Origin of the sequence: Pseudomonas sp. TH49 (assembly GCF_016650625.1) — a bacterium.
Taxonomy (GTDB): domain Bacteria; phylum Pseudomonadota; class Gammaproteobacteria; order Pseudomonadales; family Pseudomonadaceae; genus Aquipseudomonas; species Aquipseudomonas fluorescens_H.
The window spans coordinates 2,173,709-2,231,379 of the sequence record NZ_JAEKFL010000002.1 but is presented as its reverse complement, the minus strand read 5'-3'; the positions used below and the strand labels follow the sequence as shown (position 1 = coordinate 2,231,379).

Below are 57,671 nucleotides of genomic sequence, written 5' to 3'. Positions count from 1 at the left end.
CTGGGCCAGTTCCAGTGCGGTGGCGCTGCCGGCGTCGAAGCGGGTTTGCACCAGGTGCAATACGTTTTGCGCGTTGGCCAGATTGAGTTCGGCGATGCGCGCCTGCTCACGCAAAGCCAGGGCCTGGGTGTAGCTGGTAGCAACGCCGCTTTGCAGGGTCAGTTCGACGGTGGCGCGATCGAATTCGCTGGCTTGCACGCCGAACACCGCGCTGTCGCGGGCGGCGCGTTTGCCACCCCAGAAATCGATTTCGTAACTGGCGCTCAGCTCCGCGTCGTAGTAATCCAGCGAACGCTTGTCGGGGTTCACGTCCAGTTGGCTGTAGCCCTTGCCGTGCAACAGTTTCTGCCGATTGGCATTCAGTCCGGCCTTGATTTCCGGCAGCAGCGGGGCGCCGGCAATCGTCGCGCTGGCCTGCGCCTGCCTGACCCGGGCCACCGCGGCGCCGAGGTCATGGCTGCCGAGGCGTGCCTGTTCGACCAGTCGATCGAGTTCGGGGCTGCCGAACTGCGTCCACCATTGGCGGTTGCTTTGCACCGCACCGGGATGATCCGGTGACTGCCAGGCGGGCGGTGGCTGCACGCCGCTGTCGGGGCGTGGCGCAGGGCTGCTGCAGGCCGCCAGCAACAGGCTGGCGGCGAGGAGGGTCAGTGGCGCTTTCATAGATCGATCATTCACTGGTAAGGGCCGTGACCGGATCGAGCCGGGCGGCCTTGCGGGCAGGCATGAAGCCGAAGATGACACCGGTGACCAGTGCGCAGGCAAAGGCGCCGAGCACAGCCAGCCATTGAAACGCGATCGCTACGCCACTGAACATCAGGACGCAGCCGACCAGCATTGCCAGGCTGATGCCGGCAATGCCGCCGACCACCGAAAGCATCACCGCTTCGGTGAGAAACTGGCGCAGGATGTCGCGCTGACGGGCGCCGGTGGCCATACGAATGCCGATTTCCCGGGTGCGTTCGCGCACGGTCATCAGCATGATGTTCATCACGCCGATACCGCCCACCAGCAGCGAAATGGCAGCAATGGCGCCGAGCATCAGCGACAGCGTGCCCTGGGTGCGCGCCTCGGCCTGGATCATCGCGGCGTTGTTGGTGAGTTCGAAGTCCTTCTTGCCGTTGTGCCGGCGCAGCATCGCTTGTTCGATGGCCTGTTCGGCGTCCTTGACCTTGCGCGCATCCCTGGCGGCGATCACCACGTATTCCGGATTGCGGCTGCCGAACAGACGCATGCTGGCCGCGGAGTAGGGCACGGCGATGCGATTGTCGCTGTCCGAGTCGCCCGAGCTTGAGCCTTTTTCGGCGAGAACGCCGAGGATCTGGAACGGCACGTTTTCGATCAGGATGTACTGGCCGATCGGATCGGCGACATCCTTGAGCAACTTGTCGCGCACTTTGGTACCGATTACCGCCACAGCGGCGGCACTGTCTTCGTCGGCCTGGGTGAAGTAACTGCCCTGGACCACCGGCCAGTTGAAGATGATCGGGAAGTTGGTGTCGTTGCCACCGACATAACTGCTGTGATCGGCGTTGCCGAAACGCACGCCGGCGGTCGAGCCGTTGACCGGCATGATGCGTTCGATCTGGGGCAGGGCGGCCAGCTCGGCGACGTCATCGAGCGTAATGATCCCCGGTGGCGTGCGCGGGTTGGGCGCGGCGCCGCTCAGATAAATGATGTTGGAGCCGAAGGCGCCCATCTGCGCCATCACCTGGCGTTTGCTGCCTTCGCCAACCGCCAGCATCACCACCACCGAAGCCACGCCGATGACGATACCGAGCAGCGTCAGCGCGGTGCGAAACCGATTGATCCACATGACTCGCCAGGCGGCTTGCACCGCATCCACCAGTTCGCCTTTCCAGGCGCCGGTCTGGGTACTGCCGGCGCTCAGGCGCTGGCGCAGATCGACCGCTTGCAGGGCGCCGGGGTTGGCGGTACGGGGCGCGGCTGACGGATGTTCGGCGGTGTCGCTGATGATCAGGCCGTCGCGGATTTCGATGATGCGTTTGGCCCGTTGCGCCACTTCGCGGTCGTGGGTGATGAGAATCACCACATGGCCCTGACTGGCGAGTTCGTCGAGCAAGGTCATGACCTCGGCGCCGCTGTGGCTGTCGAGGGCGCCGGTGGGTTCGTCGGCGAGAATGATGTGGCCGCCGTTCATCAGCGCCCGGGCAATCGACACGCGCTGCTGCTGACCGCCGGAAAGCTGATGCGGGCGGTTACCGGTGCGACTGGCCAGGCCAAGGCGCTCCAGCAATGCACTGGCCCGCGCGTGGCGTTCCGCTGCCGGAGTGCCGGCGTAGATGGCCGGCATCTCGACGTTTTCCTGGGCGGAGCCGGACGGAATCAGGTGATAGCCCTGGAACACGAAACCGAACGCCTCGCGGCGCAGCCACGCCAGTTCGTCGGTGTCCAGTTGCGCGACATCTTCACCGGCAAAACGATATTCGCCGCTGGTAGGGCGATCGAGGCAGCCAAGGATGTTCATCAGCGTCGATTTGCCGGAACCGGACGCGCCGACGATGGCCACGAACTCGCCGGCATGAATCGACAGATCGATGCCGCGCAACACCTCCACCAGCGGACTGTCATTGCCGCCGTAGGATTTGCGGATCTGCCGCAGGTCAATCAGGGGCGTTTGCATTCAGCCTCCGCTGCCGGTGGCCGGAGCGCTGAGGACGTGATCGCCCTCGACCAGACCTTCAAGCACTTGCGTGCGCAGGCGATCGCTGATGCCGGTTCGCACGTCGCGGGGCTGAATTTCGCCGTTGGCGGCAACGACCTGCGCCCGTTGCCACTGCGCCCGCGTGCCTGGTTGCAGGGCGGCGCTTGGTACGGTCAGGGTGTCCCTGGCCTGTTGCGCGACAAAGAACACCTGCGCCGTCATGTCGGTCATCAGGCTGTTGTCAGCGTTGTCGACATCGAGCAGTACGGTGTACAGCACCACCCGTTCGCTGCCGCTGCGACCACTGGTGGGGCTGCCGCCCTGATTCTGTTCGAGGGGGCGCGGCGGTACCGGCAGAATCTGCCGCACAGTGCTGTTCCAGCGCCGGCTGCCACCACTGAGGGTGGTGAAGTAGGCGGTCATGCCAGGTTTGACGTGGCCAATGTCCGCTTCGGAAACCTCGGCCCAGACCGTCATTGGCGATAGCCGCGCGATGCGCAGGATCAACGGTGTCTGTTGCTGCGCATTGAGTGTCTGGCCTTCCCGCGCGCCGATGGCCACCACCGTGCCGCTCATCGGTGCATAAATGCGTGTGTAGCCGAGCTCGGCCTCGTCGCTGCGCAGGCTTGCCTGGGCCTGGCGGATCTGCGCCTGGAACATGTCGATGCGCGCCTGGGTCGCGCGAACTTCGGCGCGTGCGGTCTGCACATCTTCTTCACGGGTCGCGCCACCGGCGGCGAGCTTCTGCTGGCGCTGGTATTTCTGCTGTGCGAGATCGTGCTGGGCGCGCTGCTCCTGCAGTTGCGCCTTGAGGTTTTCGATCGAGAAACGCCCGGCATCGAGTTTGGCTTTTTGCGTGGAGGGGTCGATCTCCACCAGCAACTGGCCTTCCTTGACCGTATCGCCAGCCTCGACATGGATCTTCTGGATCTGCCCGGAAGCCTGCGCGCCGACATCCACATAACGACGCGGCTGCAAAGTGCCCAATGCGGTCACGCTGTTTTCGATATTGCTGCGGGTCACCTGAACGGTGGCGAGGGCGTCCCGCCCGGGCGGCAAAACCTGCCACGCGGCAACGGCGATCACGGGAATCAGACAAAGGGCGGCAAACAGGGCGCGTCGGGCGGAGCGGGGACGTTTCATGCAGGGTTCCGGCCAGTAGGTTCGGCCCGTCGTTCAACCGCGGCGGCGCAGTGCGCGGGGGTTGAACGCTGTCGCAAGGCGCGACAGATACGGGGAGCTGTCCTGTAAACGATGAGTGCGCAAGGGAATTTAAGTGCGCACACATCAAGTAACAGGTAGCCGCAGAGGACTATTTGGCCCGGATGTGGAAACAGCTCTTTAAATCTATATGAGAATTACTATAAATTACGCAACTCAAGTTGCCACCATCTTGCTACTGCGGATCGCGGGCGGCGGAATCCGTGTGCTCAAGGACAGGAACTGCATCGATGCGGTCGGGAGTCATGTTGGAAAACTACTATCGGGAGCTGGTGTGTTTCCTGAACGCCAGGCTGGGCAACCGTCAGGTTGCCGAAGATGTGGTGCATGACGCTTATTTGCGGGTGCTGGAGCGTTCCAGCGACACGCCCATCGAGCAACCCCGGGCGTTTCTCTATCGCACCGCCCTGAACCTGGTCATCGATGATCATCGGCGCAATGCCCTGCGTCAGGTCGAGTCGCTTGATGTGCTCGACAGCGAAGAGCGCTATTTCACCCCGTCACCCCATGGCACCCTCGATCACGGCCAGCGTCTGGAAATGCTCCAGCGTGCGCTGGCGGAGTTGCCGCCGTTGTGCCGCGACAGCTTTTTGCTGCGCAAGATCGAAGGCCTGTCCCACCCCGAAATTGCCGCGACCCTCGGGATCTCCAAGGCGTTGGTGGAAAAACACATCGTCAATGCCATGAAACATTGCCGGTTGCGAATCAAACAATGGGATGCCCATTGATCCTGGCTGGTTAAATTTCCTTTCATCGTCCTCGTTCCTACTCAACAGACGACCTGCTGACCTGTTTCAGGCCGGTCAGGCCACCCAGGCTTTATCCCCGTGTTGAGGGGTTCATCCAGAGGACACTGGAAATGACACAGGCAATTGCATCGCCCATCGTTCACGACCTGATCGGCGTCGGTTTCGGCCCTTCCAACCTGGCCCTGGCCATCGCTCTGCAAGAGCGCGGCCCGACCCACGGCGAGCTGGATGTGCTGTTCCTCGACAAGCAGGCCGACTACAGCTGGCACGGCAACACCCTGTCGACCCAGAGCGAGTTGCAGATTTCCTTCCTCAAGGATCTGGTGACCCTGCGCAACCCGACCAGTCCGTACTCGTTCGTCAACTACCTCAAGCACCACGGGCGTCTGGTGGACTTCATCAATCTCGGCACCTTCTACCCGTGCCGCATGGAGTACAACGACTACCTGCGCTGGGTCGCCGGGCAGTTCACCGAGCAGAGCCGCTACGGCGAAGAAGTGCTGACCATCGAACCGGTGCTGCACAACCATCAGGTTGAAGCGCTGCGCGTGATCTCCCGCGATACCGAAGGCCAGCAGTTCGTGCGCACCGCGCGTTCGGTGGTGGTCAGCGCCGGCGGCACGCCGCGTATTCCCGAAGCGTTCAAGGCGCTCAAGGGCGACAGCCGCGTGTTCCACCACTCGCAGTACCTGTCGCAGATGGCCAGACAGCCGTGTGTGAACAATCAACCGATGAGCATCGCGATCATCGGTGGCGGGCAGAGCGCGGCGGAAGCCTTCATCGATCTGAACGATTCGTTCCCGTCGGTGCAGGTCGACATGATCCTGCGCGGCTCGGCCCTCAAGCCTGCGGACGACAGCCCGTTCGTCAACGAAGTGTTTTCGCCGGAGTTCACCGATCTGGTGTTCCAGCAAAACAGTGCCGAGCGCGAGCGCCTGGTCAACGAGTACCACAACACCAACTACTCAGTGGTGGACATCGACCTGATCGAACGCATCTACGGCATCTTCTATCGGCAGAAGGTCTCGGGCATCGCCCGTCATGCATTCCGCACCCTGACCACCGTTGAAAGCGCTACTGCCACCGAGCGCGGCATTGAACTGGCGGTGCGCAACAACGCCACCGGCGAAGTCACCGTGCGTGTCTATGACGCCGTGGTCCTGGCCACCGGTTACGAGCGACAGATGCACCGCAAACTGCTGGCTCCGCTGGAGGAGTACCTCGGTGATTTCGAGGTCGATCGCAACTACAGACTGATCACCGACGAGCGCTGCAAGGCCGGCCTGTACATGCAGGGCTTCTGTCAGGCCAGCCATGGTCTGAGCGATACGTTGCTGTCGGTGCTGCCGGTGCGCGCCGACGAGATTGCCGGCTCGCTGTATGAGCATGGCAAGCACCGTGCGCATCGTTCGGTGGCGGATCTGTTGTTGGCGACGGCCAGCTGATTCTGTATTGCCCGATACACCGCTTTCGCGAGCAAGCCCGCTCCCACAGGGGATCTTCATTGAACACAGATTTTGTGGTCAGCAGAGATCCAATGTGGGAGCGGGCTTGCTCGCGAAGGGGCCTCCAAGACCACCGCAAAAACCCATTCCTGAACCCTTCCTGAATATCCCCCGATATTCCTCGACACACCTTCTTACACGGGTTTACTCATCCATCATCGAGGCGTAAGCTTCGCGCGTTTTCATCAATAGCGGAGACCCACAGTGGGTACTTGTTCGAGTGACAGTTGTCGGCCGGTCTCGGTAACCGGCAGATTCTCGGCAAGATAACGCGCAGCCTTTCTCTGCCGTTGTCTCGCCGTAAAAGCGAGCAGCGGCATCCCGATCATGGTCAGCTGAGACCATGTCCCGACGTCCTTCTCATCGACACTGAACGTGTGTGGTTCCGACCGTGTGGTCGTGATCGCAAACCTATCGACACGCCTGTCTTTTCTGACCGGCGCGCCAAGCCTTGCCGTGCCGGATTTTCCGGCGCACGAGGCATGGTCGTACCTGCTCGACGGTTTCCCGGCTGACCATAGGGGCAACAGCCATGAAACTTACGCTCAAGGAATTTTTCGCAGGCTTCCTGCGCACACGCCACATCGCCCGGCACTTCCGCCGTCTGGCGTTGCTGGAATCGATCAACGACACCTCGGTCAGCCGTGAAGTGCCGCCCACTCTGGCCAACACCCTGGTCGATGCGGCCCATCGCGACAGCAGCGAACTGCTGTCTTCGCTCGGCACCCACACCGACGGTTTGACCGATTTTGAAGTCGACGCACTGCGCGCGCAGTACGGCCTCAACGAAGTCGAACACGAGCAGCCGCTGCCATGGTGGACCCACCTGTGGCACTGCTACAAAAACCCGTTCAACCTGCTGCTGACCCTGTTGGCGGTGATCTCGTGGCTGACCGAAGACCTCAAAGCCGCCACGGTGATTTTCTCCATGGTGGTGCTGTCGACGCTGCTGCGCTTCTGGCAGGAAAGCAAATCCAACCGGGCCGCCGATGCGCTCAAGGCCATGGTCAGCAACACCGCCACAGTGATGCGCCGCGATGAGCCACGGATCGAACTGCCAATCAAGCAACTGGTGCCGGGCGACCTGATCGTACTGTCTGCCGGCGACATGATTCCTGCCGACTGCCGGGTGCTCAGCGCCAAGGACCTGTTCGTCAGCCAGGCGGCGATGACCGGTGAATCGATGCCGGTGGAAAAATTTGCCCGCCAGGCCGACCGCGACACGCGCAATCCGCTGGAGCTGGAGAACATCCTGTTCATGGGTACCAACGTGGTGTCCGGCACGGCGATGGCGGTGATTCTCACCACCGGCAACAGCACCTATTTTGGTGCGCTGGCGCAACGGGTCGGCGCGACTGACCGTGCGGTGACCTCGTTCCAGCTCGGCGTGAACAAAGTCAGCTGGCTGCTGATCCGCTTCATGTTCGTCATGGCGCCGCTGGTGCTGTTCATCAACGGTTTCACCAAGGGCGACTGGACTGAAGCCTTGTTGTTCGCGCTGTCGATCGCTGTCGGCCTGACTCCGGAAATGCTGCCGATGATCGTCACCTCGACCCTGGCCAAAGGTGCGGTGTTCCTGTCGCGCAAGAAGGTCATCGTCAAGCGACTCGACGCGATCCAGAACTTCGGTGCCATGGACGTGCTGTGCACCGACAAGACCGGCACTCTGACCCAGGACAAGATCTTCCTCGCGCGCAACGTCGATGTCTGGGGTGAAGACTCCGATGACGTGCTGGAAATGGCTTATCTGAACAGCTACTACCAGACCGGGCTGAAAAACCTGCTCGATGTAGCGGTGCTGGAGCACGTGGAAATCAACCGTGAGCTGAAGGTCGGTACGGCGTTTCGCAAGGTCGATGAGATCCCGTTCGACTTCAATCGCCGGCGCATGTCGGTGGTGGTCGAAGGCCGTGGTGAACCGCATCTGCTGATCTGCAAAGGCGCGGTAGAGGAAGTGCTGGCGGTGTGCACCCGTGTGCAGCACGGCGAAGTCGAAGAAGCCTTGAGCGATGAATTGCTGACCCGGATTCGTCAGGTCACCGCAGCATTCAACGCTGAAGGCTTGCGCGTGGTGGCCGTGGCTGCCCGCTCGATGCCGGAAGGGCGCGACACTTACAGCCTGGCGGATGAGCAGGAATTGACGCTGATCGGTTATGTGGCGTTCCTCGATCCACCGAAGGAAAGCACTGCGCCGGCGCTCAAGGCTTTGGCCGAACACGGTGTCGCCGTCAAAGTGCTGACCGGTGACAACGAACTGGTGACTGCGAAGATTTGCCGCGAAGTCGGTCTGGCCCAACAGGGCCTGCTGATGGGCAATGACATCGAGCGCATGAGTGATGCCCAACTGGCAATCGCCGTGGAGAAGACCAATGTCTTCGCCAAGCTGACCCCGTCGCACAAGGAGCGCATCGTGCGCATTCTCAAGGGCAACGGGCATGTGGTCGGCTTCATGGGCGACGGCATCAACGATGCGCCGGCACTGCGCACGGCCGACATCGGTATTTCGGTGGACAGCGCGGTGGACATCGCCAAGGAAGCCGCCGACATCATCCTCCTGGAAAAGAGCCTGATGGTGCTGGAGGAGGGCGTGCTCGAAGGGCGCCGCACCTTCGCCAACATGCTCAAGTACATCAAGATGACCGCCAGCTCCAACTTCGGCAACGTGTTCTCGGTACTGGTCGCCAGTGCGTTCATTCCGTTCCTGCCGATGCTGCCGATGCACCTGCTGGTACAGAACCTGCTCTACGACATTTCGCAGATCGCCATTCCGTTCGACAACGTCGATGACGAGATGCTGAAAAAGCCGCAACGCTGGCAGCCGGCTGATGTTGGACGCTTCATGCTGTTCTTCGGTCCGATCAGTTCAATCTTTGACATCCTGACGTTCGCCTTGATGTGGTATGTGTTCGATGCCAACACCCCGGATCACCAGACCCTGTTCCAGTCCGGCTGGTTCGTGGTGGGCTTGCTGACCCAGACGCTGATCGTGCACATGATCCGCACGCCGAAGATTCCATTCCTGCAAAGCCGTGCAGCCATGCCGCTGCTGGTGATGACCGGGATCATCATGGCGGTCGGGATCTTCCTGCCGATGGGGCCGCTGGCCGACTACTTCAAACTGCAGGCGCTGCCGTCGATGTACTTCGTGTTCCTGCCGATGATCCTGTTGGCGTACATGGCGCTGACCCAGGCGGTGAAAGGCTTCTACATCCGCCGGTTCGGCTGGCAATAACAGCAGGGGCAACACTGTTCCCTGTAGGAGTGAGCCTGCTCGCGATAGCAATCTGTCAGTCAAAACTTCAGCGACTGACACACCGCTATCGCGAGCAGGCTCACTCCTACAGGGGATTCGGGTGTTTTCAAGGACAAGACTATGCAAGCCATCAACAACCTCAACCTCACCTCGCTGCTCGACACTCTCGTCAGCCTCAGCGCAGCGTTCATCCTCGGTGGCCTGATCGGTTTCGAGCGCCAGTACCGGCAGCGCACCGCCGGTCTGCGCACCAACGTATTGGTGGCGGTCGGCGCGGCGATTTTCGTCGACATGGCCAACCGCCTCGGCGGTGCTGATGGCGCGGTGCGCGTGGTTGCCTACGTGGTCTCCGGCATCGGCTTTCTCGGCGCCGGGGTGATCATGCGCGAGGAGGGCAACGTCCGTGGCCTCAACACCGCCGCGACCCTGTGGACCTCCGCCGCCGTGGGGGCCTGCGCCGGTGCCGATCTGTTGGCCGAAGCGGTGCTCGGCACGCTGTTCATCCTCGCCGCCAACACCTTGCTGCGGCCGATCGTCAACAACATCAACCGCCAGCCACTGGATGTGGTCTCGGCCGAAGTCACCAACATCGTTTACGTGATCGCCCGACGCTCGCAACAGAAAGCCGTGTTCGCCCTGCTCGAAGCCGAGCTGGAGCGCAGCAACTACCCGGCCAGCGATGTCGATGTACACGCCTTCGGCGCTGACGAAATCGAGATCGAAGCGACGCTGGCGACCACCTCGGTGGACGGTGACGAACTCGATGCCCTGGTGGCGCGGATTTCGACCTCGGCGCTGGTGGTGCAGGCGTTCTGGAGTCCGAGTACCACGGAATAAGGCAACAACCTCGAGCCGCCATTCGGCGTGGCTCTCGGCGATCGCTATCGCCGCCTCTGGCAAGAAAATCGCCGCTTTGGCCAGTGTCCAGGCGGCGTCCTGTCGGTTTTCGAGAGGTTTCCTCCTGCTTTTAGGACTTTTCCTACATAGGTTCTGACGACTTCTGGTTAGCGTGTTCGGCACATTTTCTTACGCCGTTAAACCTTATGTCCTACAAGTGCAGGCGAATCGTGATTGTCGAAGAGCATCAGGCTCTGCAATCCAGAATCGCCAGAGTCTTCAACGAGCTGGGCTACCGCCACCTCACGCCAGTGCGTTCGTTTCGTGAACTGTTGGCGTTGACGCATTATTCCCATGAGCCGTTCGAGCAATTCGACCTGATGATCATCAATGGCGAACTGATTGCCGCTGCGGGTGTTGATCCGGTGCGGTTCTTTCAGGGCAATCCACAGATTCGCCACGGTGTGATCCACGATGTCCGGCGTGGTCAGCCGCAGGCCGAGGCGATTTATGCCACCCGGCGTCGGCAGCTGTTCATGCTCCATACGCCGGACCGGCAGACCCTTGGCACCGTGCTGGAGCATCTCGATGGTTAAGCGATCGCAGACGCCCCCTCGCGAGCTCGACACTCATCCGCATTTCACCCACAGCGAGCCAACCCTCATGCCCGATCTGCCGCTCCGTATCCTGGTGCTTGAAGACCACGCTTTCCAGCGCTCCGTAGCGGTGAACATGCTGCAAGGGCTGGGGTGTCGGGAGGTGCTGGAGGCCAGCGATGGCGCGCAGGCGCTGGCGTTGCTCGATGAAGTCGGCTCGGTGGACATCGCCCTGTGCGACTTGCAGATGGAGGGCATGGACGGCCTGGAGTTTCTGCAGCGGGTCGGCGCGTCGGGGCAGGTCAGGTCGGTGATCATCAGCAGTTCGCTGTCGGCGGATCTGCGGCGGGCAGTGCATCAGATGGTTGCGCTGCTTGGGCTGGACCTGCTCGGTGATGTCGGCAAACCGCTGCACGCCCAAGTGTTGGCCGAGTTGCTGGAGAAATTCGTCAATCGGCAGATCAGCCCGTCGCAGCCGATTCGCACCACAACGCTGGCCAGTGAAGCGGCGGTACGCCATGCGCTGGCCGGGGGCCAATTGCATGCCTGGTATCAACCCAAGTTCAACCTGCAGAGCGGCGAAGTCTGTGGCGTTGAGGTGCTGTGCCGCTGGCTGCATCCGACACGCGGGCTGATTTCGCCGGCGCTGTTTGTGCCGGTACTTGAACGTTGCGGACTGCTCGACGAGATGCTGTTCGCGCAGATCGATCAGGCCTTGCGGGTACAGCACAGTGCCCGGGCTCAGGGCTTTGTCTTGAACATGGCGTTCAACCTGCAAACCGTACAATTGGCCAATGCGCAACTGACGTCCACTTTGAAAAGCCTTTTGGCTGAACATAAAACCTGCGGTTCGAGCCTGACGTTCGAGCTGACCGAAAGCGGTCTGCTCGAAGCGCCGGCCACCAGCCTCGAGAGTCTGGTGCGGTTGCGCATTATGGGTTGTCGCTTGTCGATCGATGACTTCGGCGCGGGGTTCTCCTCATTACAGCGCCTGTGCCAGTTGCCATTCAACGAGATCAAGCTCGACGCCGATTTCATTCGCAACCTTGCGCACGAACCCCGTTGCCGCGCCGCCATCAGCAGCACCCTGGCACTGGGCGAAGCCCTGGGCATGAGCGTGGTCATCGAGGGCATCGAAACCGATGCGCAACGTCGTGAACTGCTGGCACTGGGCTGCACGCAAGGGCAGGGCTACTGGTACGCACGACCGATGGCCGGAGCCGATTTGCTCCACTGGCTGCAACGGCGCAACCACGGGAAAAACGCGGATGAATGAGCGGATTTTTAGGAAAGATCCTACAGAGTTGTTCCTGCGGCTTGCGTAGCCTTGGCGCATCCACCCGTGACCTCCAGGAAATCGAGCATGATCAATAAAACCCTGCGCATCCTGATTGCCGATCCGCAGCATTTTCACCGGATGAAAATCGAGCGCCTGTTCAATGGCCTTGAATACTTCCGCATCGCTCCGGTACAGAGTCTGCTTGAGCTGCTGACCCTGGTGGAGTACGGCTGTGAACCCTTCGATGCGGTGGTCATCAACGCCGAGCTGGCGGCCGGATCGCTGGACCTGCCGGGGTTTTTCCTCAACAACCCGCATGTGCGCCACGCGCTGATCTATAACGAGCCCTCGGCGCCTGCGCTGACACCCGCCGGCTTCGCTCAGGAAAACCTGCAGATCAGCCATGTCGCCTTGCCCAATGCGGCCGCGATCAAGCATCTGATGGCGCGCGTCGATGTTGCCCCGGTGTGTGCGGCTGACACCTGGAACCCGCTATCAGCCCTGCAGCGTCGGGCTTGAGCACAGATTCCCCTTTGGCGCAACTGTCAGATCTGACAGGTAGATACGGTTTGATTCCCGTGTAACAGTCTTTGCGCGCCCCTGCGGCAGGAACAGCCGATGCCAGTGGCGCCATCGTCATGTTTTTGCACTGGGAGCGGTCATGAAGTCAGCGCTGATCGTCGATGATCATCCGGTGGTACGGGCGGCCGTGAAACTCGTCCTCGAAGCCGAACGGTTCAAGGTTATTCACGAAGCATCGAGCGCCGGTGAAGTCATGGCGCTGCTCCGCAAGCACCAACCCAAACTGGTGATACTCGATCTCAAGTTGCCGGGGCTAGGCGGGCTGGAGGTGTTGGAGCGGCTGAAGGCCGATAACCCCGAGTGCAAGGTGTTGATCTTCACCTCCCAGGACCCGCTGCATTATCAAAACCGATGCCTGCGGGGCGGGGCCATGGGCTACGTGACCAAAACCAACCAGTTGCTGCAATTGCACAAGGCAATCCAGGCACTGATGTCGGGCTACTCATACTTTGCAGCGTTGCCCGACACCACCCATGCATCGTCCCCGCTGGACCGCAGTGAAAAACAGCTGATCGATCAGCTCTCCAACCGCGAACTGAGCATTCTCGAGCAATTGGCACTGGGCAAATCGAACAAGGCGATCGCCGAAGACATGCACCTGAGCCATAAGACCGTCAGTACCTACAAGACCCGCCTGATGAAAAAACTCGCGATCAATTCCACGGTGCACTTGCGCGAATTCGCCAAGCGCAATCATTTGATCTGAGTGGCAAAGTGAGTCGGCAACGCGGGTGGTGGGTTCTGTGGTTGAGTATCACGGCCACCTGCTGCGCCAGCGAGCCGCCACAACCCCTGGAATTGTTGAGCCAGGCAGCACTGGAAAATATTCAGGTCCCGCTCGACGAGCAGGACCGCCAATGGCTGCGCCAGCACCCGGTGTTGCGCATGGGCATTTCCGGAGCCGATTACCCACCGTTCGAAATCACCCGCAATCGGCAGGAGCTGGAAGGCCTCACCGCCGATTACGCCGAGCTTCTGGCGCAACTGCTCAATGTGCGGATCGACGTTCGACGCTTCACCCATCGCGACGAGGTGATGGCCGCACTCAAACGCGGTGAACTGGACCTGCTGGGGACCTCGAACAATTTCGAGCTGGCCGACCCGGATTTCATGCTGTCGCGCCCCTACGCCGAAGATCAGCCGATGCTGGTGACCCGGCTTGACGAAACTCTGCCGGCGGATCTGGCGGGCCGACGCATCGCCATGGTCGAGGACTATCTGCCGTTGGCCAGCGTGCAGGCGTTCTATCCCGGGGCGGACTTGCAGCGTTACCCCTCGGCGATGGATGCGCTGGGTGCGGTGGCATTCGGTGTCGATGACGGCTATCTCGGCGATCTGATCAGCGCCAATTACCTGATCAACACCAATTACCGTAATGACTTGCAACTGGCCGGTCCGTCGGGCCTGGATGCCAGCCCCTTCGGTTTCGCCATGCTGCGCAGCGAAGTTCGCCTCAAACGCATCATCGACAAGGCGCTGGCGGTGATTCCCCTGGAGCGTCGTCAGCTTATCGAGCAGCGCTGGAGCGCGGGGCGTGCGCAAATGGCCGCGCAGTCGCGGGTGCGCCTCAGTGCCGGCGAGCAGGAGTGGCTGGAGCAACATCCGCTGGTGCGGGTCGGTGTGATCGAGGATTTCGCACCGCTGACTTTTTTTGATGCCAGCGGGCGATTCAACGGTCTGTCAGCGCAATTGCTTACCCTGATCAGTCAGCGCACCGGGCTGCATTTCGAGGTGGTCCGGGGGCGTTCGCTGGATCGCCAGATCGAACAGCTCAAGGCCGGTGAACTCGACGTGTTGCCGGTGGTGACCCCGAGCAGCGAGCGGGAAGCCGAGCTGCAATTCACCCGTGCGTACCTGAACAATCCGTTTGTACTGGTCAGTGCGATAACGGCGGGCAGTCCGCGCAGCCTCGCCGATCTGCCGGGCAAGCGTCTGGCGATTTATCGCGGTCATCCGTTACGCGGTTACATCCTGCAGCGGGTGCCGGGGGTACGTCTGGTCGAGGTCAGCAGCCCGGCCGAGGGCATGGAGCTGATTGCCAAGGGGCAGGCCGACGCGACCGTCAGCTCGTTACTGGTCGCGCGTTTTCTGATCGCCCGCCATTACCGTGAGCGCCTGCGCATCACCAATACCATCGGCGATCAACCGGCGCGCATCGCCCTGGCCACCGCACCGCAGGATACGGCGCTGCACACGATTCTGAACAAGGCGCTGCTGAGCATCGCGCCGCAACAGATGGACGAGCTGGTCGAGCGCTGGAGCCATGATGTGTTGGTCGAGGAGAGCTATTGGCAGCGCTATCGCCGGGAGATTCTCCTGGCTTTTGCCGCTGCCGCGAGCCTGCTGTTGTTGGCCTTGGCCTGGATCGGTTTGCAGCGCTGGCAGTTGCGCCAGCGTCAGCAATGGCTGCGGCAGTTGCAGCAGGCCAAGGAGGCCGCCGACGACGCCAACCGGGCCAAGACCACGTTTCTGGCGACCATGAGCCATGAAATCCGCACCCCGATGAATGCCTTGATCGGCATGCTCGAACTGGCCCTGAAGCGGGCCGAGGAGGGGGTCACCGACAAGCTGGCGATCGAAGTCGCATCCGGCGCTGGCCAGCAACTGCTCGCGCTGATCGGCGACATTCTCGACATCGCACGCATCGAGTCCGGGCATCTGTCCCTCGCACCGGAACGGGCCAATCTGCGCGAACTGGTGATCTCGGTGTGCCGGGTGTTCGAGGCACTGGCGCGGCAGAAGCGCCTGTTGTGGCATGTCGAACTGGATGCACAGAGTGGCGTTGACGTCATGGTCGACCCGACACGCTTCAAGCAAGTGCTGTCGAACCTGTTGAGCAACGCGATCAAATTCACCGAGCACGGCCAGGTGAGCGTGCAACTGGTGGTGACCAGGACGGCTCCCGAACAATTGGCCGTGAAAGTCGTGATTGAAGACAGTGGCATCGGCATCAGCGCCGATGACCGGCAACGCCTGTTCAGCCCGTTTGTCCAGGCCGGCAACCATGGTCAGTCGGCGCGCAGCGGCTCGGGGCTGGGACTGGTGATCAGCCGCAACCTCTGCGAAATGATGGGCGGAACGCTGCACCTCGACAGCGAGCCGGGGCTTGGAACGCGGGTCGACATCAATCTGCAGTTGCCGTTGTTGGTCGCGCTCGCCCCCGAAGCGGCAAGCCCTGAAGTGGCGGACACGCCGGCGCGTTCATTGAGTGTTCTGGTGGTGGACGATCATCCGGTCAACCGCTTGCTGTTGTGCTGGCAACTGAGCGAACTCGGCCACCGTACGGTCGACATCGAAGACGGTGAACAGGGGCTGCAACGCTGGCGAGCACAAGCATTCGATGTGCTGATCACCGACTGCAACATGCCGCAGCGCAACGGTTACGAACTCGCCCGGACGATCCGTGACGAAGAGGCAGCGAGCGGCCGGGCGCGTTGCCTGATCCTCGGTTTTACCGCCAACGCGCAAGTCGAGGAGAGGGTTCGTTGCCTTGAGGCCGGCATGGACGATTGTCTGTTCAAGCCGATTCGCTTGCACGATCTGCAGCAGGCGTTGAAGGCGGCCAGTCACGGCGAAAGCGATCACTTGCCGACCCCGGCTCTGACGTTGCCCGAGATCGACCTGAGCGCGCTGGAGCAGATGGCTGGAGACGATCACTCGGTGATGCAACGCCTGCGCGAACAAGTATTGCGCAGTCTGCAGGACGATCTGCAACGGCTGGATGCGGCGCGCCAGCCCCAGGATCTGGACGGGTTGCGGACGCTGGCGCATCACATCAAGGGCGGTGCGCAAATGGTCGGTGCCGCGCGGGTGGCGGCGGCGTGCTCGGATCTCGAACAGGCGTGTCGAGATGCCGAAACACTGGCTGTCCATCGCTCGGCGGATGCGCTGCGCACGGCCATGCTCGGCCTTGCGCAGCATCTTCAGGGCTGAGCGCTCAATCCCACTGCGGGGCAATGCCTTTCGGGCTGGTCAGGCGATGGCCGCGCTCCAGACCGGCGATCAGCGCCATGTCTGCTTCGCTCAATGTCAGCGCAGTGGCGCCGAGGTTGCTTTGCAGGTTGGCGCGCTTGGTCGACGATGGAATCACCGCGTAACCCGACTGCATCGCCCAGGCCAGAGTGACTTGCGCCGGGGTCGCTTGCAGGCGTTCAGCAATCTGCTGGATCACCGGATCCTTCAGCACTTCGCCATAGGCGAGGGTCATGTAGGAGGTGATCTGGATGCCTTGGCTGCGGGCGAACTCGACCACTTTGCGATTTTGCAGGTACGGGTGCAGCTCGATCTGGTTGGTGGCGATGTTTTCCGCGCCGACCGCTACGATGGCTTGTTGCATCAAGTCGATGGTGAAGTTGGACACCCCGATCTGCCGGGTCAGGCCCAGACGCTTGGCTTCGAGCAGCGCGCCCATGAATTCGGCGACCGGCACCTGATCTTCCGGCGACGGCCAGTGGATCAGCGTCAGGTCGAGGTAGTCGGTCTGCAACTTCTGCAGGCTTTCCTTGAGGCTGTCGATCAGACGGTCCTTGGCGAAGTTGGCGATCCAGATCTTGCTGGTGATGAACAGCTCTTCGCGAGCAATGCCGCTGGCGGCGATGGCCTGGCCGACCTCGGCTTCGTTCTCGTAGATCTGCGCGGTGTCGATGGCGCGGTAGCCAAGTTCAAGGCCGGTGCGCACCGAATCGATGACCACCTGACCTTGCAGGCGAAACGTACCCAGACCAAAAGCGGGAACAGACATTGATGACTCCAGGGTTGCAGTGGGAATGGGCAGGAGTATCCGCGTCTGCGTCCTTGAGAAAAACCGCTGGTGGGGCAAAGCACTGTTGAGCAGAAGTCATGAATCTTTCCCGATAGTTGTGTTGTCTGGACTGGCCCCTTCGCGAGCAAGCCCGCTCCCACAAGGGACGAGATTCAAAGGTGGGACTGTTCTAAATATGGAACACTAAAGCCGGTTTTTGCCGGCTAGTCCTCCAGCCGTCATGGATTTAAGCTCAATCCATTGCGTCACCCACCTTTTGGAGGCAACCATGAAAAACATCATCGGTATCTACACCAGCCCTCGCGGCCATTGGGTCGGCGATGGTTTCCCGGTTCGCACCCTGTTTTCCTATGACAACCTGGGCAAACACATCAGCCCGTTCCTGCTGCTCGATCACGCAGGACCTGCCGAATTCACTCCGACCACCGAGCGCCGTGGCGTCGGCCAGCACCCGCACCGTGGTTTTGAAACGGTGACCATCGTCTACGACGGCGAAGTGCAGCACCGCGACTCGACCGGCAGCGGCGGCACCATCGGCCCCGGCGATGTGCAGTGGATGACGGCGGCGTCCGGGATCCTGCACGAAGAGTTTCACTCGGATGATTTCGCCAGAACCGGCGGCAAACTGGAAATGGTGCAACTCTGGGTCAACCTGCCGGCCAAGGACAAAATGGCCGCGCCCGGCTACCAGACCATTCTTGATCGTGACATTCCGAATATCGCGCTGAAGGACGGCGCCGGCAGCCTGCGGCTGATTGCCGGTGAGTTCGAAGGGCATAAAGGGCCGTCGCACACTTTCACGCCGATCGATGTCTGGGACCTGCGGTTGAACGCCGGCAAGTTGCTGACACTGGATCTGCACGAAGGGCGCAACACCGCGCTGGTGCTGTTGAAAGGTTCGGTGACGATCAACGGTGCGCAAACGGCGGGTGTCGGGCAGTTAGTGCTGTTCGAGCGCGACGGTCGTCAGTTGACCCTTGAGGCCGGCGAAGACGCGGTGGTGTTGCTGCTCAGCGGCGAGCCGATCGACGAACCGATTGTCGGCCATGGCCCGTTCGTGATGAACACCGAGCAGGAAATTCATCAGGCATTCGCCGACTTCCAGTCCGGGCAATTCGGCCGAATGCACGGGTAACTACCCCCCCCTGTGGGAGCGGGCTTGCTCGCGAAAGCGGAGTGTCAGTCGATGCGTGTCTGACTGATCCACCGCCTTCGCGAGCAAGCCCGCTCCCACATTGGTTTTTGGGTGTTTTTACGCTGGCGTTCATCCTCTGAAATCAATTGCTCCTACACTTGCCCAATCTGTGCGATCTTCTCGCGATTGGCCCCTGTCGGAGTGGTTTGATGTTGTCTTTTTTGAGCGAACATCCGTTGTTCTGCGCGTTGATCCTGATCCTCCTTGATCTCGGGCTGTGGCGCCTGATCAGCTCCCGTGGCAGCGAGTGGAAGCTGCTGGTGCGAGTGCTGATTTTCAGCCTGTTCAGCGTGCTGTTGTTCAACGAAGGCCTGAATCCGATGGAGCCGGCGCCGTGGGCCGACAACGTGCCGCTGCATCTGGCGGCGACCGGCTTGCAGATCGGTTGGTGGCTGTTCGGCGCGCGCACCCTGACCGTGCTGATCGGCGCGGTGATGATGCAGCGGGTCGGCCACACCGGGCGACTGTTGCAGGATCTGCTCGGTGCGGTGATTTTCCTGATCGCGATTATCGCCGCGCTGGCCTATGTGCTGGATCTGCCGGTCAAAGGCGTGCTGGCGACGTCCGGGGCCTTGGCGATCATTGTCGGTCTGGCGTTGCAGAGCACCTTGAGCGACGTGTTCTCCGGGATTGTGCTCAACACCACCAAGCCCTATCAGATCGATGACTGGATCTCCATCGACGGTACCGAAGGCCGGGTCGTCGATATCGACTGGCGCGCCACGCGCCTGCAAACCAGTCAGGGCAGCATGGCAGTGATTCCCAACTCGCTGGCGGCCAAGGCCAAGATCATCAACTTCAGCCGACCGAGCAACATGTTCGGGGTGGCCGTCAGCGTCCAGGTCAGCCCGCACGCCCGGCCCAATACGGTGATCGACGCGCTGGAACGGGCGATGCAGGGCTGCCGTCCGCTGCTCGACAATCCTTCGCCGAGCGTCGCGTTGAAAAGCTCCAGCAGCGCCGGTGCGGAATATGAGATCAGCGGTTTCGTCTCGTCGATGGATCAGAAGCGCTCGGTGCGCAATCAGCTGTTCGATCTGGCTTACCGACACTTGCAGGCGTCCGGGATCAATCTGTTGTCGAGCGTCGAACCGATCGTCACCGGCAACCTCTCGCGGCCACGGGCGTTGCTCGACAGTTCGCCGATTTTCTCCACGCTGCGTCAGGAAGAAAAAGACACCTTCAGCCAGAACATGACCCTGCAGACTTTCCGCGCCGGGGAGACGATTCTCGATGCCGGGGAGGTCAGCGATCATTTGTTCATCATCGAGTCCGGCGTGGTCAGCGTGACCTTGACCCGCCATGGCACGCCGTTCGAATCCGGGCGCATGGGGCCGGGAGAGGTGATCGGCGAGGCCGGCATCCTCTCCGATTCCTCGGTGCCGGCGACTTTCGCGGCGAAAACCTATTGCGCGCTGTATCGCATCGAGAAGACCTACCTGAAGCCGTGCCTGGATGCCCGTCATGACATCAACGAGGCGATGAAAGCCTTGCTCGATTATCGCCTGCACAAGGCCCAGACCCTGACACAGGACGTGCCGACCGTGGTGGCGAAAACCGGGTTCCTGCACTGGTTGCGCAATCGCGTGTGACGCGGTGGTCTACTCGTCTTCCGGGAGATTGGCTATTTGTCCGGGGCAGTGGCGGGACTACCTTAGTCACACATTCACTGGCCCCGGAAACTCCATCATGAAAGCTCGTACCGATTTCTACACCGCTTCCCCAGACGCCCTGAAAGCGATGATCGCCCTGGAAACCGCGGTCTCGAAACTGCCGCTGGAAAAGACCCTGGTCGAACTGGTCAAGCTGCGCGCTTCGCAGATCAACGGCTGCGCATTCTGCATCGACATGCACACCGCCGACGCGATCAAGGGCGGCGAGACTCCGCGCCGTCTGTTCGCCGTGACCGCGTGGCGTGAAGCGCCGTTCTTCACCGACCGCGAACGTGCGGCGCTGCTGTGGACCGAATCGCTGACCCAACTGAGCCTGACCCACGCCCCGGACGAAGACTACGAGATCGTCGCGGCGCATTTCACACCCAAGGAAATGGTCGATCTGAGCGTGGCGATCAGCACCATCAACAGCTGGAACCGTCTGGCCGTGGGCTTCCGCAAAACCCCGCAGCTCTAAGCCGCAACACATGCCCCTGTAGGAGCTGTCGAGTGAAACGAGGCTGCGATCTTTTGATCTGGTTTTTAAAAAATCAAAGTCAAAAGATCGCAGCCTGCGGCAGCTCCTACAGGGGGAGGGGCGTTTCGGAAACCGTGATCAATGCGCATCCGCACTCGGCGCGGCCGGTGGTTGCACCTTGCGCATCAAGGGCACCATCGCCGTGGCGACGATGAAGCACAGCATGATCATCAAAAAGGTATCGCCGTAGGTCTGGGTCTGCGCCTCGCGGTAGGTCAGCAGCCACAGCTGATGCAGGGCGGCGGTGATCCCGACATCACCGCTCTGACCCAGCGTCGCCAGGTTGCCACCGACCTGCGACAACCACTGATTCATCGCCTCGTTGCTGCTGTTCAAATGCTCGGCCAAACGAGTGAAGTGCAGGTTGGTGCGATCATTGAGAATGGTCGCGCACGCGGCAATGCCAATGGCACCGCCCAGGTTGCGCATCAGGTTGAACAGCCCCGAAGCGTGCTTCAAGCGTGCCGGTGCCAACCCTCCCAAAGTCAGCGTCACCGCCGGCGGTACTGCCAGTTGCTGGGCGATTCCGCGTAACGCTTGCGGCAGCATCAACTGGCCCGCGCCCCAGTCGTGGGTGATCGGACTGAATTCCCACATCGACAATGCAAACAGCCCCAGCCCGATCATCATGATCCAGCGCAAATCCATGCGATTGGCGAGAAAGGCGTACAGCGGAATCGCCATGATCTGGAACACCCCGGTGGAAAAAACCGCCAGACCAATGTCCAGCGCGCTGTAGCCGCGTACCCGCCCGAGAAACAGCGGGGTCAGGTAAATCGTCGCGAACAGGCCGATCCCGGTGACAAAGGAAAAGAAGCAGCCCAGGGCAAAATTGCGATCCTTGAGTGCACGCAGATCGACGATCGGATTGGCCACGTGCAAGGTGCGCCCGATAAAGGCCAGACCCGCCAGACCGCTGATCCACGCGGTGGTCAGGATGGTGCTGTCACTGAACCAGTTCCAGCGCGGGCCTTCTTCGAGGGTGTATTCCAGGCAGCCGAGAAACAGTGCGAGAAACACCATGCTCAGGTAGTCCGCGCCCTTGAGCAGCGACAGTTCCGGCTGGTCGATCTTCACCAGCATCGGCACGGCCACGGCGACGAAAATTCCCGGCACCAGGTTGATATAGAACAGCCAGTGCCATGAGGAAATGTCGGTGATCCAGCCGCCGATCACCGGCCCCAAGGTCGGCGCCAGCGAAGCCACCGCACCGATGGTCGCGGCGGCGATCACCCGTTGTTTGCCGGTGAAGAAAAAGAACGCGGTGGTGAACACCAGCGGAATCATCGAGCCGCCGAGAAAACCTTGCAGCGCACGAAAGGCGATCATGCTCTGGATGTTCCAGGCCACGCCGCAGAGCAGGCTGGCCAGGGTGAAGCCGACCGCCGAGGCGCAAAACAGCCAGCGTGTGGAAAATACCCGCGACAGCCAGCCCGATAACGGGATCACGATGATTTCGGCGATCAGGTAACTGGTCTGCACCCACGCGGTTTCATCGGTGCCGGCCGAGAGTCCGCCGCCAATGTCACGCAGCGACGCCGAGACGATCTGGATGTCCAGCAGCGCAATGAACATGCCGATGCACATGCTGGCGAAGGCGAACACTTTGGTCGCGGTGGCCATGTCGGCGGCGTTGAACGGTTGCGCCGGGGCGGTGAGGGCGGTACTCATGGCGCGACGGCCACGGCGCTGGTTTCGGCTTGCGCACGGGTGTCGACTTCAGCGGTCACCGACAGCCCCGGCCGCAGATGACCGAGCACACCGTCGGCCGGATCGAGGAGGATCCGCACCGGCACCCGCTGGACGATTTTGGTGAAGTTGCCGGTGGCGTTCTCCGGCGGCAGCACGCTGAATTGCGAGCCGGTGGCGGGAGCGAGGCTGTCGAGGCGGCCATGGAATTCCTGGCCGGAGAGCACGTCGGCACGGATGCTCACCCGTTGCCCGGGTTTCATCCGCGCCAACTGGTCTTCCTTGAAATTGGCATCGACCCACAGACCGCTGGCCGGCACTACCGACAACTGTTGCGAACCGGCCTGGGCGTATGCGCCGACCCTCGCGCGCCGGTTGCCGATCACGCCGTCAACCGGCGCGCGTAGTTCGGTGTAGCCGAGGTTCAGTTGCGCCAGATCACGCTCGGCCCGGGCTTGTTGCAGGGCGGCGCGGGCCTGTTGTTTCTGGGTGTCGATCACTGCCAGTTGGCGTTGTGCGGCGAGCAGTTCGGCCTGGGCGCGGGCACTCAGGGCCTGGGCGGTCTTGAAGGTGGCGTCGGCGCGTTGGGCGCTTTCCACCGAGACGGCATTGGTGCTTACCAGGCGTTTGTAGCGCGCATTGTCGTCCCGCGAGCGAGCAGTTTCGGCACCGGCAGCATCGATGCCGGCACGGGTCTGGCCGATCACTGCTTGCTGCAATTGTTCGGTAGCGTCGAGGTTGGCCAGCAGCGCCTCCTCGGCGGCAACCGCGCCCTCGGCTTTGGCGAGGTTGGCGCGGTAGTCACGTGCGTCGAGGCGGATCAGCACGTCACCGGCCTTCACTGGCTGGTTGTCACTGACCAGCACTTCTTCGATGTACCCGGCGACCTTCGGCCCGATCACCGTGACGTCGCCACCGATGTAGGCATCGTCGGTCTCCTCCAGAAAGCGCCCGGTGCCCCACCAGTGAGCGGCGTACACGCCGACCACCACCAGCGCGATCAGCCCGGCACCGGTCAGCAGCAGACGTTTGCGCAGTGGCGGCCTGGCAGGGGGGACCGGAACAGACAGCTCGGGCTCAAGGGTGGGCATGCTGGTCATGGCGTAATACCTGTGGAAGAGGATCGTTATTACGGTCGTAATATGACTCAAGTAATATTTTGTGGCAATTGAGTTTTTGTGCCGGTCGTCAGTTGCCTGTTTGCGACTCAGGTTTTGGAGCGGTTCAGCTAAACAATTACCGACGGGGAAGTGGGTCGGGCGCTGGAGAACTCGATATCCGCTCTCGGGGAAACCCTTATGCCTTGCGCCTTTGCTGGCGGTGAGCGCAGCAAAATCAATTGTTTAAGAAATGTAAGCACTGTAGGAAGCGTCTTGCATTTGTGTAGGAAGGCTCTGACTATCACTCGCATTGATGGGGTGGCATTACGCCATTTTATGATTGCAAGGATGTTGCGTGCCGTATTCGCTTTGCGCTGTTTTCCGTCGTCGTTCCACGCTTTGCCCGCTGTTGTCGGCCTTTGTGTTGAGTGTGTGTGCTTCCTCGATTCAAGCGGCTGACCCTGTTGCGCCGGGCCAGGAAGTGCTGCGCCAGCAGCAACAGCAACAGCGCGATTTGCAACAACTGCAGATGGAACAACGCAAGCGCCAACTGGAGCGTGGTGCGTTCGGTCCGGCACCGGCCACGCCGGCCATCCCGCAAACCGTCACCCCCGATGAACGCTGCTGGCCGCTAAGCGGCACGCGCATCGGCGGCGTCACCCTGATCGACAGCGACAAACTCAACGCGCGAATCAAACCGCTGCTGGCGCCGTGCATGGGCGTCGGCCAGATCAACCATCTGCTGGCGACCATCACCGCCGCCTATGTCGAGCAGGGCTACATCGCCAGCCGCCCGTACTTGCTGAGCGCGCCGGAGGCGGGGCAGTCGCTGGACATCATGGTCGACGAGGGCTACATCGAGTCCATCGAACTGGCCGATCAGAGCCTGCCCGTTTCACTGGGCGGCGCGTTCCCGCACATGCTCGGCCAGCCGCTGAACCTGCGTGATCTGGAGCAAGGCCTGGATCAACTGAACCGCTTGCGTTCGATCGACCTGACCGCCGACATCGCCCCCGGCAGCCAACCGGGTGCCTCGCGCATCATCCTGCGCTCGCGCACCTCCGGGCAGTCGCGCTGGGCGTTGGGCCTGGGCATGGACAACCTTGGCAGCGCCAGCACCGGGCGTGATCGCGATACCGTCAGCCTGAGTTTCGACAGCCCGTTGCAACTCAACGATCTGTTAAGCCTCAGCGCCAGCGACACCTTGAATCAGGGCGACCGCTACAGTCGCAACGCCAGCCTGTATTACGCGATTCCCTACGGCTACTGGACCTACAGCGCGTTCGCCAGCCACGCCGAATACCGCGCGCCGTTCAAACTGCCCAGCGCGACCTTGTACAGCACCGGCATCACCGATCAACTGAGCCTGCGCGCCGACCGCGTGTTATGGCGCGACCAGAGCCGCCAGCTCAGCGCCAATCTGCAGTTGGCGCACAAGGACGTCGACAGCTATCTGGAAAATGTCCGCCTGGGCATTCAAAGCCCGACCCTGACCGTGGCCGAAGCCGGACTCAACCTGTTCTGGCTCGACCGTGCGGTGTGGAATCTCGACTTCAGCTACTCACAAGGCTTGCGCTGGCTGGGCGCCGATGACGACGCCAATCATGCGGTCAGCAACCTGCCCAAAGCGCAGTTTCGCAAGTACCGCGCCGGCCTCAGTCAATGGCGCAACGGCCAGTTCGGCGCGCAAGCGTGGCAGTGGCAAAGCCAGCTCAATCTGCAATACAGCCCCGACCCCTTACCGGCCATCGAACAGTTGCTCGGCACCGATGATTCGGCGGTGCGCGGCTATCGGGTCAGCAGCGCTTCCGGCGCCAGCGGCGCGATCTGGCGCAACACCCTGCGTCTGCCGCTGCGCAGTGATTGGCCGGTGCAGATTACCCCGCGGGTGGGCCTGGACAACGGCTGGCTCAAGGCTGACCACGGCGCCCAGGGCCAACGCCTGAGCGGTGCCAGCGTCGGGCTGAATCTGGGCTGGAAGAATCTGCAAGTGGACATCGATTACCAACGCGCTCTCAACACCCCCAACGGTTTGCAGCACGAACCAGAGACCTGGCTGATGCGCGTGGGGTTGCATATATGAGCACTACCGAGACTCATCAAGCAGTGAACAAACAGCCGTCGGATCTGAGCGCGACAGCCACGGCCAAGACTAAATCGCGCGCCGTGATGCAGTACTTACATGGAGACGTTTTTATGCCAGCACACACCTTTGCATTCCATCTTTCTCCTCGGGGCAAACTGCGCTGGGCGATCGCCAGCCTGTTCTTCGCCGTGCACCTGCCCAGCGCCATCGCCGGCGGTGTGGTGGTCGCTCCCGGCCCCGGCGGCACCGCGCAATTGCAGACCCAAGGCGGCGTGCCCATCGTCAATATCGTCGCGCCCAACGGCTCGGGCCTGTCGCACAACCAGTTCCTCGACTACAACGTCGACCGTCAGGGCCTGGTGCTGAACAACGCCTTGCAGGCCGGGCAATCGCAGCTCGCCGGGCAACTGGCGGCCAACCCGCAACTGCAGGGCCAGGCGGCGAGCGTGATCCTCAACGAGGTGATCAGCCGCAACCCTTCGGCCATCAACGGCGCCCAGGAAATCTTCGGCCGCGCGGCCGATTATGTGCTGGCCAACCCCAACGGCATCTCGGTGAACGGCGGCAGTTTCATCAACACGCCGAACGCCAGTCTGCTGGTCGGGCGTCCGGAATTGAACGACGGCAAACTGCAAGCCCTGAGCAGCCGCGACGCCAGCGGACAGTTGCAGATTCAGAGTGGCGGCCTGCGTAATGCCGAGGGTTCGGTCAACCTGATTGCTCCGCGTATCGACAGCCGGGGCCGCATCGACGCCCGCGATCAACTGAACCTCACGGTCGGACGCAATCAGGTCGATTACGCCAGCGGTCAGGTCAAAGCCGTGGACCCGGCGGGCAACACCCAGGATCAACGCATCGACGCCAGCCTGTTCGGCGCGATGCAGGCCGGGCGCATCAACATCGTCAGCACCGCCGAAGGCGCGGGCGTGCGAGTGGGGGCGGTGCAAGTGGCCGGGCGTGACGGCGTGCAGATTCGTTCCGCCGGCGACCTCAGCGTCAGCGGTGAAGCCATCCCCAACAGCCTCGAAGTGACCCGTGCCGGCATTCGCAGCAGTCAGGGTGATGTCGGCCTGCACAGCGGCAACGACCTGACGCTGGCCGCCACCGATGTCAGTGGTCGCGACGTCAACGTCAATGCCAAGCGCAATCTGACCCTGAGCACCGTGGAAAGCCGCAAGCTCCAAGAGAAGCGCGAAAACTGGAGCAACAGCACCATCGGCATCACTTGGGAAACCTACGACCGGACCCAGACCGACGGTGAAACTCGCCAGCACGGCAGCCAGATCGTCGCCAGCCGCGACGCCAGGCTGACCTCCGGCAAAGACACCGAACTCAAAGCCGCGAAGGTTGAAGCAGCGAAAAATCTCGATGTGCAAAGCGGCGGCGATCTGCGCCTGACCGCGGCCACCGAAAGCCACACCCAGACCGATCAGGGCAACCATCGCAAGCATCTGTGGAAGGCCGACTGGAACAACAGCAGCGAAGAACAGCGCAGCATCAGCAGCCAGTTGAAGGGCGGCAATATCGCTCTGCAGACCGCCGCGTTGTTGCGTTCCGAAGGCGCTGAATTGAACAGCGCCGGTGATGTGAAACTGACGGGAAAACAGGTGGAGGTCACCACGGCCACCCGCACCAACCGCAGCAATAACAACAGTTATTCTGGCGACCTGGTCGGCGGTGGTTTCTTCGGCAAGACCGGTGACGCCGACAAGGGCCAGACTCAGCATCAGGGCAGCAAAATCAACGCCGCCGGTAAACTGATCGTCAAGGCCGACGATGTACGCATCAGCGGCAGCCAGGTCCGTGGCGGAACCGAGGCCAGCGTCATCAGCGATCAGGGTTCGCTGGTGATCGACGGCGTGCAGGACACCTCGCACAGCAACAACCGCGACAAGGACAGCAAGTTCTTCGGCATCACCAAGGACGAGTCGCGGCAGAACGCCAAGGACAGCACCACGGTGCGCAGCGAGCTGGTCTCCGACAGCAACCTCAAGCTCAAGAGCGCCAAGGACATCGAAGTCGCCGGTTCCACGGTCAAGGCCGGCGGCGCGCTGACGGCGGACGCTGCGGGGGATGTGAACGTGCATTCCACGCAGAACACCCACGACAGCAGTTCGACCACCGAGACCCGTGGCTTCGATGCCTACGCCAAAGAGCAAACGCCGGAGCAATACCGCGCCGGGGTGCACTACGAAGACAAGCAGCAGACCGTCACCCGTAACGACGTCAACCAGCAAGGTTCGAGCCTCAGCGGCGGCAGCGTGCAGGTGAAGGCCGGCGGCGATCTGACGATCAAGGGCGGTGAAGTCAAATCCACTGCTGGCGATACCACGCTGAGTGGCAAGAATGTGTCGTTGCTGGCCGAACAGGACAGCCACAAAACCTCATCCGACACCTCCAGCACCGGCGGTGGTTTCTACTACACCGGTGGCCTCGATCGCGCCGGCAGTGGCGTTGATTTTGCCCACAGCACCGCGCAAGACAGCAGCAGCAAAACTACCGCGCAAACCACCCACGTGCAGAGCAGCGGCAGCCTGAACATCAACGCCGACAAGCTGCTGACCGAAGGTGCGCAGGTCAAGGCTGGCAACGGTCTGAACGTCGCGGCCAACGCGATCGACAACCGCGCGGCCAGCAACACCGAAAGCACCACGCACAACCAGAGCAACTGGTCGGCGGACATCGGCGCCAACGTCGAGTACAAGGACATCGCCCGCCCGATTGCCGGTGCGGTCAAGGATGTGCTCGACGGCAAGGTGCCGGACAAGGAGGCCCTGAGCAATCTCGGCCAGCCGAACGTCGGCCTCGACGTGGCGATCGGTCACGGCAGCGCCGACAAGACCGAGCAGAACAGCAACGCGGTGGTCAGCCGTTTCGACGGCGGCAGCGTCGACGTGAAAACCGCCGGCACCCTGCACGACCAGGGCACCCAGTACAGCGCCAGCAACGGCAAGGTCAACATCAGCGCTGACAAACTGGTTGCCGACGCCGTGAGCAACACTCACAGCAGCACCGATAACTCGGTGGACGCCAAGGTCGACGTGCGCGTCTACACCAAGACCGGCGAAGACGTGAACGTTGCCGGCAGCGGCGCGGGCGGCAACAGCTACGCCAGCAAGGACAGCAGCACGGCGGTGGTCGGCGGCTATGCCGGCAATCAAGGCGTGAACATCAACGTCGGTGCTGACGCGCAGTTCGCTGGCAGCCGTTTCGACGGCGGGCAGGGCGGTGTGAACATCAAGACCGGCGGCGATCTGGCGCTGAATCAGGCCAACGACCGCCAGAGCAGCAGCGACTCCAGCCTGCGCGGCAACGGCTCGCTGACCGTCGGCACCTTGCCGGGCACCGACGGCACCAACGTCGACCTCGGCGCTGGCTTCCAGCTCGACCACACCGGCAAGCAGACCTCTGACACGCAGGCTCACGTGGCGAGCATCAGCGGCAACGGCCCGGTGCAACTGAGCAGCGGCGGCAATCAGGTTCAGCAAGGCACGCAGATCGACAGCGCTGGCGGCATTGAGCTGCACGCTGACGGCAAGCTTGATCTGCAAGCGGCCGTTGATACCCACACCGCGACTGGCAGCAATCTCGGCGGCGGTTTAAAGGGCGGCGGTAGCAAATCCAGCAGCGAGAAGAGTCGTGATCAGGGCGGCAATCTGAGCGGCAACTTCAACATCGGCCGCATCAACGAAAACTCGCAAACCCTGACCGGTGGCCAGCTCAACAGCCAGAGCCAAATCGCCTTGAGCGGTGACGCGGTGCACCTGCAAGGCACGCAAGTCGGCGCGCCGAACGTCAGCATCGATGCGCAGAAGGGCGGTTACGTTCAAGAGTCGGCGCAGTCCACCGAGAGTCGCAATAACTGGAACGTCGCGCTGAATGCCGGCGGCAACCTCAGCAGCAAGACCCCGACCGCAGCCGACGAAAAGGCCAGCAGCGATCACGGCTTCAACGCCGGGGCCAAGGTCGGCGTCGACTACCTGCAAGGCACCACCCAGCAGAACAGCCAGATCAAGGCTGACAGCGTGGTGCTCAACAGCGCAGGTGATGCACGGCTGTCGGGCGCGCGGATCGACGCGAAAAATGTCAGTGGCAAGGTTGCCGGTGATCTGATCGTGGAAAGCCGTCAGGACTCGAAGACCCAAGCCAAGGTCGATGTCGATCTGGGCCTGACCGCGAAGAAAAACCCACCGAGCGACAAGGAAAAACTCGCCGGCACTGACTACAAACCAACGCTGAAAGCGCAGGGCGAATACACCCACAAGGACAGCGTGGCGCAGGCCTCCGGCATCAGTGGCAATCAGGGTGTGAAGTTGAACGTTGGTGGTGGCACGCAGCTGACCGGCGCGCGGATTTCATCGACTGAAGGCAAGTTGGATCTGGGCGGTTCGAAGGTCGGTAGCAGCGATCTGGTCAGTCGTGAGTACGGGGTAAAAGCCGGACTGGATCTGCCGCAGAAAACCGAGGAGAACGCACCCAAGGTGTCGTTCGATAACGGCAATCTGAAAGTCGGTCCGGTGACCCTGAGCGGCAATCTGGACAGCCAGACTCTGCAGGCCGGGATCGACGAAAAAGGCTAAGCATCACCGCTGTAAAAACTGTGGGAGCGGGCTTGCTCGCGAAGGCGGTGATTCAGTCGATAAATTAGCTGACTGAATTGACGCTTTCGCGAGCAAGCCCGCTCCCACATTGGTTTCTGTCTCGACCAGATCCGGCGATCAGTTCGAAGCCTTCGCCTTGCCCGCGCTCATCAGCACGACCACCGCCAGCAGCGCGGACAAAATCGAACCCAGCAACACACCCACCTTCACCGAATCGACCAGGTGCGCTGCGCCCGGGAACGCCAGTGCGCCGATGAACAGGCTCATGGTGAAGCCGATCCCGCAGAGCAGGGCGACGCCATACAGCTGCAGCCAGCTGGCGCCTTGCGGCAGCTGCGCCAGACCACTGCGAATCGCCAGGGCGCCGAGGCCGAGGATGCCGATCTGCTTGCCGAACAACAGCCCGAGCGCCACGCCCAGCGGCACCGGCTCAAGCAGGTTGCTCGGAGAAATGCCGGCCAATGACACGCCAGCGTTGGCGAAACCGAAAATCGGCACCACGGCGAACGCCACCCACGGATGCATTTTTTCTTCGAGGTACAGCAGCGGCGAGTTGTGCTCGTCCTCCGGATTACCCAGCGGGATGCACAGGGCCAGAATCACCCCGGCGAGGGTCGCGTGGATCCCCGATTGCAGCATGAAGAACCACAGGAAGGCGCCGGCGATCAGGTATGGCCAAAGCTTTTTGACACCGCAGCGATTGAGGATCACCAGCAGTGCAATCACCGCCAACGAGGCCAGCAGCATGCTTATCGACAGGCCGCTGGTGTAGAAAATCGCGATGATCACCACCGCGCCCAGGTCATCGAGGATGGCCAGCGCGGACAGGAAGATTTTCAGCGACACGGGTACTCGTTTGCCCAGCAGCGACAGCACGCCCAAGGCGAAAGCAATGTCGGTGGCTGCGGGGATCGCCCAACCGCTCAGGGTCTGCGGATTGCCCCAGTTGATTGCGACGTAGATCAGCGCCGGTACCAGCATCCCACCCACCGCAGCAAAGCCCGGCAGCGCACGCTGACCCCAGGTCGACAACTGACCGGCGAGCATTTCGCGCTTGATCTCCAGGCCCACCAGCATGAAGAAGATCGCCATCAGGCCATCGTTCACCCAGTGCTCGATCGACAAGCCAGCGACTTTGATATGCAGGGTAGAGAAATACGTGGCCGCCCACGGCGAGTTGGCGACCAACAGTGCGGCGAGGGCCGCGGCCATCAGGATCAGACCACCGGCAGACTCGGCGGCGAAGAATCGGGAGAGAAAGGCCAGGGCAGACGGCGAATCCTGGCGGGCAGGGGCAGCATGCAGGCGTGACGGATCGTGGCTCATAGGCACGGCAACTCCGCGCGGCGGCCCGACCTGCGCTGAATTAAACCTGCCCTGCCGCGTTGTTGCGGTGGCACCCGGGCGGCATTTTACACAATAGGCGGGACGGCTGCGAAAAACTCGACGACGTGGGTCGCTGCCCGGCAATTTCTCGATACGTGGAAATTGGCTTCCTGATGTGTGCTTAGCTGTGCGCCGTCCGTTTCAGCCTCTGACCCTCTATAAAAATGAAAACAACCCTCGTCACCTTATTCGCTTTGTTATCAGTCATTCAGACCTCCCTGTCCGTTGCGGAAAATGTCAACGGCAAAAATCTGTATGTCCAGCGATGTGCTGTGTGCCACGGCGCCGATATCAAGGCAACCGGGCCATTGGCCAATAAAAGCAATCCGCCAACGCCTGACCTGACAACAGCCACCTTCAAGAAACGCCTTAGGGATTATCCGGGCGTCATCGTGTCCTCGATCATCCTTCGTCCCAATGGAAACCTGATTCCAAAAACCTTGCAGGACAACGGCGTGAAGATCGCGCCGCACGCCTGGAGCGTTCAGGATTTTCGCGATCTGCATCAATACATGAGTGAGGTGATTGCAAAAGCACGATGACCTGGAGATGAACGGCGGATCGGGTCTCCAAGGAATGAATTGCCGGGCTTAATAGGAAGCATTACTATTCACGCCCCTTTCCACCGCACGCTGTCATGAACCCCATGCTGCCCCGCAGACCCGGCTTTTTCGAGCATTACGAAGAGTTGATCGGCACCTGGACCCGGCGTCTGCGCAATCGTGCGCAGGCCGAGGATCTGGCGCACGACACCTTTGTGCGGGTGCTTGAATCCGATTCGGCAGCGGTGCAGCAGCCACGGGCGTATCTGCACCAAACCGCACGCAACATCGCGGTCGACGGTTATCGGCGTGAGGATCGGCGGGAAGCCATGGAGTCGCAGGCGATCGATCACAGTGTGTCGTCCACCGGCGACCCGGAGCATTACATGCAGGCGATCCAGCTGGCCGACTCCATCGAACGGGCGCTGCAGGAATTGCCGCTCAACTGCCGGAAGATTTTCGTCTGGCAGAAGATCGAAGGGCTGACCCAGGCGGAAATCGCCGAACGCCTCGGGCTGTCGAGGAACATGGTCGAAAAGTATATGATCCGCACCCTGCGCCACTTGCGCGATCGTCTCGACGGCATGCAGTCATGAGCGGCCAGCGCTTTTCATCCCCAGCCCGACAGGACATTCCATGATGGATACCCGTGATTGCGCGTGCGGGCAAACAACGGTGCGTGATGAGGCAGCACGCTGGTTTGTGCGTTTGCAGGAACCGCTGATCAGTGCCGACGAACAGCAGCGCTTCGACGCCTGGCTGAACCAGCATCCGCAACACCGTGACGAATTCCAGTTGCTGCAAGGCTTGTGGACGGCGGCGGATCTGCTGCCGGCGCCGCGCCTCAAGGCCCTCGTCGAAGCCCCGCTAACTCGTCGCGAACGTCGTCCGCTGGTGCGCTATGCCGTGGCGGCCAGTGTACTGGCGGTGGCGCTCGGCCTCGGTTTGTTCAGTGGCTTGAATCACCCGGACGGCTATAGCGCCGAGTTCACCACGGCGCTGGGTGAACGCAAGCATGTGGCGCTGCCGGACGGATCGGTGATCGACCTGAACAGTCGCAGCCGTCTGCAAGTGCATTATGAGAAGGATCGGCGGCTGATCGAATTGAGTGAAGGCGAGGCGATGTTCAGCGTTCAGCACGACACCGCGCGCCCGTTCGTGGTCGAGGCCGGTAGTGGCAAGGTCACGGTCACCGGCACGCGTTTCGATGTGCGCCGCGATGTCACGCAAACCCGGGTCGCGGTGGAGCAGGGCACGGTCAAGGTGCAGGGGCGCAATGCAGCGGACAATCAATTCATCAACCTGACCGCAGGCCTCGGCACCCATGTCGATGCCGAGGGCAAAGTCGCTGCCGCCTACGCGGTCAATCCCGCCGAACTGACGGCCTGGCGCAGCGGCAAACTGGTATTCAACAACGCCAGCCTCAGCGAAGTGGCGGCGGAAGTTTCGCGTTATCGCGACAAGCCACTGACGGTCAGCAACCCGGCCGTGGCCGGTCTGCGCCTGACCAGCGTGTTCAAATCCGACAACACCGACGCCTTGCTCAAGGTCCTGCCGAGCATCCTGCCGGTGGCCGTTCGCACCCTGGCCGATGGCAGTCAGGAAATAATTTCAAAATAAAATTCAGGTTTTTTTCGAGTTCATCGTCTTCCTGTTCAACTGCAACTGGTTTGCATTAACAGACGCACACTCTTGCGATCCACAGGACTACGTTCGACGTGAAAAACACCTCAGCCCACAACAAAAAATCCCCCTGGTTACCGCTGGCCCTCGCGCTGGCGGTCAATGCGGCGATGCCGCAGGCCTTCGCCGCTGAAGCCATTCACATCCGCGCCCAGCCGTTGGGCCAGGCCCTGAGCGAGCTGGGCCAGCAAACCTCGCTGCAGGTGTTTTTCAGCCCGGATCTGGTCGCCGGCAAACAGGCTCCGGCGGTCGATGGCGACATTTCTCCCGAGCAGGCGTTGCGCCAATTGTTGCAGGGCAGCGGCCTGGACTATCAGATCAACGAAGGCTCGGTGACCCTGTCGCCGGCCACAACTGCCGCCAGCAATGGCCCGCTGGAACTGGGCGTGACCGACATCAAAGTGGTCGGCGACTGGCTCGGCGACGCCGACGCTGCGGTGGTGCAGAACCACCCGGGCGCACGCACGGTGATCCGCCGCGAAGCCATGGTCGAGCAGGGCGCGATGAACGTCAGTGACGTGCTCAAGCGCGTGCCCGGTGTGCAGGTGCAGGACTCCAACGGCACCGGCGGCAGCGACATCGCGTTGAACGTTGGCGTGCGTGGCCTGACTTCGCGACTGTCGCCACGCTCCACGGTGCTGATTGACGGCGTGCCCGCCGCGTTCGCGCCGTACGGTCAGCCACAACTGTCGATGGCGCCGATCTCCTCGGGCAACCTCGACAGCATCGACGTGGTACGCGGCGCCGGTTCCGTGCGTTACGGCCCGCAAAACGTCGGCGGGGTGATCAACTTCGTCACCCGCGCCATTCCGGAAAAAGCCACCGGGGAAATCGGCACCACGCTGGAGACCACCCGTTACGGCGGCTGGAAGCACATCGACACGGCGTTCCTCGGCGGCACTGCCGACAACGGCATGGGCGTGGCGCTGTTGTATTCCGGGGTCAACGGCAACGGTTACCGCGAGCGCAACAACGGCAACGACATCGACGACGTGCTGCTCAAGACCCATTGGGCGCCGACCGATCAGGACGATTTCAGCCTCAACTTCCATTACTACGACGCCAGTGCCGACATGCCCGGCGGCCTGACGCAAAAGCAGTACGACGACAAGCCGTACGACTCGGTGCGCGATTACGACAATTTCAGCGGGCGGCGCAAGGACGTGTCGTTCAAGTGGATTCGCCAGATCGACGAGCGCACCCAGGCAGAAATTCTCACTTACTACACCGACAGCTTTCGCGGCAGCACCATCGCCGCGCGCGACCAGAAAACCCTCAGCTCGTACCCGCGTTCCTACTACACCCTGGGTGTCGAGCCGCGTGTGTCGCGGGTCTTCGACGTCGGCCCGACCACTCAGGAAGTCAGCGTCGGTTATCGCTACCTGAAAGAGGCGATGCACGAACAGTCGAGCCGTCTGGCGCTGGTCAACAATCAGCCGGTGGTCACCCCGACGTCCGACGGCCATGTGTTCCAGGACCGCACCGGTGGCACCGAGGCCAACTCGGTGTATGTCGACAACAAGATCGACGTCGGCAACTGGACCATCACCCCGGGCATTCGCTTCGAGCACATCAGCACCGACTGGCACGACCGCGCCGTACTCGACACATCGGGTAAGCGCGTTCCGGAGAAAAACCGCAGCATCGAAAGCAACGAACCGCTGCCGGCGCTGAGCGTGATGTATCACCTGTCGGACGCGTGGAAACTGTTCGCCAACTACGAAACTTCGTTCGGCAGCCTGCAGTATTTCCAGCTCGGCCAGGGCGGCTCGGGTGACCAGACCGCCAACGGTTTGGAGCCGGAAAAAGCCAAGACCTACGAGATCGGTACGCGCTACAACGATGACGTGTGGGGCGGGGAAGTGACGCTGTTCTACATCGACTTCGATGACGAATTGCAATACATCAGCAACGATGTCGGCTGGACCAACCTTGGCGCGACCAAGCACCAAGGCATCGAAGCGTCGGTGCATTACGACATGGCGGCGCTCGATCCGCGTCTCGACGGTCTGACCGCCAACGCCGGTTTCACCTACACCCGCGCCACCTACGAAGGCGAGATTCCGGGCTTCAAGGGCCGTGATCTGCCGTTCTATTCGCGGCAGGTGGCGACCGTGGGCTTGCGTTACGACATCAATCGCTGGACGTACAACATCGACGGTTTCGCCCAATCGAAACAGCGCTCGCCGGGCACCGGGGTCAACGCCGATGGCAGCTTCAACGGCAACTACATCACCGAAGGCACGGCTGACGGGCAGTACGGCGACATCCCGGGTTACGTGACCTGGAACGTGCGCGGCGGGTATGACTTCGGGCCGCAGGTGTCGAACCTGAAGCTCGGCGCCGGGGTGAAAAATGTCTTCGACAAGCAGTATTTCACCCGTTCCAGCGACAACAATTCGGGGATGTATGTGGGCGCACCGCGGACGTTCTTTGTACAGGCCAGCGTCGGTTTCTAATGACGCCTGACCCTGTGGCGAGGGAGCTTGCTCCCGCTGGACTGCGCAGCAGGCCCGATTTTTTGGGGTCGCTGCGCAACCCGGCGGGAGCAAGCTCCCTCGCCACAATGATGGGTGTTCAGACCTTGAGGACTTTTCCGCCAATGGCCACGGCCAGCAACAGCACCGCCATCAAGCCGAAAGCAAAACTCAAACTGCTGGCATGCGCGACTAAGCCGATCACCGCCGGCCCCGCCAGAATCCCCGCATAACCCAGTGTGGTGATCGCCGGCACCGCGATGCTTTCCGGCATCACGGTTTGCTTGCCCACCGCCGTGTACAGCACCGGCACAATGTTCGAACAGCCGGCCCCGACCAGCGCATAACCCAGCAGCGCGGCTTCCCAGCTCGGGGCGAAGGTCGCCAGAAACAGGCCTGCCGCTGCCAGCAACCCGCCAAACAGAATCACCCGTGTGGCGCCCAGACGCCGGACAATCCGGTCACCCATCAAACGTCCGGCCGTCATGGTCAGGGCAAATGCCGCGTAACCGAGTCCTGCATAGGCTGTATCGATTCCGCGTTCCTGCGCGAGGAACACCGCGCTCCAGTCCAGCGCCGCGCCTTCGGTGAGGAACACGATGAAACACATTCCGCCGATGAACAGCACGATACCGTGGGGAATGGCGAATGCCGGGCCGGAACTTTCACTGCCGTACGGCAACATGTGCGGCACCGCTTTGAACAGTGCGCCGATCAACACCGCCACCACCACCAGCATCGCTGCCAGCGGCGTCAGCCCGAGGCCGAGCAGGGCGCTGACGCCCGCCGCACCGACGATCCCGCCGAGGCTGAACAGGCCATGAAACCCGGACATCATGTGCTTGCCGCTGGCCCGTTCGACGATCACCGCTTGCAGGTTGACGGTCGAATCCACCGTGCCCAGGCCGGCGCCGAACATGAACAGCGTGGCGATCAGCGCCGGTATCGACGATACCGTTGCCAGCAACGGCAGCGCCGCGCAAATCAGCAGGGTGCCGCCCGTCGCGACTTTGCGGCAGCCAAAGCGCGTGGCGAGAATCCCCGCCAGCGGCATCGCCAGAATCGAGCCGACTCCCAGGCACAGCAGCAACAGGCCCAGCGTACCTTCATCGAGCCCGGCGCGGGCTTTGGCGTACGGCACCAGCGGCGCCCACGCGGCAATCCCGAGGCCGGCGATGAAAAAGGCGATGCGCGTCGACATCTGTTGCAGGTGTCCGGGGACGAGGGTGTCTTGGGGGTTGAGGCTGGTCATATCGATCCTTGGCAAAAAACGTCGCGTCCCCGAATGACCGTGATCGCGCGTCGAGGTTCGATCGCAGGTCTCAGGGCAGTTGCAGCCGACATCCTAACCTGTGAGCGCGGGGTTGCCTGCGATTGCGGTGTACCAAGCAAGAATATGGCGGCTGACACACCGCTTTCGCGAGCAGGCTCGCTCCCACATTGGATGACCGGTGTTCACAAATGCCCGTTCTGTGCAGAACCCTGTGGGAGCGGGCTTGCCCGCGAAGGCGGTGGTTCAGGCAATGCATTTGGCGCCTGAAACAGCGCTCAAACCTGCATCAGTTTCTGCGTTCAGCGGGGAGCAAAAAGCGTCACTCTCGTCGCCTGATCACCTTGCACCATCAGGTGCAGGATTGCTTGCGGCGTGACCTCGTCCGCTTGGAAGCACTCGATGATCACTGTCTGTGCCGAGCACGCTTGCAATGTCAGTGTGTCGGCCTGACGCAACTGGCGCTTCAGCGCAGTGCTGACAGGAATCGGTGGATGTCCCGCACGAACCTGATCACAAAACTGCAGCGCCACTTCCCGGGGAGTGGGGGGCGGTGGCGAAGTCAGTCCGGCATCCTCGAACAGATGATTGAGTTGATCCGCAGCACTCACAGCACGGGGGAAGCCGGCAAAGGCTGAAGCCTGCAACAACACTTCGGTGATTTCCCCAGGCGCCAGACCCGCCGCCATTCCGGTTTTGAAATGTACGCTCAGCGGTGGCCCGACCATGCCCGACGCAACGATTGCAGCAAATGAAACCGCTTCACGCAGGCGTGGATCAAGGCCCGGCCGAGCGTGCAGATGCCCGTACACCACACCCACTGCCAGTTCAGCCAGCGCGGGGACTGTATGAAACAGTGCATCGAGGCGGGCGCCGCCGTCGGGAACAAGGTCGATGAAAGTCTGACGACCTTCGTTGTATAGCGTGAGCATGGGAGCGTTAGCGGTTTTCGGTTGCATGGCATGTCCTCAAGCAACGTGAGGATGGCGGCTGTTCAACTTCGCGAACTACGGCATGAAAGGACGACATCATAAGGATGGATCGGCATCGAAATGACACCGATCTCTACACCTTAGACGAACTCCACCACCGCCATTTGCCGTTTCATCAACACCTTGCCGCCGCGAATCGAATACAGCGGCAAGCCCTGGCTGCGGATCATTTCGTAATCGCTATCCGCCGACAGAATCAGCAGGTTGGCCGGGCGTCCCTGTTCCAGACCATAACGCTCGCCCAGATGCATGGCCTTGGCGCTGTTATCGGTGACCAGATCCAGCGCGTTCTGCAGGTTGCGATAGCCGAGCATATGGCAAATGTGCAACCCGGCCTCAAGCACGCGCAGGATGTTGCCGTTGCCCAGCGGATACCACGGATCGACGATCGAGTCCTGGCCGAAACACACGTTCATCCCGGCTTCAAGCAACTCGTTGACCCGGGTCACGCCCCGGCGTTTCGGGAAGTTGTCGAAGCGCCCCTGCAGGTGAATGCTTTCGGTCGGGCAGGAGACGAAACTGATCCCGGAATGGCCGAGCAGGCGGAACAGTTTGGCGCAGTAAGCGTTGTCGTAAGAACCCATCGCCGTGGTGTGGCTGGCCGTGACCCGCGCGCCCATGTCGCGACTGCGTGCCTCTTCGGCGAGCACTTCGAGAAAGCGTGAGTGCGGGTCGTCGGTCTCGTCGCAATGCACGTCAACCAGACACCCGGTGCGTTCGGCCAGGTCCATCAGAAACTTCACCGAACTGACGCCCTGATCACGGGTGTACTCGAAATGCGGAATGCCGCCGACCACATCGGCGCCCATGCGAATCGCTTCTTCCATCAGCTCGCGACCGTTGCGGTACGACTCGATGCCTTCCTGCGGGAACGCGACGATTTGCAGGTCGATCAGATGCCGGGATTCTTCGCGCACTTCGAGCATCGCCTTGAGCGCGGTGAGCTGCGGATCGGTGACGTCGACGTGGGTGCGCACGTGCTGGATGCCGTGGGCGGCCAAGGCCTGAATGGTTTTCTTGGCGCGGGTTTTGGTGTCCTCTTCGGTGATGGTGACCTTGCGCTCGCCCCAGCACTCGATGCCCTCGAACAGCGTGCCGCTCATGTTCCAGCGTGGCTCGCCGGCCGTCAGCGTGGCGTCGAGGTGGATGTGCGGCTCGACGAAGGGCGGCACCACCAGATTGCCGCCGGCATCGAGGTCGCCGGGGTTGAGGGTCGGGGCTTCGGTCTGGCGACCGATGCTGCGGATCAGACCGTCTTCCAGGTGCAATTCGTGCAAACCTTCCTGGTTGCGCAGTCGGGCGTTGATGATGTGCATCAGGCGAATCCTTCTTATAGGTCTTGTAATGGCACGGTGGCGCGACGGGCGCCGAGCAGGCCGGTGACGATGACATACGTTAGCGCGGCGGCAGCAATCCCTACCAGCGGCGCAACCCACGGCGAGTGGAACGCGGCGAGCGTGCCGACCGCGTAAGCCCCCAGTCCCGGCCAGTTGAACGCCGGCAGCCGTGCGTCGGCCAGTCGCGGATAGCGCCCGCGCCAGCGGAAGAAAAAGTCAGCCATGATCACCCCGCCAATCGGCGGAATCACCGTACCGAGCAGAATCAGGTACGGCACCAGCATGTCGTACATGCCCAGCAGGGCGAGCAGGGTGCCGATCACCGCGCCGGCCAGGGTCACGGTTTTGCGCCGCCCGGTGCGCAGCAGGTTGCAGCCGGCGACGGCGAAGTTGTAGATGGTGTTGTCCTGGGTGCTCCAGATATTCAGCAACAGCATGGCCATCGCGGCCATGGCGAAACCTTGCAGCAGCAACACTTCAACCACGTCCGGCTGCTGATAGACGATTGCGCCGTAGGCACCGATCAGCACCATCAGGCCATTGCCGATGAAAAAACCGATCAGGCTCGCCAGCACGGCAACCCGTGCCGACCGCGAGAAGCGTGTCCAGTTGGTCGCCTGGGTCGCGCCGCTGACGAAGGTGCCGAACACCAGCGTGATCGCGGTCGACCAGTCCAGCGAACCGCTCGGCATCAACGAGAGCAAACCATCGAGGCCACCGACTTTTACGGTCGCGACCCACATCGACAGCATCAGCAGCAACATCATCGCCGGCACTGCGATGTACGACAGGATCTCCAGGCCGCGATAACCGACATACGCCGTGGCGCAGAACACCAGGCCGAACAGCACCATCAGGCCGAGCACCGTGCCTTCATCGAGATCGAAGTATTTGCCGAGCACCACGGCGGCGGTCGCGGTACCCCAGGCGTACCAGCCGATCTGGGTGAAACCGAGGATCAGGTCGCTGAGCTTGCTGCCGACCTCGCCGAAACAGAAGCGCCCCATCAGTACCGAATTCAGGCCACTTTTGAACGCGATGTAACCCAGCCCTGCCGCGTAGAGCCCGAGCAGCAGATTGCCGATGATGATTACCGCGAGCATCTCGCCAAAACTGAACGCGACGCCGAGCTTGCCGCCGGCAAACATGGTGGCGGTGAAGAAGGTGAAACCGAGCAGCACCATGGCGGTTGAGGCCAGGCCTTTGCGTGCATGCATCGGGACTTCGCTGAGGGGGTAGTCGTTGCCGGGATCGTTCTGCGTCATGGGGCGTTCCTTGCTGGATTGGGGAGACGCGGGGTGGGTTGCAGCGGTCGTGCCAAAGACCGTTATGCGGATTATGTATAGCCGAGTCAGGGATTTCGGGGCGAAAGCAGTGCACCAGAACGCACACAGGCCCAATGTGGGAGCGGGCTTGCTCGCGAATGCGCCCGGTCAGCCAATGCAGATGGCGACTGATACACCGCTTTCGCGAGCAAGCCCGCTCCTACAGTTTTGAACTGTGTTGGGGTCAGAGGTCGGGGATGTCGCGGTAAGCCAAAAAGCATAGGCATAAAAAAACAGCCTCGGGGGCTGTTCTCTATTTTTCCTGACAAAACACCAATCCTTTGTAGGAGTGAGCCTGCTCGCGATGGCATCGGCACATCTGAAATCAATGTGTCTGACAAACCGCTATCGCGAGCAGGCTCACTCCTACAGGGGGGATTGTGTTGAATCATTCACCGCGATAAATGCAACCGCTGGTGCAGGTCTCGTGAATGCGGATCGCGCTGAGTTCCGGCAGCAGGGGCTTCATTTCATTCCAGATGAATTTGGCCAGGACTTCGCTGGTCGGGTTTTCCAGGCCGGGAATGTCGTTCAGGTAGTTGTGATCCAGACGCTCGTACAGCGGCTTGAAAATCGCCTTGATCTCGGAGAAATCGCGGATCCAGCCGGTGTGCGGATCGAGGTCGCCGCTCAGGTGAATCGCCACCTTGAACGAGTGACCGTGCAGGCGCCCGCACTTGTGGCCGTCCGGTACGTGCGGCAGGCGGTGGGCGGATTCGAAAGTAAATTCCTTGAAGATTTCCACAGTATTTTCGGCTCTGTTCAGGTGGCGTTCGCCGCAGCGATTCGGGCAGGCGGCGAGTTTACCAGCTTGTGTTTGGCGATGCGGGAAAACACTGACTAAAGGGTCAGCAAGCGCTCGGCGAGGCGACCGTTGGCAGCCAGTTCAAGAAACTCGTCGCCGAGGCGGCGGCTTTCGTCCATCGCCGCGTGCCAGTACTTTTGGCGGCTCGGCGCATCGCCCATGAAGCGCTTGAAGTCGTTACGATCCGGCAGTTTGCCGTAGGGCAGGCGCGCCAGATATTCCTTCGACGGTGCCAGCAACAGCACGTCCTGCAAGCGCTCGACCGAGGCCTTGCGCCAGGGCAGAGTCTTGTCGAACCAGCCCGGAATCACCCGGTCGGTGAAGTGCGGATAGAGCACGATGCCGTCGCCGCTGTAGGGCAGGTCGAGGTGATAGTCGAGCAGCCCGCCGTCGCGGAAGGTGCCGGCACCGGCACCCGGCAGGTCGCGCACGCCTTCCATGACCATCGGGATCGAACCGGACGCCAGCAGTGCCTGGCGCAGGTTGCCGGCATTGAGGGCGACGAAGCGCGACGGGAAGTCGTGCAGCGCATTGACCGGCGGGGCGAGGCGTGGGTCGTGAATGATCAGCCGTTCGAAGTGTCGCGACAGGCGCGCGCGACCGCGCAGGTTATCGGCGATCACCGAACCCAGCGCCAGGCCGAGGCGGCCACGATGATCGTCGGCCAGGCGTCCGTGGCTTTTGACCACCATGATGTTCAGGCGGTAGTCGGCATTGTTGAGGATGCTGGCGTCGCGGCCGTCGAGCAGGTCATTGAGCATGCGCTGCGAGCTCGCGCTGATCTCGGCCATGGTCACGCCTTTGTTGAAGTTCTGCTCGGCGTACAACTGGCCGAGGCGGCGAATGCCTTCGGCGGCATCCGGCAGGCAGGCGCTGGCGAAGCGCCAGGAGCCGACTGAAGCACCGATCAGCGAGCGCTCGCGTGGCGCGCTCGGCAGCCATTCGCCGAACAACGCCAGATCAAGCCCCTGAATCCCCAATGCCTTCGGCCCGCCCGCCGCACCGGGCAGTGTGCCGACGTCAGCGGCGTTCAGCCCTTGGGCACGAATGCGTGCCATGGCCCGAGGGCCGGCCTTGAGGGTGAGGGCGGGGAACTTGATGTGGATGGCGGTCATACCGGTCTCGATCGTTAGCAAGCTTTGGATTATAGGCGCACTACTTGACCCTGTGGGAGCGGGCTTGCTCGCGAATGCGGTGTGTCAGTCGCCATCATTATTGCTGACCCACCGCATTCGCGAGCAAGCCCGCTCCCACAGGGTTTTGCATGAATCTGCAAATGAGGTTGGTGCCAGGGGCAATGATGGCAATTCAGTTTCAGTTAAGTTCTTCCCGCTAAGGTGCCCACCGTAGCTGCACATAAAAATACGGAGACACCCATGAAAACCCTGACTGCCCTGTCCATTGCCGCGATCATCGGCCTGACCGCCAGCCTCGCCCATGCCCGCGATCTTGGCCCCGATGAAGCCCTGCGTCTGCGCGACGCTGGTACTATCGTGTCCTTCGAGAAGCTCAACGCCACGGCGCTGACCAGACACCCGGGTTCGACCATCACCGATACCGAGCTGGAAGAGCAGTACGGCAAGTACATCTACCAGATCGAAATGCGTGACCCGCAAGGGCTGGAGTGGGACCTGGAACTGGACGCGGTCAGTGGGCAAGTGCTCAAGGATCATCAGGATACTTAATGAAGCCGTATTTGTTACAGCCACGCACCGGCAGCCGACTGGCCCTGGTGCTATTGGCATTCTGCTCGGTGGCGGTGGCCCGTGATCTTGGCCCCGATGAAGCACTGCGTCTGCGTCAGCAGGGGGTGATCCTGCCGCTGGAACAGGTGCTGCAACAGGCACTGGATCGCTACCCCGGAGCGAAACTGCTGGAAGTCGAGCTGGAGGAAAAGCACGACGTCTATGTTTATGAAGTCGAGTTGCTGACGGTCGAGGGCGTGGCGCGCGAACTGCACCTGAAAGCCGATTCCGGCCAATTACTCAAAGACAAGGAAGATTGACCGATGCGTTTGCTTCTGGTGGAAGATCACGTGCCGCTCGCCGACGAACTGATCGCCGGCCTGCAGCGCCAAGGCTACGCGGTGGACTGGCTGGCGGACGGGCGCGATGCGGTTTATCAGGGCAGCAGTGAGCCCTATGACCTGATCATTCTCGACCTCGGCCTGCCCGGCGTTCCGGGGTTGGAGGTGCTGGCGCAATGGCGCGCCGGGGGCCTGTCGACCCCGGTGCTGATCCTCACCGCCCGCGATTCCTGGGCCGAGCGCATCGAAGGCCTGAAGGCCGGTGCCGATGATTACCTGACCAAACCGTTTCATCCCGAAGAGCTGCACTTGCGGGTGCAGTCGCTGTTGCGCCGCTCCAAGGGCCAGGCCAATCAGCCGACGTTGAAAGCGGCCGGCCTGCATCTGGATGAAGGTCGCCAGTGCGTGATCCGCGACGGCAGCGAGATTCAGCTGACTGCCGCCGAATTCCGTCTGCTGCGTTATTTCATGCTGCACCCGGAACAGATCCTGTCGAAAACCCACCTCGCCGAGCACCTCTACGACGGCGAAACCGAGCGTGATTCCAACGTCCTCGAAGTTCACGTCAACCATCTGCGGCGCAAGCTCGGTAAAGCCGTGATCGAAACCCGTCGCGGCCAGGGTTACCTGTTCGGCGGGCAAGCTTCGTGAGGTCGATCCAGCGCCGTTTGAGCCTGGGCCTGATCAGCGTGATGGTGATCGTCGGCGTGGTGCTGGCGCAAACCAGTCTGTGGTTGTTCGAAGTCGGTTTGCAGCGCTATCTCGAAGCCGGACTGCGCAACGACAGCGAAAGCCTGCTGGTGGCGCTGGTGCGCGGCCCGCAGGGGTTGCAGCTGGATGAGCGGCACCTGTCGCCGGCCTATCAGCGACCGTTTTCCGGGCACTACTTCCGCATCGATTTTGCCGACAGCCACTGGCGCTCGCGTTCGCTGTGGGATCAGGATCTGCCGCTGCTGGAACACCCCGGTTTGCACAGCAACCTGCAACTGGGGCCGGACGGTCAGCAGTTGCTGGTATTGCGCTCGGACTATCGACGTCTGGGGCAGTCGATCTCGATCAGCGTCGCCCAGGATTACACCCCGGTGCGCGAGAGTTTCCAGCGCATGCGCCAGATCGGCCTCGGTCTGGGGTTGGCCGGGTTGCTGCTGATTCTGATCCTGCAACGGCTGACGGTGCGCCGCGCGTTGAAGCCGCTGGAGCGGGCTCGCGAGCAGATCGCCCAGTTGCAGCAGGGCCAGCGCTCGCAACTGGACGATCAGGTGCCGGTGGAACTGGAGCCGCTGGTGGCGCAGATCAACCATTTGCTGGCGCACACCGAGGACAGCCTCAAGCGTTCACGCAATGCGCTGGGCAATCTGGGGCATGCGCTGAAAACGCCGTTGGCGGTGCTGCTCAGTCTGGCATCGAGCGAAAAACTCGATGCCCATCCGGAGCTGCGCAAGATCCTCAAGGAACAACTGGAGCAGGTGCAACAGCGGCTCAATCGTGAACTCAATCGCGCACGGTTGTCCGGTGATGCGCTGCCGGGTGCGTTGTTCGACTGTGACGCGGAATTGCCGGGCCTGCTGGCGACGCTGAACATGATCCACGGCGAGCATCTGGCGTTGAGTTACGTCGCGCCGCCGGGGCTGCAACTGCCGTGGGATCGCGAGGACTTGCTGGAACTGCTCGGCAACCTGCTGGACAACGCCTGCAAATGGGCGGATGCCGAGGTGCGTCTGAGTGTGATCGAACGAACTGACGGCTACGCCCTGAGCGTTGAGGATGACGGGCCGGGGATTCCCGCAGAGCAGCGTGCTCAGGTGTTCAGCCGGGGCACGCGGCTCGACGAGCAGACTGACGGGCATGGTCTGGGGCTGGGGATTGTGCGCGATATCGTCGAGACGTGGGGCGGCGTGCTGGTGCTGGGCGAGAGCGAGTGGGGCGGGTTGAAGGTGGTGATCGAGTTGCCTAAACGCTGATCCCGGCCTGGCAAAAAACTGTAGGAGTGAGCCTGCTCGCGATTGCGCCGATACATTCGAAATCAATGTGTCTGACAAACCGCTATCGCGAGCAGGCTCACTCCTACAGGGAGGGTGATGGTTTTCAGACCCGGAACTGATCCATCAGACTCTGCTGCTGATTCGCCAGGCTGTTCAGCGACTGGCTCACCCGCGCCGACTCGTTGGCCTGCCCGGACAGCGATTCGGTCACGTCGCGAATGGTCGCCACGTTGTTGTTGATCTCCTCGGCCACCGCGCTCTGTTCTTCCGCCGCGCTGGCGATCTGCAGGTTCATGTCGCTGATCACCGTCACTGCATCGCCGATCTGGCGCAGTGCGGTCACCGCTTGCCCGACCTGTTCGACACTACCCTGAGCCTGACGATGGCTGTTGCCCATCGACCCGACCACATCCTGAGTACCGGTCTGCAGTTGTTCGATCACCTGACGGGTTTCTTCCACCGACTCTTGGGTGCGGCGGGCGAGGTTGCGCACTTCGTCGGCGACCACGGCAAAACCGCGCCCGGCTTCACCGGCACGGGCGGCTTCGATCGCGGCGTTGAGCGCCAGCAGGTTGGTCTGTTCGGCAATGGCGCGGATGGTTTCCAGCACAGTGCCGATCTTTTCGCTGTTGGCGGCCAGGCCTTCGACTTGAACCATCGCCGCGCTCATGTCGGCGGCGAGGGTGTCGATGCTCGCGGTGGTGCGGTCGATCACGGTCAGGCCCTGACGGGTGGCGCGGTCGGCGTCCTTGGCGGCTTCGGCGGCTTGCGCAGCACTGCGTGCGACGTCCTGCGCGGTGGCGCTCATTTCGTGGGACGCAGTGGCGACCTGATCGACCTGACGGTATTGCTGTTCCATGCCGGCGCTGGTCTGGGTGGCGATGGCCGAGGACTGGTCGGCGGTGTTGCGCGCGTCCTGCACCGAGCGTTTCACTTCGGCGATGATCGGCTGCAACTTGTCGAGGAACTTGTTGAACCAGCCGGCCAGCTGACCGAGTTCATCCTGCTTGTCATAGGCCAGACGCCGGGTCAGATCACCTTCACCACTGGCGATGTCTTCGAGCATGTGTGCCACGCCGAGGATCGGTTTGGTCACGCTGCGCGCCATCAGCCACACCAGCAGCAGGCCGACCAATGCCGCCAGCACGCCGAGGCTCAGCTCGATCAGGGTGCCGGAGTTGTTGCTCGCATCGAGTTGCTGCTTGAGCGCTTCGGCGCGGCTGACCAGCACCTTTTCCGGCACGTCGAGCAACACGCCCCACGACGGGCCGCCGGGGATCGGCTGGAACGGCGACAGCACTTTCAACTGGCCGTTGCTGTGCAGGCTGCTGACGCTGCTGCTGGCGGCGAGTTGACGCAGCAGTTCGGCGCCGCTGACGGTATCCACGGCATCCAGGCGCTTGCTCAGTTTGCTGGCGTCCGGGCTGTAGCCGGCGAGCAGACCGGTGGGGCTGATGATGCTCACGGCAGTCTGGCCGTCGTAGAGCTTTTTGCTCGCGCCCTGGCTGATCGCTTGCAGGCTGTTGAGGTTGATGTCTACCGACAGCGAGGCGATGACTTTGCCGTTGACCATCAGCGGGAAGACGATGCTGGTCATCAGCACGTTCTGGCCGTCGATCACATAGAAATACGGCTCGATCACGCACGGCTTGAGCGTGGTGCGCGGGCAGGTGAACCAGGCGTTGGCAGCCTGACCGCTGGGGCCGGTGCTGGTGTCGGCCATGTCGCTTTCCGGCAGGGCCATCGAGGTGACTTTGCCGGGCGTCGGCTGCGACCAGTACAGGGCGAAGCGGCCCTTGTCGTTGCTGCCCAGTTCGGCCTGACCGGCGAACAGTTCATCCTTGCCATCCAGCGCGTTGGCTTCGAACACCAGCGACAGACCGAGCAGATCCGGGTTGGCTTGCAGGGCGGACTTGACTTGGCGGGTCATGTCTTCGCGCAGGTCGAAGGCGTCGAGGAAGCGCTTCTCGGCCTGTTCGCGCAGGAACAGCACCTGCCGCGAGAAACCGTGACCGTATTGATAGGCGTCCATGAACTGCTGGCGAATACCGGCAGCCTGCACTTCGCCTTGGGATTCAATGCGCGCCTGGGCTGACTCGGTCAGCATCTCCATGCTCGAAGCTTTCACCAGCTCGGAGCTGTGCTCCATGCGATACAGCGAAAGACCCACCAGCAGGGTCACGATGCCCGCCAGGCACAGGCCGGCGAGCAGGGTGATTTTCCATTGAATGGAAAGTTGTCTGAGCGACATGGAGACGTCCTTATTCGATAAATATCTGAGACTTTGCACTGTAACGGCCGCGTTTCGGCTTTCTTTATTGTTCAGGCGCAATATGACCAATTGCCGCATGCTGGCGATCAGATACCTGTGGTGAGGGGATTTATCCCCGATGGGGGGCGAAGCCGCCCTCACAATCGTTCAAAGAAATTGCATAGTCAGGTTTGGCGACTGCTGCGCAGCCGATCGGGGATAAATCCCCTCGCCACAGGGTTCTCCATTGCCCGTTACATTGATCTCCTTACCGCAGGGTTCTGCATTGTCAGTTACATTTCAGTTCAGCCGCTCGCTTTGACACCGCCGCCACTCTGCGGCACAGTGCGCGCCCTTCTAATAAGACCCTCTTTGCAAATCCGCCGGTCAAGCGTTGGCGGACTCATCCTGTCTGGCGGTGATGATTTCATCGCAGTGTTTTTGAGGTAGTGAAATGAATGCAGTGATTGCTGCGGTCGGCGTCATGCTGATCCTCAGCCTGTCCCGCGTGCACGTGGTGATCGCCCTGATCGTCGGTGCGCTGGTCGGTGGCCTGACCGGTGGTCTGGGCATCGACGCCACACTCAAGGCGTTCAACAGCGGCCTGGGTGGCGGGGCGACGGTGGCGTTGTCCTACGCATTGCTCGGCGCTTTCGCCGTGGCGATTGCCAAGTCCGGACTGGCCCATGCACTGGCCGACAAGGCCCTGGCGATGGTCGACCGCCAACACTCGACCGGCGGCGGCAGCGTCAAGTGGCTGCTGATCGGCCTGCTGTGGGTGGTGGCGATTGCCTCGCAGAACATCCTGCCGATCCACATTGCGTTCATCCCGCTGCTGGTGCCGCCGCTGCTCTATGTACTGACCAAGTTGCAGCTGGATCGCCGGCTCATCGCCTGCGTCATGACCTTCGGCCTGATCACCCCGTACATGGTGTTCCCGGTGGGTTTCGGCAACATCTTCCTCAACCAGATCCTGCTGGCCAACGTCAGCAAGGCTGGGGTCGATATCAGCCAGATCAACGTCATGCACGCCATGGCGATTCCGGCCCTGGGCATGGTCTTCGGCCTGTTGATGGCGGTGTTTTTCAGCTATCGGAAAAAGCGCGTTTACGATCTGGAGAAGATCGAGCAGGTCGAGCAAGTCAGCGTCGCCTACAACCCGAAGACCATTGGCATTGCCGGTCTGGCGATTGCCGCCGCGTTCATCATTCAGTTGCTGCTGGATTCGATGATTATCGGCGCACTGGCCGGGTTCCTGATCTTCTCGGCCTCGGGCATCGTCAAGTGGCGCGAGACCGACGACCTGTTCACCGAAGGCATGAAAATGATGGCGATGATCGGCTTCATCATGATCTCCGCCTCGGGTTTCGCCGAAGTGCTCAAGGCTACCGGCGAAGTGCGCTCGCTGGTCGAAAGTGCGGCGGCGTGGATCGATCACAGTCAGGCGATCGGCGCGCTGTTGATGCTGCTGGTGGGCCTGATGGTAACCATCGGTATCGGCTCGTCGTTCTCCACGGTGCCGATTCTGGCGGCGATTTTCGTGCCGCTGTGCGTGCAGCTGGGCTTCAGCCCGATGGCCATCGTGTGCATCGTCGGCACCGCCGGGGCGCTGGGCGACACCGGCTCGCCGGCCTCGGACTCGACACTGGGCCCGACCTCCGGGCTGAACGTCGATGGCCAGCATCACCACATCTGGGACACCGTGGTCCCGACCTTCCTGCACTACAACCTGCCGCTGCTGGCGTTTGGCTGGGTGGCCGCGATGGTGTTGTAAACGCTGAAACCTGTGGGAGCGGGCTTGCTCGCGAAAGCGGTGTATCAGAAACATAAATGTTGACTGACACGACGCCTTCGCGAGCAAGCCCGCTCCCACAGGGGAATGCGGTGAATCCCCCGCTCAACTTTTGCTTGCGCGTGCCGTTAACGCCTTTAACCACGCCAATAAAACCAAAAGAGTGAGCCCCCCCATGCGCTTGAGTCTCAAGGCCAAAGTCCTGTCCCTTGCCGTCCTGCCGGTGCTGCTCTTTGCGCTGGTCATCAGCCTGACCACGCTGTTCATTCTCCAGCAACAGGCGCACACCGAAGTCGAACAGACCCGCGAGCGCCTGCTCGCCGACGCCAAGGCCACGCTGCAAAGTTACGTCGCCGTGGCGATGACCACGATCAAGCCGCTGTACGACGCTGCCGCCCCCGGTGACAACGCGGCGCGGGCGCAGGCGATCAAGCTGCTGTCGGGCATCCGCTACGGCAAGGACGGCTACTTCTTCGGCTACGACTCCGAGACCGTGCGCCTGTTCAAGGCCAACGATCCGGAAGGCGTGGGCAAAAGTTTCAAGGACAACCGTGACCCGAATGGCGTCTACGTCAACCTCGGCCTGGTGAAAGTGGCGAAGGACGGCACCCACTATCTGCAATACAGCTCGCCGCTGCCGGGCAATGCCAGTGTGCTGGTGCCGAAACTCGGCTACACCGAGTACCTGGCGAAATGGGACATGGCGGTCGGTACCTCGGTCAACCTCGACGGCATCGAAGCGCAAGTCGCGGTGGTGCAGGCGCAAGTGCAGGAGCGCATGGAAGGGGTGATCCTCAGCATCGTTGGTGTGGCGCTGGTGGTGTTGTTGGTGATTGCCATCGCGGGGATGCTGCTGGCCAATACCATTCTGCGTCCGTTGAACCTGATGAAAGCCAACCTCGACGACATCGCGGCGGGCGAGGGCGATCTGACCCGCCGGCTGAACATCACCAGCCAGGACGAACTCGGCGAACTGGCCGGCTCGTTCAACCGTTTCGTCGACAAGATCCACGGTCTGGTGCGGCAGATCACCGAGATGACCACGCAACTGACCGGCCTGGTGACCCAGGTTTCCGATCAGGCTCAGCGTTCCGATCAGGCGATGGAGCGTCAGCGCCACGAGACCGATCAGGTCGCCACGGCGATCAACGAGATGTCCGCCGCTGCTCAGGAAGTTGCCAAGAGCGCGCAGAACGCCGCCGTCGCCGCGCAGCAGACCGATGAAGAAGGCCAGAGCGCCAAACGCGTGGTGGCTGGCAGCATCAAACAGATTCATGCGCTGGTGGATGACATTCGCAGCAGCGGCGTGTCGCTCGACAGCCTGCAGCAGGACGTGTCGTCGATTGTCGGCGTGCTCGGGGTGATCCGCTCGATTGCCGAGCAGACCAACCTGCTGGCGTTGAACGCGGCGATTGAAGCAGCGCGCGCCGGGGAGGCCGGGCGCGGCTTTGCGGTGGTGGCGGACGAAGTGCGGGCACTGGCCAGCCGCACGCAGATCAGCACCCAGGAAATTCAGGGCATGATCGATCGCCTGCAGGCCGGCACGCAGTCGGCGGTCGAGGCGATGCGCCGTTCCAGTGAAGCGGGCGATGGCACCTCGGCGCAGGCCAATCAGGCCGGGGCGTCGCTGGACGCGATGGCTGACCTGATCGCAACCATCAACTCGATGAACGCGCAGATCGCCAGCGCAGCCGAGGAACAAACCGCGGTGGCCGAAGAGATCAACCGCAGCGTGCATCAGATCGCGGTGGCGGTGGACAGCGTGGCGGATGAGACCCAGTTGGGCGCGCAGACTTCGCGCAGCCTGGCCGAACTTGGCCAGCGATTGGGCAAACTGGTGGGCCAGTTCCGTATTTAAGGTTGCTGCAAAAGCTTTGTGGGAGCGGGCTTGCTCGCGAATGCGGTGTGTCAGATACAGAATCTTTGACTGACACGACGCCTTCGCGAGCAAGCCCGCTCCCACATTGGGTTTTGTGCAAGGCTCATGGTCTGTCCCAGTACGGTACTTCGCCGAAGCACTCGACGAAGAAATCAATCACCGTCCGTACCTTCACCGACAGCCGCCGACTCCCCGGCCACAGCACCGCGATCTGCTGCGGTTCGAGGCTGTTCGACACCTGATGGTCCCCCAGCACCGGCACCAGCCTGCCTTCGCGCACCGCTTCACCAATCAGCCACGATGGAAACATCACCAACCCGAGGCCTTGTTCGGCGGCCTGGGTGAGGGTGTCGGCATGGTTGCCGGTGATCGGGCCTTTGACCGAGTAGGGCGTCCAGTCGCCCTGATCCCGCCGGAAAAACCAGCGTTGCTGACCGGTCGCACCTTTGTAGGCCAGGCATTGGTGCTGCGCCAGATCTTCCGGGTGTTGCGGTGTGCCGTGGCGTTCCAGATAAGCCGGGCTGGCCGCGACCTGGAAACGGTGCGGCGCGAGAATCCGCGCCTGCATGCTCGAGTCGTGCATCGGACCGATGCGAAACAGCAGGTCGGCGCCTTCCTGCAACGGATCGACGTAATGGTCGGTCTGCTGGATGTCCAGTTGCAGCTTCGGATAGCGCGCGCACAACTGACCAAGCCACGGCGTCAGATGCCGTTGGCCGAACACCACCGGCGCGTTGATCCGCACCAGCCCGGTGGGTTCGCTTTGCTGTTCCTGCAACGCCTGCTCGGCCTCTTCCAGTTGCACCAGCACCAGCCGCGCATGATGGCCGAGCATGCGCCCGGCCTCGGTCGGCGTCACGGCGCGGGTGTGGCGGTAGAGCAATTGCTGGTTCAGCGCCTGCTCCATCAACTGGATCTGCCGCGAGATCGAAGAGGGCGCCACGCCCTCGCGCCGGGCGACTTCGGAAAAACTGCCGTGGTCGAGCACCGCCACAAATAGCCTCAGCGCCTTGAAGCCCAGTTCATTCAGCCCGTGCATGGAATCGTCCTGCTGTGCGAGTTGCGCAAAAGTGTTGTCTGGATGCTCCCATTTATCGCACAGCGGCGCCAGCCGATAATCCGCGCCATCGTTTACTTGCGTGGGTTTTGGATGATGCAGACGTTGGAAGAAGTGAGTGTGGCGGCGCCGGCGACTCGGCCGGGGTTGCGCCTGTTGTTGCTGCCGCTGGTGATTCTGGCCGGCATGGGTCTGTCGGTGGAGGCCGGGTTGCTGGGGCCGTTGGGGGAGCAGGTCGGGCATCTGTGGGCGACTTTGAGCATCTTCGGCGTGGGTTCGGCGATTCTGTTTTTGCTGCTGTTGTTCGCCGGCCCGCAGAAAGGCCCGGCGCTGACTGACCTGCCGCGCTGGCAGTTGATCGGCGGACTCCTCGGGCCGATCTATGTGGTGGTGCTGACCCTGGCGACACCGCATATCGGGATTGCGATGACGATGATCGCGATTTTGTCCGGGCAGGTCGGCAAGAGTGTGCTGATCGACCATTTCGGCTGGTTCGGCGCGACGCGCAAGAAGGTCAATGCCGAGCGGTGGCTGGCATTGGGGTTGATTGTGGTGGCATTGGTTCTGATTGCGCGGGGTTGAAGATGAGTCTGGTTATTTTGTTGGCAGTGGTGGTGTTGGCGGGCGCGGTGTTGAGTGTCCAGGCGGCGATCAATGGACGCCTCGGTGAAAGCGTCGGAGTGTTGCGCAGCAGTTTGCTGACGTTTTTCGTCGGGGCGGTGATCACCGGGTTGTTGATTGTGTTTTTTGAGCCGGCCCATGCGGTGAGTTTGCTCGATGTGCCGAAGTGGCAGGTCTGCGGGGCGCTGTTTGGGGTGGTTTACATGATGGTGATGGTCGGCGCAGTGCCTGTTGTCGGGACGGCGGTGGCGACTGTTGCGGTGATTGTTGGTCAACTTGGGATGGGGATGTTGATTGATAATTTTGGCTGGTTGGGGAATCCGGCGATCGAGCTTTCGTCTTCTCGGGTGTTGGCGATGGTTTGTCTGGGGTTGGCTTTGGTCTTTATGTATCGGAGTAGTGTTCGCGGTTCTGATTGAGTTTTGGGTGTATATCCGTTTTTTTGGTGAAGGCTGATTAGGGTTCCGCCCTTACGGCGGGTCACTTTTGGCAAACGCCCCAAAAGTAACCAAAAGGTCTGTGCCCTGACGTTCGGCCCTCGCCTGGGCTCGGGTTCCTTCGCTCCGGGATTCATCCGGGGGGCAGCGCCTACGGTTTGCTTCGCTGCACCTCCTCTCGCTGTGTTTGGCTGCGCCAAACGGTCGCTGCGCTCCCACCCCCGGATAAATCCCTCCACTCAGCCTGCCGACGGGCCCTGAGATCAAAAGCGGTACTCGAGCTAACGCTCATTGTGTTGAGTGGGGCGGCTTCGCCGCATGCGGGGCACGCTTTCTAAATTGTAGGAGCCAGCCTGCTGGCGATGGCGGCCTACGAGCCGACCAATCTCTTGCGGATGCACCCGGCCCCCCTGTGGGAGCGGGCTTGCTCGCGAAGGCGGCCTGTCAGCCGACCAATCTCCAACTGAATACACCCAATCCCATGTAGGAACTGCCGAAGGCTGTGATCTTTTGATCCGCTTTGGCTTTGGCTTTGGCTTTTGATGTGGCTTTTGATCTTCAGCCCCTTCGGCAGGCCGAGCGGAGGTGTTCATCCGGGGGATAGGCGCGCAGCGCCATGCGGCGAAGCCGCATACATCGAGAGGAGGTGCAGCGAAGCAAACCGGAGGCGATGCCCCCGGATGGGCACCGTAGCGAGGGAACACTGAGCCTAAGCGAAGTGCCGTACGCCGGGGCAAAGCCTTTTGGGTTACCTTTTCGGCGTTTGGAAAAGGTGACTCGCTGTAAGAGCGAAACCGCCAGCCGCAGCACCCGAAAAAACGGATATACACCCAAAAACCAAGTATCCAAATCGCACCCAAGCAAAATCAAAAGATCGCAGCCTTCGTCAGCTCCTACACTGGTATTTACGGCTTATCCCAAAAGCCCAGACAACCACCAAAAAAGGAGTCTGCCCCCATGCCCGATAGAAAATGCGACTGCCCCAACTGCAAATGCACCATCAAAGAAGGCGACCACTCTTACGCCGTACACGGCAAACACTATTGCTGCGAGGCCTGCGCGCACCACCACAAGGGCGGTGAAGAGTGTTCAAGCAAGGGCTGCCATTGCGCCCACCCCAAATAATCCCGCGCAAAAAAAGTGGAGCCTAATCAGGCTCCACTTGCAGTTTCAGGCTTTCATCATCCAGCCGTTCGGTACGGCGTACCGTGCCTTGCAGTCGTCGACCGTCGACCCTGACCACCACGGTTTTCGCCTGGTCGAGATCTTCCGGTAACGGCGCCGGCACGCGCAGGGCGAAGCTATACGGATCGTCTTCGACAGCTTCAAGACCCACCTGACAGTCCACGCTTTTGGTAATACGACCGAACAGAGTGTCCAGTCCGTAATCCAGATGCGCCGGGCTGAAGATGCTGGTCATTGTGTACGCCCCCAAAGAGTCCCCATTGTCTGGCGAGAGTCTAGCTCGCCGGTCGCCATGTGACGTTTTCCACGCCGAATTTCTCCGCCATCGGTTTGCTGGTCTTTTGCACTTTTTCCCGGCCGAAGCGCGGGATGCGACCCACACCAGCGTCGCAGCTTGCCCAGTGCCACGCCTCGGCATTGTCCATCTTGTCCGAACGGATAATGAACGACTTGGGCGTGCCGTGAAGGGTGTAGTCGATGACAAACAGTTTTGCGTTGTTCATAAAGCCCGTAATCCTCCCTGTGGTATTAGAAGGATCACCGCGCACCGGGAAAATTCACTCGGATTGTCCGACGGTATCTATCGTTGGCGACGCATGGGCGCAGTGGTTAACATGGCCGCTCCGCCAACCCCCAATGATTGCTCGCCATGGCCCTCGCCGCCCCCCCTGATTTGAGTGATACCGATGTACCGGTGCAGCCGCTGGCGCGCACGTATCCGCGTGGCTTGTTCATCGAGCCGCACGAGCATGTCTGGGGGCAGTTGCTGTATGCGATGAGCGGGGTGATGTGGGTCGAGACGCCGCATGAGGCGCTGGTGGTGCCGCCGCAGCGGGCGGTGTGGTTGCCGCCCGGGGTGCCGCATGGGATTCGGGTGGTGTCGGACTTGCAGATGCGCAACATTTACCTGCGACCGGTGCTGGCGGCGACACTGGATTCGACCGTGCAGGTAATCGAGGTCGGTGGGCTGTTGCGTGAGTTGATCGTCGGGCTGGTGGAGCAGGGCGACAGCGGCGAGCCGGCCTATTACGAGGCCTTGGTCGGGCTGGCGCTACTGGAACTCAAGCGCGCCCGGCGCTCGCAACTGAAGATCCCGCTGCCGGACGATTCCGACCGGCGTCTGATGAACCTCTGCCAAGCGGTGATGGCCGCACCGTCGCTGGACATTCCTTTCGAACAGCATGCGGAAAATGCCGGGGCGAGTGTGCGCACGCTGGCGCGGTTGTTCAAGGACAGCCTGGGCATGGGCTTCGCCGAATGGCGGCGGCAGGTGCAACTGGCGACGGCGGTGGCCGAGTTGATTCAGGGCGTGCCAGTGAGTGCGATTGCTCGGGAGCTGGGGTATTCGCCGAGCAGTTTCAGTGACATGTTCCGGCGCGAGCTGGGTGTGGCGCCTTCGCAATTTATGACCACCTGAGCGCAACTCTTGTGGGAGCGGGCTTGCTCGCGAAAGCGGTATGTCTGTGAAGAATAAGAGACTGACCCGCCGCCTTCGCGAGCAAGCCCGCTCCCACAGGGGACAGCAGTGAATTCACGGATTTGGCCGAAATTCAGAAGTCCTTGGCCGACGCCTCTGTCCATCCTTCCCTAGACTCTGCCCATTGTCTTTTCGCGGCGGAGTTTCCTCCATGAACTACCTGATTTCGCTGGCCATCGGTCTGGGTGTCGGCCTGCTCTATGGCGCGCTGAATTTCCGTTCCCCGGCGCCACCGGCCATTGCGCTGGTGGGGCTGCTGGGCATGCTCGCGGGTGAGCAGCTGTGGCCGATGGGCCGGCAACTGGTCACCGGTTGGTTGTCCTGAACTGTCCTTTTTTCCTTTGGTGGATGTCCTCATGAAAGCACTGCAATTCGATAAAACCGGCGACCTGTCTTCCTTGCGTTTCGTTGACGTGCCGACCCCGGTGCCTGGCGCTGATGAAGTGCTGGTCGAGATCAAGGCCGCCGGCCTGAACCCCAGCGATGTGAAGAACGTGCTCGGGCGTTTTCCGTACACCACATTGCCGCGGATTCCCGGTCGTGATTTTGCAGGCGTAGTGGTGCAAGGGCCGCAAGCGTTGATCGGTCGGGAGGTCTGGGGCACCGGGCGCGACCTGGGCTTTTTTGCCGATGGCTCCCATGCGCAGTTCGTCAAATTGCCGGCCACCGGAGTGGCAGCCAAACCGGCGCATCTGAGTTTCGCCCAGGCTGCCAGCCTCGGCGTGCCGTACACCACGGCGTGGGATGCGCTGGAGCGCAGCCTGGTGACTGGCGAAACACGTTTGCTGGTGATCGGCGGCGGTGCGGTGGCCACGGCGGCGTTGGCGCTGGCCAAGG

The 57,671-nt window shown here is 61.8% G+C and carries 46 protein-coding genes and 3 pseudogenes (2 of these 49 running past the window's edge); 31 read left to right on the top strand and 18 right to left on the bottom strand.

The window, feature by feature from the left end; genetic code table 11:
* The 3 genes in view from JFU48_RS27175 to JFU48_RS27165 are tightly spaced (at most 7 nt apart) and all read right to left on the bottom strand, a layout consistent with a single transcriptional unit that may run on beyond the window.
* A protein-coding gene (locus JFU48_RS27175) for an efflux transporter outer membrane subunit (protein ID WP_201138249.1) crosses the window boundary here: on the bottom strand, window positions 1-663 show its 5' end (the start). It extends 732 nt beyond the left edge of the window; only the first 663 of its 1,395 coding nucleotides appear in the window; the start codon lies at window positions 661-663; the stop codon falls past the left edge of the window.
* Window positions 664-670: 7 nt separating this feature from the next.
* Window positions 671-2,644 (bottom strand): MacB family efflux pump subunit, encoded by a 1,974-nt coding sequence (locus JFU48_RS27170; RefSeq protein WP_201138248.1) that lies wholly within the window; start codon window positions 2,642-2,644, stop codon window positions 671-673.
* Entirely contained in the window at window positions 2,645-3,808 is a 1,164-nt protein-coding gene (locus JFU48_RS27165) for an efflux RND transporter periplasmic adaptor subunit (RefSeq protein ID WP_201138247.1), read from the bottom strand. It lies immediately after the preceding gene.
* 323 nt (window positions 3,809-4,131) lie between these two features.
* On the opposite strand from JFU48_RS27165, the gene JFU48_RS27160 reads away from it, so the two are divergent.
* From JFU48_RS27160 to JFU48_RS27120, 9 genes are all read left to right on the top strand, one after another.
* Entirely contained in the window at window positions 4,132-4,614 is a 483-nt protein-coding gene (locus JFU48_RS27160; protein WP_045122362.1) for a sigma-70 family RNA polymerase sigma factor, read from the top strand.
* A 131-nt stretch (window positions 4,615-4,745) separates the two neighbouring features.
* Window positions 4,746-6,080 (top strand): lysine N(6)-hydroxylase/L-ornithine N(5)-oxygenase family protein, encoded by a 1,335-nt coding sequence (locus JFU48_RS27155; protein ID WP_201138246.1) that lies wholly within the window; start codon window positions 4,746-4,748, stop codon window positions 6,078-6,080.
* Between the two features lie 592 nt (window positions 6,081-6,672).
* On the top strand, window positions 6,673-9,372 hold the full coding sequence (mgtA, locus tag JFU48_RS27150; RefSeq protein WP_003223455.1) for a magnesium-translocating P-type ATPase: 2,700 nt from the start codon (window positions 6,673-6,675) through the stop codon (window positions 9,370-9,372).
* A 141-nt stretch (window positions 9,373-9,513) separates the two neighbouring features.
* Window positions 9,514-10,230 (top strand): MgtC/SapB family protein, encoded by a 717-nt coding sequence (locus JFU48_RS27145; RefSeq protein WP_103484485.1) that lies wholly within the window; start codon window positions 9,514-9,516, stop codon window positions 10,228-10,230.
* A gap of 230 nt (window positions 10,231-10,460) precedes the next feature.
* On the top strand, window positions 10,461-10,826 hold the full coding sequence (locus JFU48_RS27140; protein WP_201138245.1) for a hypothetical protein: 366 nt from the start codon (window positions 10,461-10,463) through the stop codon (window positions 10,824-10,826).
* On the top strand, window positions 10,819-12,102 hold the full coding sequence (locus JFU48_RS27135; RefSeq protein ID WP_242486725.1) for an EAL domain-containing response regulator: 1,284 nt from the start codon (window positions 10,819-10,821) through the stop codon (window positions 12,100-12,102). The genes JFU48_RS27140 and JFU48_RS27135 overlap by 8 nt, the downstream gene beginning before the upstream one ends.
* Window positions 12,103-12,189: 87 nt before the next feature.
* Window positions 12,190-12,624, top strand: a complete 435-nt coding sequence (locus JFU48_RS27130; protein ID WP_103484482.1) for a chemotaxis protein CheY — start codon at window positions 12,190-12,192, stop codon at window positions 12,622-12,624.
* Between the two features lie 142 nt (window positions 12,625-12,766).
* Window positions 12,767-13,393, top strand: a complete 627-nt coding sequence (locus tag JFU48_RS27125; RefSeq protein ID WP_201138244.1) for a response regulator transcription factor — start codon at window positions 12,767-12,769, stop codon at window positions 13,391-13,393.
* Between the two features lie 41 nt (window positions 13,394-13,434).
* Entirely contained in the window at window positions 13,435-16,620 is a 3,186-nt protein-coding gene (locus JFU48_RS27120; protein ID WP_242486724.1) for a transporter substrate-binding domain-containing protein, read from the top strand.
* A gap of 4 nt (window positions 16,621-16,624) precedes the next feature.
* On the opposite strand, the gene dkgB is transcribed toward JFU48_RS27120, so the two are convergent.
* Complete coding sequence (dkgB, locus tag JFU48_RS27115) at window positions 16,625-17,428, bottom strand: 2,5-didehydrogluconate reductase DkgB (protein ID WP_201138242.1); 804 nt, start codon at window positions 17,426-17,428, stop codon at window positions 16,625-16,627.
* A gap of 289 nt (window positions 17,429-17,717) precedes the next feature.
* On the opposite strand from dkgB, the gene JFU48_RS27110 reads away from it, so the two are divergent.
* The 3 genes from JFU48_RS27110 to JFU48_RS27100 all read left to right on the top strand — a co-directional run bounded on the left by JFU48_RS27110 (window position 17,718) and on the right by JFU48_RS27100 (window position 20,774).
* Window positions 17,718-18,584 carry a pirin family protein gene (locus JFU48_RS27110; RefSeq protein ID WP_201138241.1) on the top strand — a complete coding sequence of 289 codons (867 nt, stop codon included), beginning with the start codon at window positions 17,718-17,720 and terminating at the stop codon, window positions 18,582-18,584.
* A 209-nt stretch (window positions 18,585-18,793) separates the two neighbouring features.
* On the top strand, window positions 18,794-20,236 hold the full coding sequence (locus tag JFU48_RS27105; RefSeq protein ID WP_201138240.1) for a mechanosensitive ion channel domain-containing protein: 1,443 nt from the start codon (window positions 18,794-18,796) through the stop codon (window positions 20,234-20,236).
* Between the two features lie 97 nt (window positions 20,237-20,333).
* Window positions 20,334-20,774 (top strand): carboxymuconolactone decarboxylase family protein, encoded by a 441-nt coding sequence (locus tag JFU48_RS27100; RefSeq protein ID WP_201138239.1) that lies wholly within the window; start codon window positions 20,334-20,336, stop codon window positions 20,772-20,774.
* A gap of 138 nt (window positions 20,775-20,912) precedes the next feature.
* On the opposite strand, the gene JFU48_RS27095 is transcribed toward JFU48_RS27100, so the two are convergent.
* Window positions 20,913-22,505: a DHA2 family efflux MFS transporter permease subunit gene (locus JFU48_RS27095; RefSeq protein WP_201138238.1), complete on the bottom strand. Its 1,593-nt coding sequence runs from the start codon at window positions 22,503-22,505 to the stop codon at window positions 20,913-20,915.
* Entirely contained in the window at window positions 22,502-23,623 is a 1,122-nt protein-coding gene (locus JFU48_RS27090) for an HlyD family secretion protein (protein ID WP_201138237.1), read from the bottom strand. Before JFU48_RS27090 ends, JFU48_RS27095 begins: the two co-directional genes overlap by 4 nt.
* 355 nt (window positions 23,624-23,978) lie before the next feature.
* Between JFU48_RS27090 and JFU48_RS27085 the strand changes: the two genes are divergently transcribed.
* Complete coding sequence (locus JFU48_RS27085) at window positions 23,979-25,706, top strand: ShlB/FhaC/HecB family hemolysin secretion/activation protein (RefSeq protein ID WP_201138236.1); 1,728 nt, start codon at window positions 23,979-23,981, stop codon at window positions 25,704-25,706.
* Between the two features lie 113 nt (window positions 25,707-25,819).
* On the top strand, window positions 25,820-30,289 hold the full coding sequence (locus JFU48_RS27080; RefSeq protein WP_201138235.1) for a hemagglutinin repeat-containing protein: 4,470 nt from the start codon (window positions 25,820-25,822) through the stop codon (window positions 30,287-30,289).
* A gap of 138 nt (window positions 30,290-30,427) precedes the next feature.
* Here JFU48_RS27080 and nhaA read toward each other — a convergent pair whose 3' ends face one another.
* Window positions 30,428-31,636 (bottom strand): Na+/H+ antiporter NhaA, encoded by a 1,209-nt coding sequence (gene nhaA, locus JFU48_RS27075; protein ID WP_201138545.1) that lies wholly within the window; start codon window positions 31,634-31,636, stop codon window positions 30,428-30,430.
* A 224-nt stretch (window positions 31,637-31,860) separates the two neighbouring features.
* On the opposite strand from nhaA, the gene JFU48_RS27070 reads away from it, so the two are divergent.
* The 4 genes from JFU48_RS27070 (at window position 31,861) to JFU48_RS27055 (ending at window position 36,380) form a co-directional block, all read left to right on the top strand.
* Window positions 31,861-32,238: a c-type cytochrome gene (locus tag JFU48_RS27070; RefSeq protein ID WP_103484471.1), complete on the top strand. Its 378-nt coding sequence runs from the start codon at window positions 31,861-31,863 to the stop codon at window positions 32,236-32,238.
* A 95-nt stretch (window positions 32,239-32,333) separates the two neighbouring features.
* Window positions 32,334-32,834, top strand: a complete 501-nt coding sequence (locus tag JFU48_RS27065; protein ID WP_003223490.1) for a sigma-70 family RNA polymerase sigma factor — start codon at window positions 32,334-32,336, stop codon at window positions 32,832-32,834.
* A 40-nt stretch (window positions 32,835-32,874) separates the two neighbouring features.
* A complete protein-coding gene (locus tag JFU48_RS27060; RefSeq protein ID WP_201138234.1) occupies window positions 32,875-33,858 on the top strand; it encodes a FecR family protein in 984 nt (327 codons plus the stop codon).
* A 98-nt stretch (window positions 33,859-33,956) separates the two neighbouring features.
* Window positions 33,957-36,380: a TonB-dependent siderophore receptor gene (locus tag JFU48_RS27055; protein WP_201138233.1), complete on the top strand. Its 2,424-nt coding sequence runs from the start codon at window positions 33,957-33,959 to the stop codon at window positions 36,378-36,380.
* Window positions 36,381-36,498: 118 nt separating this feature from the next.
* On the opposite strand, the gene JFU48_RS27050 is transcribed toward JFU48_RS27055, so the two are convergent.
* From JFU48_RS27050 to JFU48_RS27025, 6 genes are all read right to left on the bottom strand, one after another.
* Complete coding sequence (locus JFU48_RS27050) at window positions 36,499-37,650, bottom strand: MFS transporter (RefSeq protein WP_201138232.1); 1,152 nt, start codon at window positions 37,648-37,650, stop codon at window positions 36,499-36,501.
* Window positions 37,651-37,970: 320 nt separating this feature from the next.
* A complete protein-coding gene (locus tag JFU48_RS27045) occupies window positions 37,971-38,627 on the bottom strand; it encodes a carboxymuconolactone decarboxylase family protein (RefSeq protein ID WP_201138231.1) in 657 nt (218 codons plus the stop codon).
* A 113-nt stretch (window positions 38,628-38,740) separates the two neighbouring features.
* The gene (codA, locus tag JFU48_RS27040; RefSeq protein WP_201138230.1) at window positions 38,741-39,976 is read right to left on the bottom strand and encodes a cytosine deaminase; all 1,236 of its coding nucleotides are present in this window, start codon (window positions 39,974-39,976) and stop codon (window positions 38,741-38,743) included.
* Between the two features lie 14 nt (window positions 39,977-39,990).
* The gene (gene codB, locus JFU48_RS27035) at window positions 39,991-41,262 is read right to left on the bottom strand and encodes a cytosine permease (RefSeq protein WP_201138229.1); all 1,272 of its coding nucleotides are present in this window, start codon (window positions 41,260-41,262) and stop codon (window positions 39,991-39,993) included.
* Window positions 41,263-41,710: 448 nt separating this feature from the next.
* A complete protein-coding gene (gene queD, locus JFU48_RS27030) occupies window positions 41,711-42,067 on the bottom strand; it encodes a 6-carboxytetrahydropterin synthase QueD (RefSeq protein ID WP_003223505.1) in 357 nt (118 codons plus the stop codon).
* A 95-nt stretch (window positions 42,068-42,162) separates the two neighbouring features.
* Entirely contained in the window at window positions 42,163-43,242 is a 1,080-nt protein-coding gene (locus JFU48_RS27025) for a patatin-like phospholipase family protein (protein WP_003223508.1), read from the bottom strand.
* Window positions 43,243-43,503: 261 nt separating this feature from the next.
* On the opposite strand from JFU48_RS27025, the gene JFU48_RS27020 reads away from it, so the two are divergent.
* From JFU48_RS27020 to JFU48_RS27005, 4 genes are read left to right on the top strand one after another with little or no spacing between them, the layout of a single operon-like run.
* The gene (locus JFU48_RS27020) at window positions 43,504-43,812 is read left to right on the top strand and encodes a PepSY domain-containing protein (protein ID WP_003223509.1); all 309 of its coding nucleotides are present in this window, start codon (window positions 43,504-43,506) and stop codon (window positions 43,810-43,812) included.
* Entirely contained in the window at window positions 43,812-44,132 is a 321-nt protein-coding gene (locus JFU48_RS27015; protein WP_003223510.1) for a PepSY domain-containing protein, read from the top strand. The genes JFU48_RS27020 and JFU48_RS27015 overlap by 1 nt, the downstream gene beginning before the upstream one ends.
* Window positions 44,133-44,135: 3 nt before the next feature.
* Complete coding sequence (locus JFU48_RS27010) at window positions 44,136-44,804, top strand: response regulator transcription factor (protein ID WP_003223514.1); 669 nt, start codon at window positions 44,136-44,138, stop codon at window positions 44,802-44,804.
* Window positions 44,801-46,114 (top strand): ATP-binding protein, encoded by a 1,314-nt coding sequence (locus JFU48_RS27005; protein WP_201138228.1) that lies wholly within the window; start codon window positions 44,801-44,803, stop codon window positions 46,112-46,114. The genes JFU48_RS27010 and JFU48_RS27005 overlap by 4 nt, the downstream gene beginning before the upstream one ends.
* A gap of 124 nt (window positions 46,115-46,238) precedes the next feature.
* Here JFU48_RS27005 and JFU48_RS30710 read toward each other — a convergent pair.
* A pseudogene (locus JFU48_RS30710) lies at window positions 46,239-46,832 on the bottom strand (methyl-accepting chemotaxis protein); the annotation flags it as partial.
* Between the two features lie 264 nt (window positions 46,833-47,096).
* Window positions 47,097-48,065: pseudogene (locus tag JFU48_RS30705) on the bottom strand (HAMP domain-containing protein); the annotation flags it as partial.
* A gap of 775 nt (window positions 48,066-48,840) precedes the next feature.
* Here JFU48_RS30705 and JFU48_RS26995 point away from each other — a divergent pair.
* From JFU48_RS26995 to JFU48_RS30695, 3 genes and pseudogenes are all read left to right on the top strand, one after another.
* Window positions 48,841-50,160, top strand: a complete 1,320-nt coding sequence (locus JFU48_RS26995; RefSeq protein ID WP_003223519.1) for a Na+/H+ antiporter family protein — start codon at window positions 48,841-48,843, stop codon at window positions 50,158-50,160.
* Window positions 50,161-50,353: 193 nt separating this feature from the next.
* Window positions 50,354-51,130 (top strand): annotated as a pseudogene (locus JFU48_RS30700) (cache domain-containing protein); the annotation flags it as partial.
* Window positions 51,131-51,214: 84 nt separating this feature from the next.
* A complete protein-coding gene (locus tag JFU48_RS30695) occupies window positions 51,215-52,036 on the top strand; it encodes a methyl-accepting chemotaxis protein (protein WP_400496309.1) in 822 nt (273 codons plus the stop codon).
* A gap of 124 nt (window positions 52,037-52,160) precedes the next feature.
* On the opposite strand, the gene JFU48_RS26985 is transcribed toward JFU48_RS30695, so the two are convergent.
* Window positions 52,161-53,096: a LysR family transcriptional regulator gene (locus JFU48_RS26985; protein WP_103486568.1), complete on the bottom strand. Its 936-nt coding sequence runs from the start codon at window positions 53,094-53,096 to the stop codon at window positions 52,161-52,163.
* Window positions 53,097-53,210: 114 nt separating this feature from the next.
* On the opposite strand from JFU48_RS26985, the gene JFU48_RS26980 reads away from it, so the two are divergent.
* The 3 genes from JFU48_RS26980 (at window position 53,211) to JFU48_RS26970 (ending at window position 55,297) form a co-directional block, all read left to right on the top strand.
* A complete protein-coding gene (locus JFU48_RS26980) occupies window positions 53,211-53,696 on the top strand; it encodes a DMT family transporter (RefSeq protein ID WP_201138544.1) in 486 nt (161 codons plus the stop codon).
* Window positions 53,697-53,698: 2 nt separating this feature from the next.
* Window positions 53,699-54,154, top strand: coding sequence for a DMT family transporter (locus JFU48_RS26975; protein WP_003223524.1), 456 nt, complete (start codon window positions 53,699-53,701; stop codon window positions 54,152-54,154).
* 975 nt (window positions 54,155-55,129) lie between these two features.
* Window positions 55,130-55,297: a metallothionein gene (locus tag JFU48_RS26970; RefSeq protein ID WP_003223525.1), complete on the top strand. Its 168-nt coding sequence runs from the start codon at window positions 55,130-55,132 to the stop codon at window positions 55,295-55,297.
* A gap of 22 nt (window positions 55,298-55,319) precedes the next feature.
* Here the strand turns inward: JFU48_RS26970 and JFU48_RS26965 are convergent, their stop codons facing one another.
* A complete protein-coding gene (locus tag JFU48_RS26965; protein WP_003223526.1) occupies window positions 55,320-55,592 on the bottom strand; it encodes a hypothetical protein in 273 nt (90 codons plus the stop codon).
* A gap of 40 nt (window positions 55,593-55,632) precedes the next feature.
* Window positions 55,633-55,860, bottom strand: coding sequence for a DUF6555 family protein (locus JFU48_RS26960; RefSeq protein ID WP_003223528.1), 228 nt, complete (start codon window positions 55,858-55,860; stop codon window positions 55,633-55,635).
* A 146-nt stretch (window positions 55,861-56,006) separates the two neighbouring features.
* On the opposite strand from JFU48_RS26960, the gene JFU48_RS26955 reads away from it, so the two are divergent.
* The 3 genes from JFU48_RS26955 to JFU48_RS26945 form a co-directional block, all read left to right on the top strand.
* Window positions 56,007-56,774 (top strand): AraC family transcriptional regulator, encoded by a 768-nt coding sequence (locus JFU48_RS26955; protein ID WP_201138227.1) that lies wholly within the window; start codon window positions 56,007-56,009, stop codon window positions 56,772-56,774.
* 211 nt (window positions 56,775-56,985) lie between these two features.
* Complete coding sequence (locus JFU48_RS26950) at window positions 56,986-57,159, top strand: DUF1427 family protein (RefSeq protein WP_003223532.1); 174 nt, start codon at window positions 56,986-56,988, stop codon at window positions 57,157-57,159.
* Window positions 57,160-57,190: 31 nt separating this feature from the next.
* Window positions 57,191-57,671 carry the 5' portion of a quinone oxidoreductase family protein gene (locus JFU48_RS26945; protein ID WP_201138226.1) on the top strand. The gene runs 476 nt beyond the window's last position, so 481 of the gene's 957 nt are visible here — the first part of the coding sequence; its start codon is at window positions 57,191-57,193; its stop codon lies off the right edge, out of view.

Excerpts from the sequence above, each read along its gene's own strand:
- JFU48_RS27015 (WP_003223510.1), top strand. The coding sequence starts at position 43,812 with ATGAAGCCGTATTTGTTACAGCCACGCACCGGCAGCCGACTGGCCCTG.
- JFU48_RS27025 (WP_003223508.1), bottom strand. The coding sequence starts at position 43,242 with ATGACCGCCATCCACATCAAGTTCCCCGCCCTCACCCTCAAGGCCGGC.
- JFU48_RS27060 (WP_201138234.1), top strand. The coding sequence starts at position 32,875 with ATGATGGATACCCGTGATTGCGCGTGCGGGCAAACAACGGTGCGTGAT.
- JFU48_RS27090 (WP_201138237.1), bottom strand. The coding sequence starts at position 23,623 with ATGACCAGCATGCCCACCCTTGAGCCCGAGCTGTCTGTTCCGGTCCCC.
- JFU48_RS26980 (WP_201138544.1), top strand. The coding sequence starts at position 53,211 with ATGCAGACGTTGGAAGAAGTGAGTGTGGCGGCGCCGGCGACTCGGCCG.
- JFU48_RS26950 (WP_003223532.1), top strand. The coding sequence starts at position 56,986 with ATGAACTACCTGATTTCGCTGGCCATCGGTCTGGGTGTCGGCCTGCTC.
- JFU48_RS27110 (WP_201138241.1), top strand. The coding sequence starts at position 17,718 with ATGAAAAACATCATCGGTATCTACACCAGCCCTCGCGGCCATTGGGTC.
- JFU48_RS27145 (WP_103484485.1), top strand. The coding sequence starts at position 9,514 with ATGCAAGCCATCAACAACCTCAACCTCACCTCGCTGCTCGACACTCTC.
- codB (WP_201138229.1), bottom strand. The coding sequence starts at position 41,262 with ATGACGCAGAACGATCCCGGCAACGACTACCCCCTCAGCGAAGTCCCG.
- JFU48_RS26965 (WP_003223526.1), bottom strand. The coding sequence starts at position 55,592 with ATGACCAGCATCTTCAGCCCGGCGCATCTGGATTACGGACTGGACACT.
- codA (WP_201138230.1), bottom strand. The coding sequence starts at position 39,976 with ATGCACATCATCAACGCCCGACTGCGCAACCAGGAAGGTTTGCACGAA.
- JFU48_RS30695 (WP_400496309.1), top strand. The coding sequence starts at position 51,215 with ATGACCACGCAACTGACCGGCCTGGTGACCCAGGTTTCCGATCAGGCT.
- JFU48_RS26975 (WP_003223524.1), top strand. The coding sequence starts at position 53,699 with ATGAGTCTGGTTATTTTGTTGGCAGTGGTGGTGTTGGCGGGCGCGGTG.
- JFU48_RS27130 (WP_103484482.1), top strand. The coding sequence starts at position 12,190 with ATGATCAATAAAACCCTGCGCATCCTGATTGCCGATCCGCAGCATTTT.
- mgtA (WP_003223455.1), top strand. The coding sequence starts at position 6,673 with ATGAAACTTACGCTCAAGGAATTTTTCGCAGGCTTCCTGCGCACACGC.
- JFU48_RS27125 (WP_201138244.1), top strand. The coding sequence starts at position 12,767 with ATGAAGTCAGCGCTGATCGTCGATGATCATCCGGTGGTACGGGCGGCC.
- JFU48_RS27165 (WP_201138247.1), bottom strand. The coding sequence starts at position 3,808 with ATGAAACGTCCCCGCTCCGCCCGACGCGCCCTGTTTGCCGCCCTTTGT.
- JFU48_RS26970 (WP_003223525.1), top strand. The coding sequence starts at position 55,130 with ATGCCCGATAGAAAATGCGACTGCCCCAACTGCAAATGCACCATCAAA.
- JFU48_RS27050 (WP_201138232.1), bottom strand. The coding sequence starts at position 37,650 with ATGACCAGCCTCAACCCCCAAGACACCCTCGTCCCCGGACACCTGCAA.
- JFU48_RS27065 (WP_003223490.1), top strand. The coding sequence starts at position 32,334 with ATGAACCCCATGCTGCCCCGCAGACCCGGCTTTTTCGAGCATTACGAA.
- JFU48_RS27095 (WP_201138238.1), bottom strand. The coding sequence starts at position 22,505 with ATGAGTACCGCCCTCACCGCCCCGGCGCAACCGTTCAACGCCGCCGAC.
- JFU48_RS27010 (WP_003223514.1), top strand. The coding sequence starts at position 44,136 with ATGCGTTTGCTTCTGGTGGAAGATCACGTGCCGCTCGCCGACGAACTG.
- JFU48_RS27070 (WP_103484471.1), top strand. The coding sequence starts at position 31,861 with ATGAAAACAACCCTCGTCACCTTATTCGCTTTGTTATCAGTCATTCAG.
- JFU48_RS27170 (WP_201138248.1), bottom strand. The coding sequence starts at position 2,644 with ATGCAAACGCCCCTGATTGACCTGCGGCAGATCCGCAAATCCTACGGC.
- JFU48_RS27160 (WP_045122362.1), top strand. The coding sequence starts at position 4,132 with ATGTTGGAAAACTACTATCGGGAGCTGGTGTGTTTCCTGAACGCCAGG.
- JFU48_RS26985 (WP_103486568.1), bottom strand. The coding sequence starts at position 53,096 with ATGCACGGGCTGAATGAACTGGGCTTCAAGGCGCTGAGGCTATTTGTG.
- nhaA (WP_201138545.1), bottom strand. The coding sequence starts at position 31,636 with ATGAGCCACGATCCGTCACGCCTGCATGCTGCCCCTGCCCGCCAGGAT.
- JFU48_RS27100 (WP_201138239.1), top strand. The coding sequence starts at position 20,334 with ATGAAAGCTCGTACCGATTTCTACACCGCTTCCCCAGACGCCCTGAAA.
- JFU48_RS27080 (WP_201138235.1), top strand. The coding sequence starts at position 25,820 with ATGCCAGCACACACCTTTGCATTCCATCTTTCTCCTCGGGGCAAACTG.
- JFU48_RS27045 (WP_201138231.1), bottom strand. The coding sequence starts at position 38,627 with ATGCAACCGAAAACCGCTAACGCTCCCATGCTCACGCTATACAACGAA.
- JFU48_RS27105 (WP_201138240.1), top strand. The coding sequence starts at position 18,794 with ATGTTGTCTTTTTTGAGCGAACATCCGTTGTTCTGCGCGTTGATCCTG.
- JFU48_RS27020 (WP_003223509.1), top strand. The coding sequence starts at position 43,504 with ATGAAAACCCTGACTGCCCTGTCCATTGCCGCGATCATCGGCCTGACC.
- JFU48_RS26955 (WP_201138227.1), top strand. The coding sequence starts at position 56,007 with ATGGCCCTCGCCGCCCCCCCTGATTTGAGTGATACCGATGTACCGGTG.
- JFU48_RS27155 (WP_201138246.1), top strand. The coding sequence starts at position 4,746 with ATGACACAGGCAATTGCATCGCCCATCGTTCACGACCTGATCGGCGTC.
- dkgB (WP_201138242.1), bottom strand. The coding sequence starts at position 17,428 with ATGTCTGTTCCCGCTTTTGGTCTGGGTACGTTTCGCCTGCAAGGTCAG.
- JFU48_RS26995 (WP_003223519.1), top strand. The coding sequence starts at position 48,841 with ATGAATGCAGTGATTGCTGCGGTCGGCGTCATGCTGATCCTCAGCCTG.
- JFU48_RS26960 (WP_003223528.1), bottom strand. The coding sequence starts at position 55,860 with ATGAACAACGCAAAACTGTTTGTCATCGACTACACCCTTCACGGCACG.
- JFU48_RS27135 (WP_242486725.1), top strand. The coding sequence starts at position 10,819 with ATGGTTAAGCGATCGCAGACGCCCCCTCGCGAGCTCGACACTCATCCG.